Here is a 57,671-nt window from a genome sequence, read left to right as displayed (position 1 = left end):
GACAACGTAGGAGCTGTGCATCTGCATCAGGTTGGGTTTCACAAAAAAGCGAGTCTTGCCGGAACCAGAACCGCCGATAACAAGAATGTTTTTATTTCTTGCATACTTCGGTTGCTTTGGTCTGCCCGACATCATCAGCCTTTCCGTTTCTGTCAGTATGACATTGTTTTCAAAGACCGAATCGACATAAGGCTCTATATCCTTTGCATTTCCCCACCTTGCGGAACCGTACTCTACACCCTGCCTAAATTTCTTGGCATTCTTGGCTTTGAAATACACCACAAGACGGAGCGCAACGCCGCCCGCAATACCGATCAGTAAATCTTTCGGAGAAAAGCTCGGCAACGGATTGGAAAACAAATCATTCAGCCCGTTCATGGCTGCCATCATCTTATCGGAAGCATTGCTTCCCGGCGATACACGCCACAGCCACGCTATCTTGTCACAAAAATAGCCTGCAAGAATATACGGGAGATTGATAAGAATGAGTTTCTTTTTTTCCACGCTTCCGGTCTTAGCCTTCAGCGTTTCGGGAATGGCTTTTAAGTCTTTGACAATACCGTCTATAATCTTACTCATAGTGATTGCCCCCTGTCTTTCTGGTGTTCCCTTGCTCTCTCCCTGTTCTTGTCCTTTCCAAGAAGCTCCCTGAACTCTGCCAGCTTCTCCTTTACGGATACTCTGCCACGCTTCTTCTCATTAACTTTCACAAATTCCTTAAATGCCTGTGTGATCACATCGGCATCCTTGCCCTTGAAAAATACCATATACTTCGGCGGTTCCACCGTCTTATCCTTTTTCACTGCAAAGTCAACATTGTATTTCCTTGCCACCCGCTCAAAGGACTTGATGTTGTTATCCGTAACCTCAATACTCGAAGCTCCCATACCCTGACCGACCAGCTTTTTCACTGACATTTTTCCATGTGTTGCCTGTTGTCCGGCTTTCCGGCGCTCCAGATACATCTTCATGGCTTTTTTCAGTACATCGGCGGTCAGCCTTGAGGACTTGAAAACAAGGGCAATCGTTTTCTGTGTAACTTCCTCCTGCATGGTTTTCCTCCTTGATTTTTTGTAACTGTAGCTCCACTATGGTGGAACATACAGCCTGTGCAGTAAATACTTCATAAGCTCTCCTTTCCACTTCTGGACATTTTGTCCAAGAGTTCTGTAAACGCAAAAAGGGCAGCTACAAACCTTTACGGTCTATAACTGCCCTTGCGCTGTCAAAATTTATATAGCTACTTTTCTAAATATTGTATAATTGTTTTTGCATCATCTCTTGTAATAGCATCAAAATAACACAATTTTCTTCCAATTCCATTAAGAGATGTTCCAAAAACTAATCCATCTAAAGTATCCTTATTAATCCAAAATCTATCATGAAAATCACTAATGTTATAAAATGTTATTTCCGTCCCAACAGATTTTAATATCTGCTTTATTTTTTGAAAAAAATTATTATTTAAAAGATTTTGATTCCCATAATATCTAATTTCTTTTGCTTTTAAAAAACATAAAACTTTTTTCAAATCATTCTCATAAGTAAAATCATAATTTTGGGGAAATAAATAATTATCTGTTATAATGATTGTTTTTCCGGTTGACTCCAAGCCTAATAGCTGATCCATCATAAATGAAGCTGTATCACTAATATCACTAGGCTTTATTACATCTTCTGTTATTGATATCAACCGTTTTCCACACCCACCTAATGATAACTCCCCATGACATTCTTTATCCATCAATAAATGATTATCAATATGAGCAATAATTGGTTTTATCTTGTATAAACACTCTAGTCCTTTTTTTATAATTTCACTTTCTACCAAATCAACATCACAGTCTGAATCATAATATAATGTATATGGGACTACCTCGGTATTTTGTATTAATACCCCAATAGATTCCAAAAATTCCTTTCCCCATTGGCATTCCTGTGTCATGGCAACATTAAAAGATTCAAGAATGCAATGCATTTCTCTTTCATATTTTGTCTGTAATTCTATATTGTCGCAATCAAATAAATATTCAATAGTGTAATGTCTCCTAACTTGATGCACCCCATCTCCATAGTAAAAAACAGACGAACCATAATCAATTTCCAACATATAATTTCCTTCTTTCTCTATAATATATAAATAGAATAAAGCTCCGCATACATCTTGCCATCTTCAAACTTCACATCATCAAGCAATAATGCCTGGAATAACACTTCTCTGACACTCTCCAATTTTACCATAAAAAGCTCCGCTTCTGAAAGTCCCTCCAGCTCTATATTTTCCAAAGCCACCGCTTTTCTTGCTGACAGACAGTATGTATATAAAGCCATGATATATCTGTCAGACATCACAAAGGCATATGTATCCTTGCCTTTATAATTGTATCGGCACTTTCCCAATTCTTCCTCAGATATGGTAAAAAAACATCTTACTGTTTCCAGATACACCTTTCCGTCATAGTCCGGCTTATACTTCTTTGCCAGCCGCTTAATTGTTGCAAAAATATTATTTCTCTCATAGGTCAGTCTTGTTCTCTTAAAAACAGCTTTTTTCCCCCGCATATCCATGTAAACATTGTTCCCTATGGTTTTTCCGGCGAATGGCTCATACTCACCGATCCGCAGCAGATAGGAAAGCACCTGCAAAAGCTTTTCCTTTGAAGTAATTTCATTGTAGCTGTAATCGCCAAAACCTAACTGTTCAAACCGTAATGGTGTGCTTCCCCTTTTAATTTCCCGTTCCATTACCCTGTACACATCTCTCATTGACTCCATAAATCTTTTTGCTCCTTCCTTTCTTACAATAAAAGAGCAGCCATATTTGACTGCCCCACCTTTGGACAAAATGTCCAGAAGTTCTATATTTCCACTTTTGGACTTTTCGTCCAGAAGTGTCCTGTTATAATACTGATAAGCTCTCCTGCAATGCCGATTATCTTAAAAATCAGCACTACACCGCCGATTAGACCGCCTATAATACAATTCAGAGCAAGAATACCAATGCTCCCGCTGATACCGAAATTCTTGGGTATCAGCCACAGGCACATACGGCGGATACCAAACGGACACCCTGCAATAATCCAATATAAAAACCAGTCAAAGCCTTCTGCTTTATTGCATACCGGATAACAGGTCAGCATCCATACCGTAATTATCACTGCCGGAACAATAACCTTAAACAATACCCTTTTCATGCCATCCACCTCCATACATATCGTGCTGTACCTCCTGTTGGTAATAATGATTGATTGTATTTGGCGCATTGTAGAGTGCTGTCACCATATATGCCTTGATATTTGTTATCTTGGTTGTGGTATTCTTCATGCACTCCATCACATACTCCAAATGCGAGCTGTTCAGCTTTAAGAACTTTGACTTTACCAGCTCATATGGATAATCATCCCCACCAATCTTAACCGTCTTGTGTTTTACGCATACAACCTCACAAATCACCTCAAAAAGCTCATCATAAAGCCCTTTATCCTGCGTACTATACTTCATGTAATGCTCATACTCAATATTTTCCTTAATGATTTCTATGTATGCGTTGACATCATCCATCACATCAATCGTTTCTTCGACTTTACTCTCTGATTGATTAGATTGATTGTTATAACTCAAATCAGTATAGTTAGTATTGTTATAATTTGCGTTCGGTTCTCGAACCTCTGCAAGTTCGGTTTCCGAACCTCTTGAAGTTTGATTTCCGAACTCCTGCAAGTTCGGTTTCCGAACCTCTGCAAGTTCGATTTCCGAACTTCTGGAAGTTTGATTATCGAACCTCTTGAAGTTCGATTTCCGAACTTCTGTGGAAACATCAGTGTTTGAAAGACTTTCCGGCTGGCTTTCTGGCTCTCCGCCCACTTCCAAAGTGGCAAAGTTTTTGACATAAATAATATCCGGTTTCCCCAATCCCTGTCTTTTTTTCTCTATCAGACCAATACCCTTTTTGCTGTCAAGCTCTGCCAATACTTTCACACACTTTTCTTTTGCACAGCCTAAATCCTCCATAATATTATCAAGGGTATAATGAATATATGCCCTGTTTTCATCATCAAACCATCCGTTTTTCATGGATAGTGACATTCTGTCAAGCATCAGACCATAAAGGAGCTTTGCATCACTGGATAACTCTTTGAACCGTTCGTCCTTAATCAGCAATCTCGGAACTCTGTAAAATGAAAACTGTTCTGCTTCGATACCATAGTAATAATCAAATTTCATCATGTTACCCATGTGCCTGCACCTCCTTTCTACTGTCTTTTCTTCCATTCATCCAAAAGCTGAATGATAATATTCTCTATATCTTCACTGCTATAATCTTCAGCAAAATACTTGCTGATTTTATCCGCTTTCAGTGTAACCTTGCGTTCCTTTGGCTTTTCTTCTGTCAGGATCAGCCGCACCATTGCAAGCGTAAGCTCTCCGTTTTTGCCATATTCCTTTAACTTGCCGGATTGTACGGTGCTGACATTACAGCCCCGTTCTTCTATAACGACCTCTACCCACTGCTGTGCTTCCTCTGATAGAAAGGATATGTCCACGCCCTGTGAAAAGCCTAATTTCTTGGTATCCACCATTTCAAGAAGCTCATCGGACAACCTTGAAAGCCAGATATAACGCTGCACCTTTTTCGCATTTTCCCCAGCAGCTTCCCCCACTTCATCAAGGGTATTCTTTCCCGATTTCTTTCCCTGATGCTTCATGGCTTCATACTTCATCTTATAGGCTTTTGCCTTTTCACTCGGTAAAATGTCCTCTCTCTGGATATTGGAATCCACCATGATAATAGTTGCTTCATCATCGGAATAATTGCGGACAATAATCGGCATTTCCGTTTTCCCGGCTCTTTCTGAGCCATGCTTCCTGCGGTGCCCGGCGATCAGCTCATAGCCGCCGCCTGCTCTCGGTCTTGCAATTCCCGGAACAAGTACCCCGTAAAGTCTGATACTCTCCGTTGTTTCCTCCATCTTTTCATCGTCCAATACCTTAAATGGGTGGTCTTTGAACTCATGAAGGTCTGCTAACGGGGCATTGATAATCTGCTCTGCCCCTATTTCCTGTGCGTTGCTTCCACCGAATAAATCATCAAAACTCTCCATTTTGATTTTAGATGCGCTTCCTGTCTTTGTATTACTGCTCATTTGCAAGCACCTCCTCTGTCAAAGAATTGTAGGCAGATGCCACCTTTCCCTTTGGATCATGCTTATAAATGCTGACTCCTTCCGCAGAAATCTCCGCCGCCCTTACCGAAATCGGGATAATATTGGTAAATATCTTTACCCGGCTTCCATAGGCTTCCTTCAGCATGGCGCTGATGTCCCTTGCATAATTCGTCCTGCTGTCAACCATCGTCAATAAAATGCCCTCTATCTCCAGTTTTGGGTTAATCTGACGCTTTACCTTGCCAATTGTCTTGATAAGTTGCTGTAAACCTTTAACGGGCAGATACGCCGCCTGCACTGGTATCAGAATACTGTCGGCACAGGCAAAGGCATTTATGGTAATCATTCCAAGTGAAGGCATACAGTCAATTAAGATGTAATCGTAATAATCCTGCACCATGCTTATGTACTCCTGCATGATACGCTCCCGGCTCATGACATTCACAAGTGAAACCTCCAGACCGGAAAGCTCAATGTTTCCCGGCATAAGGTCTATTCCTTCCTCATGGTGTAAAATGCCCTCCATAGGCTCAACTTCCTCGTCCTTAATCAGACTGCCCATGACCGATGCCAATGTGATCTCGATTGCGTCCGGCTCTGTGTACCCCAAACTTGCGGTAAGACTGCCCTGTGCATCGGCATCAATCAAAAGTACCTTTTTCCCCTGTTTTGCCAATCCTATTCCTAAATTGCTTGTTGTGGTGGTCTTTCCGACTCCACCTTTCTGATTTGCGATTGCTATAACTCTACACATGATAAATTCTCCTTTGCTTTCTACTGATTTTCTTTTACGTTGCATTTTCTGACTTCCACATAAGCCCTATGGAATTTCTTTGTTCCTTTATTCGGGTATAAATCTGAAAACTCTGTTACTTCAATCTTGGGATTTCTCTGCAAAATCTTCCCAAACCATTTAATATCATTCTTTGTTCCCATCAATCGAACTTTTAACATCAATCTACTCCTCCAAACAAGGCATACAGTTTCCGGTTATAGGTTGCATATTCTGGATACCGGATTTGTATTGCCTGCCAAAAATACGGTGCATAGGCACAGCAGAATAATTCTTCCACCGTATACTGCCTGCACTCACTGATCTGCTCCTCTGCGTCTTTGTAATCATCTACGCTTGGTGTACCGTTGCAGTACAAATTAAACGCCATTCTGACTACTTTCGCGCTTCCACTGGTCTGCCAGCCTTCATGTAAACATTCTGTCTTTACACAACCTGTCTTAAAATCATAAATGCGGTTCGCATTTCTTCTGGTATCATCGTTAATACCAAGACAATAGCAAAGTGCCTTGTGGTACACATCCTGATACCTCACCTCTTTCAATTTCTCATAGTAGAATTTCTCATGTGCTTCACTGATAAAAATAATTTTTTGAGCTTTTGGGGCTCCTGCTCCTAACGCTGTACTATTCATGTTCTTTTCCTCCATTTCTGCTTTGCTGACCATAACAAAAAGGACACTTCTCTAAAATTTCTTTTAGAAAAATGTCCTTATAGTACAAAATATTAACTTGAACTGACTTGATTTTAATTTAAAATCGTTTATTTTAACCCTTTAAGACAGGTTATTTTGTCGTACTCTTGTCGTACCATACAATTAAAAAGTCCGCAAACCCGCATAAAATGGGCATTTATTTGTCCAATGACTTCATCGTCGGGACTTTCTCCGACGCAGTTCTAAAACCGCTCATATCCCTGAGCAACTCCCTACTTTGCTGTTTACAACCAAATAAAAAGCCTTGTTTACCTTTAAAATTAATTGCTTTCCGCATAAGTAGTTGTATTATTTGATGTATTTGATGTATTTGATGTAAATCCCGATTGAGAGAATGGGTTCTTCAATCGGATTGCTTACTAAATTATAATCTTTATTATTGAATAAGTCAATCAGACCAAAAAAAGCAGCGTACCAATTTTCATTTTAAAGTACGCCACTTTTTCCTACGCTATTGAATTATTAAAATATTTATCCAGTCCATCAAACTCGGTTCTTTTTAGTTCCTTTGTTACATCAGTATAGATATTTAAGGTTGTTGTTATATCCTTATGTCCGAGTGTATCCTGAATAACTTTTATATTTACACCTGCTTCACACATTCTCGTTGTAAATGTATGTCTGAGCGAATGACAACTAAAATGCGGTAAAAGCACTTCTGGATTTTCCGTTTTCAAAAACTGCTCATCATTGCAATCACGGATAATGCGTCGGATTGCCTTATTCAAAGTCGATTGATGTTGTGGCTGTCCGAAGCGATTGAGAAATATAAAATCTGTATATCCATCTATGGTTGCTTCGCAGTGAACCCCTAGCAGTTCTTGTCGTTGTTTTTCCATAACAAATGCTTCTTTAACAAAATCGAGCATCGGAACTTGTCTATTTCCGGCTTCTGTCTTTGGAGTATTCACATTGAAATAGCAGCCCTTTTTTCCTTCAGAAGTTCTGTGGTCATAATAAACCAACGTGTGATTAACATCTATAATTCCATCTTCCAAATCAATATCACACCATCTGAGTCCTGTAACTTCTCCAACTCTTAATCCCGTTCCAAGCATTACTGCAAACACCGGATACCAATACACTGCTGTATTAGAGTTCTTCAGATAATCCATAAACAATTCCTGTTCAGGTCGAGTAAGTCCCCTGCGTTTCTCTGTCTTGAAGCAATGAGCTTTTTTCAATTCCCTCAAAACATTATTTGTCGGATTGTTTCTGATATAGTTATCATCAACCGCCATATCAAATATCTGATGAAGAATGTTGTGGACACCATCAACTGTTGCAGGCTTCAATCCTCGCTCGTCAACCAGATAATTATAAAATCTCTTAATATCTGATTTCAAAAATGTTGAGACTCTCTTAGAACCGATTTGCCGACGTACAAAGGTTTCATAAATATATTTGTAATTCTCAAAAGTGTTGTTTTTCAATCCTCTCTTCAAGTCTTTCCATAACTCATATAAATCATCGAGTGTAACATATCGTGCTTCCGCTTTTATGCCATCACTTTTGTCTTTCTCAATCGCTTCCTCTTTAATCCTGAGTGCTTCAAGTGTTTTTGAATAGACATATCTTCTTTTATGGTTTTCATCAGTCCAACTGTACTGATAACTTCCATCACTTCTTTGAAGTTCTCCCGTGCGAAGAACTGTCCTTGTTTTATCTTTTCGTTTTGGTCTTGCCACGGCTGTTCCTCCTATATTTCATTCCTGCTATTTAAAAATTTCACAAATTTGTCGATGATGACATACACCTGATAACCGTCTGTCGTCATAAAATTGCAGTCTTTCCTTTTCATTAACTCTCGTATTTTTCCCCTTCCGATGCCTGTATAAGCGGCTGTTTCGTTTACCGACAAACATTTCTTTTTCCAAAATGGCTGCTCTTTTTTCTTTTCTATAAGGCTTTCCCGATAAGCAATCATTTCTTTATCCGCAAAATCCACATTCATCGTTCCACCTCCTAAATCTCATACATTTTTTCAATGTACTCATCAAACAATTCTCTTTTTATCATTCGGCGTTTTCCCACCCATAACACAAATGGACAATCAGCAAACCTTGTCATTTCACGAAGTTTTTCTCTGCCAATGCCGGTATAGGCAGTAGCTTCATCAATGGTCAGATACGGCTTATGCCATATCGGTACTTCTAATCTTTCTTTTTTTACTGGATTACTCACAATAATACCTCCTCATATCGAATACTGCTTTTTTATAAATTCAACAAATTCTTCTCTCTTGATAAGTCGCTTTGAGCCATTCCATAAAACGAACGGACATCTTTCATTATCGGTAAGCTGTCTGATTTTTCTGCTTCCAACACCTGTATAAGCTGCGGCTTCATCAATTGTAAGCATTACTTTCTCCCAAAGTGGGACATTATAGATTGTTTCATCTTTTTCGTTGTTCATATGCTGTAACCTCCTTTGCGTGGTTACAGCATACTTAAAAATCTACACTGAGCCAACGATGCGAATTTGCTCATCGCAGATTTGACTTTTTCATTAAATAGAATACTGATTTGCAATATATTCCTCAAAAATTTTTCGCTTTATCATTCGGCGGCTTCCTATCCAAAGTACAAACGGGCAATCTTGCTTTTCCGTCATTTCATAAAGTTTTCCTGTTCCAATATTGGAATATATAGATGCTTCTTCAATCGACAAATTAGGCTTATGCCAAAGAGGTACATTATAACTCAGCTTCTTTACACTGTTATTAGACATTCTTACACCTCTTTTCTTTCTTTGATGAATATCTGTCGGTAACAACATAATCCCAACCATCCCCATCGCACTTATCACATCTGTCTTTTCGCTTTGCAAATGGGTTGAGTCGCCTTACAATATAGTCCGGATTATGAATATAATCATTCAGGCACTTCGGGCATAGGCAGCGAATATTTTCTTTCCCCTCCGGCTTGTAAACCCAAAGTCCAAAAGTCTTTTTCAAAGTTGCGTTTATCTGCCTGAAAAGTTTATTATCATCTACCGTACCTATGTATTCACGCAAATCCTCTCTATTGACTGTCCGTATCTGCTCCAGAAGAACCATTGACGGTTTCTTCAGTCCAAACTTCTCGCCGAGAATAATGTGCGATGGCAAATATCTTTTCTTGATTACACTTGTAACTGCCGCAACAATAATCGTTGGAGCATTCTGGTTGTAATCATCTGCCTGAACGACAAGTACCGGACGCTCTCCACTTTGTACTGAACCACTGTTATCTCCAAAGTCATAGTAGAATAAATCCCCACGACAAATCATTTTTTCTTTCATATACATAACCTCACAAGAATCAAATTTTTAAAGTGTCATTTGTATCCGGAATGAAATAACCCCTTCACTCATTTGGACAAAGGGGTCTGAAATGCACACCCAAAATCAGAGATTTTCATAAAATTTGATAAAGTTTTTCTTTGCCGCAGCAATGGACTTATCCACGGAGCTGTAATATACGCCCTCCTGCTTTGCAATCGCTCTGGAACTCAGACCGCAGCACACATTCTTCATAAGGCGTTCCCTTTGAAGTGGCTGCAACATCGAAAGTGCTATTCTTGCTTTCCTGATTTCACACTGACGCAATTCTTCTCTTTCCAGTTCAAGTCTTTCTTCCTCTGCTCTTTCAAACGGGTCGTCAAACATAATGGCAAGTTCTTTATGGAACTGTGAGGACATTTCATCGTCATATCCATAGCAGTCAAGTGTGCGACTGCTTCTCTTTGCATACTTGTCCTCATTTCGGTTTGCATCGTCAATTACCTCTCCCTGAGCAATGGAAAGATGAACAAACGGAGAATATCTTTCTATAACAAGGTAATACTTCTCCCAAAGCTCTTTTACAGATAATTCCGTAATAATCGCCCATTTCTCATCTCCGGTATAACCGTTATATTCGTATTTAAGATTTATCAGTTTACAATCCTTTGCAAATAATTCTTCTTGTTCTGCTAATGTAAGTTTGTTTGTCATTTCCGTAATCTCCTTTGAATTTTGAAAAATTGATAAGTTTCAAAATTCGGAGATTATGGGTACTCAGCTATCTGGCACTGCCAAGCGTTATAAAACATAAAAGTCCTTTCCCAAGTAAGGGAAAAGACCTAATACTGCACGAAGCATAATCGAATAAAACAGCAACAAAAAAAGCACCGTCGAATCTGGACAGCAAGGAATACTTCTATTCTTCACTTATCCGGCTTCGTACGGTGCTTGGTAGTTTAGCAAATAAATTGCTTATCTCCGCTTACTCGATTAGAAATCGTTTCGATATTTACTTGTAATCTTCATCGCCTGCAATTCCTGCCATATCCGTTCCTGCGGATTCTGCGGAAGTAAGCGAGATTTAAGATATGGACATTCTTGCATTTCTGACACTTCACACTCAAATGTCCGGTTGCGTCTGAAAAAACTCTTTGTATCCTGAACCCGCAAGTCGGGCAGAGAATATCACGCTCTTTCAGACTTTCTGCTTCTACTCTTGACAGAAGCAATCTCTTTTGTATTTCAGGTGCTACCTGAGTCTGTAACCTCATTGTAAAACACCTCCCAAATTTAACTCATTGGAAATGTACTCAAGGATATTGTGATACTCAAATAGCCCCATATCTCTCAATCTGATAACCAAGGCTGTATAGGATACTCCGATATAAGCTGCCATTCTGCGGATAACTGCTTTATCCTTTGAAGTGATGGTATTATCGCCATAAACTCTTATCGGATTTGACTGATTATATTTCGCCAAGGCATTTTCAATAATTCTTCTCGGCATAAGAAGCGAAGCTCCCATTGTATCTGCCTGCCACTCAACAGACGCAAACATCTGAGCCAGTTCCTCTTTGGAATAACTACGCTCACTGTCATACTCTGCATGAAAGCGTCCTTCACTCGGCATTGCATACATCTTACTCAAGATATGATGTGACGCTTCGTGTGCCATTGTAAATCTGCGACGTCCCTGCTCCTTTTCAGCAAGAAGAAATTTATCAAGTACGATGGTATCTTTCGGGAAAACAAAGGGAATAATTTTTCCGTCCTGATGTATCAGCAGTGGTGTTGCTCCATCTGCCAGAAAACCAATCCTGCCTGCATCATCTTCTGCGAAAGAAGCGTATTCAATTCGTAACATAAGAAATTCTGTAATGAAATGTTCTATGTCGATGGATTGAATCACTCGATTGCTAAACTTATTAGCATAAGCTGTTATCAAGCCTTCGCTGATTTCTTCCAACTCGGCTCTTGACATATAAATACTCAAGTTGTGTCCACCTCCGACTCCACCTTGTCCGGCGGTGCAACTCCTCCGGCAAAGTTCTGTTGTATTTCCGCACTATCCAAATTGATTAGATAGCGAATTCCTTCAAGTGTTCTCATTCGTCTGTCCTCTGTTATAGTTCTTTGATGATGTGACAAGCCACACCCTGAATGCAGCACTCATCTACAATGATGTCTTTCATCTTCTTATTTTCCGGATGGAGAATGATTTTCTTATTCTCATCATCTCGGAAGTAGCGTTTCAATGTATTCTGATTATCCACAAGGGCAACTACTATATCGCCCTCGTTGGCTTCTACCTGCTTTTTGACAACCACAAGGTCGCCGTCATCTATCCCTGCATCAATCATAGACTGACCGCTTGCTCTTAATATGAAGAAATCTCCTTTGCCGAAAATAGCAGTAGGAAGTGATACATATTCTTCAATATTTTCTTCCTCATACTGAGGACTGCCACAAGGAATAGAACCTACAATCGGTGTTTGTGTCTGTTCGCCACTGTACTTACGGGTCACATTGGTACGAATCTCCTGCCCGTCATACTCAATCATATTCTTCTCAGCCATCTCTACCAAGTATTTATATGCTGTACCTCTGGCAATGCCAACAGCTTCAGCAATCTTTGTAGTCGATGGGGATTGTCTGTTTTGCAGGTAATAATCCTCGATATACTTTTTTATCTCATTCATAAGTTCAGGACTCTTGCTTCTCATACCTGCACCTCGCTTTCTTTTCTATCGGAAGCAATCTGCTTTCGATAGTTTTATTATACCTGCTACGAAAAATTTTTCAAGTAGGTTTTTCGCAAAAGAAAAGAGGTGTCGCAATTTGCTAACACCTCAAAATTTCTTTGCTTGCACTGAAATCATTAACTCCAATGGCTTACTATTTTTCTCTATTCTCATCTTTTCTTATACAATACAAGTTCCGGATTTTTACCGTCTTCTTCATAAGTGCAAACAAGAATAAAATCCATATCTGCAACAACGCCGAAACATCTATCGCCGCCGTATTCACATTCAAGCTGATTGCCCAGATATGTCTTTGCCTCATTCAAAAACTTAGCCGCTTGCCCATTCGGAAGTCGGTACTCAAGATTCACATACTTTCCCACAAGGGCATTCAGTTTTTCCACCTTTGGCATTCCGTCAACATTCAATTCGTTAATCTCATTGATTAACTTTTTCTTGAATTCTTCAAACTGAACGTTATCACTAAGCTCATCATATTTCTTCCAGTAATCCAAAGTAGGAAGCAGCTCTTTCATATAAGAACGGGCTTGTTCCTCCGTGAAATTCTCGCTTACCATATTCTTAACACAAACTTCAATCAAATCGTCCATATCATTGTAAGTATATGTTCCATCGGCATAACACCACTTACAATAGTCCTCGTTAAAAGAACCATCGTGATTGTGTCCGATAATATCATCATCTTCAAGCGGCATTCCGCAGCATTGACAAATAAGCTTTCTCGGTGAGCCTAAAAGTGTATTTATGGAAACATCGAATACTTTTGACAGCAATTTCAATGTTTCTGTATTCGGAACTGTTTCTCCGTTTTCCCAACGTGAAACTGCCTGACGACTTACAAAAACTTTTTCTGCAAGCTCATCCTGCGACATTCCCTTTTGAGTACGAAGTTCAAGTATAACCTGTTTTGTATCCATTATGCAGTACCTCCCTTACACCTTTATTATAGTCTCACGCATTATCTCAAACAAGCAACTCGCAGTTGCTGTCCTTATTACTTGGCTTTTTCGTTCACGGCTACCCAAATTTCACAACGATAGTTTGGGGCGGTTGTATCCGCAGACGGATAAACTTCAAACTCCACGCCCTCGGCATATTCATGCTGCGAGCTTTGCGGGAAGATTCTGCCGTTTCTTGACATCGTATGCTTTGGAGTGTTAGATTTCCTGTCCTTTGTTTTCTTTTTCCTGCATACCCTCATCGGCTTGTGCAATCATCTGTCTGTACTGTCCTTTCACACTTTCCGGTGCAAGTATCTGTACCTTGCCATTAAAACCAAACACCCAACCGAAAAAGGTAGGACTGGCTGATATTTCGGTCTGTACTCTGAAAGACGTCATATCATATGCAAGGGTTGTCACATCTTCTCCGAAACGGTCAACCATTGTTTTCATCAGGCTATTATCACATCGTAAATCCACAAGGACTTTCTCGCCTGAGAACATAAAGAAAACTTCCTTTGTGTAATTCTCAATATCAAAATCATCAGGCATAGGAACAATATCTTTATCCAATATCTCCGGCTTGGAAGCAATACGGTCTACCCTGAAATTGATAACCTTGCTTTTCTTCTCTGAATATCCGAGAACATAATAATAGTCCCCACACCAGAGAAGTTTATACGGACTGAGCTTATACACTTCGCCTTTATTCTTCAGAACCTTTTTCTTTAATCCGGTATAATCGTAATACTGGAAAGAAATCTGCTTACCTGCGTTGATGGCGTCATTTATAGCGTCGATGATATAATATATCTGCTCATTATCCGGCTTAATGCGATTGACCACATAGTTATTACGCTTCAGCTTTGCCACCTGCCCCGGACTGGTCATTGTATGTATCTTCTCAATCAGAGTTTCGCTTTTCTTCTTTGTAATGAACTTCGATGACTCTACTGCATCTATCAGCAACTTCAGTTCCGGCAATTCAAACTTACGACTGGCTACAAAGTATTTGCTCTGAGTAGAATGGATAGTAACAATATCCATTCCAAACTCCTGAAGTGCTGCAATATCCTTTGTAACCGTCGTTCTATGTGCAGATATCCCGTATTCATCATTCAATATATTAATTAACTGTGTTGTGGAAAGAGGATTTTCTTCATCAGTTCTTTCCAGTAAAATCTTTTGTAAATATAAAATTCTTGGCTTTGTTTCCATAATTCTTATATACCAATCGCTCCATCAATAGTATCTGTCTACTTTTTCTTTTTTGGCTTAGGTGCTGGTAATTCATCGTACATTGCATTAAATAGTCCTGTTAAAAATTTCTTATTATCCACATCTTCTACAAGCAGCATTTCCTTTGCCCCATCATACGGCAATTCATAAGTAGCTGTCGGCATATATGAAATTGCTGATTTTATCGGTTTTACAAGTAATCTGTCATCATAAATTCCGCCGACAATTTTACCACGATAATAAATAATATATTCGCCCATCATCGCACGGTAAGTAATCTCGTCCAATTCTGCCAACTGCTCTAATACAAATTCCAAATATTCTTTACTTGATGCCATTAGTTGTCCTCTGACCTAATTTCATTTTACTCAATTTATGCTTTCTTTATCGGGTGTCTTATTACCGTTTTGCATTTCTCCGGTGCAACTTTTCTTGGGTCTGATAAATAAATTTCGTGATGGCGTCGCTCATCAGTAAAATCATTTACATAACCGTTTTCTTCAAGATATTTATCCATCATTGCCACGGTTGCAGGTTCATCATCAAAAGCTCCTATATGCATTATCTGTACGCACAAACCTTCGTCAATACTCAAGAACTCTGCACCAGAGCAATCCATCTTTTTCTTTTTTGAAGCAGTTTCCACCGCCCAATCAAAATCTTTCTTTGTAATAAAATCAGGCAGACGAATAACAGAAATCCAGTTGAAAGCTGATTTATCGGTATAATCTATACTTTCAACATTGTCCTGCCACCAAAAGCCCTCAAGCGGTGGTACAACATATTCAAAAAATCCTTCTATTTTGTAATCCGTCTTATAGCTCATCTTGAGAGTATATGCAACAGCATACAAAACACCAATAGCAGTTTTATATTCTCCGCCTTCTTCATTAGGATTTCCTTTACCTCTTACCGCTATATAATTTGCCTTTGGAATTGTCACAATCTGCGGCTTATTCTTCGGCATATAGAACTCTTTATATTCTTTCTTAAAATCGAATGTCATTCGTCATTTCCTCCATAATCAGTTTATATGCTTCTTAAACTTGAATAAATCTATATGTCAATACTTGCCTGTTGAACTACTAAAGTTGGTTCTAAAACATTTGATTTCATGAGCGTACTTCCTGCATACATTAAATAATGGACACCACTTGCAACTGCCATTTCCTCTGCTGCCGCTTTTTTGGCAAGTACAACTTCATCATCTATCTTATTATCTCCTTTTACCTCTATCAGTTGATATGAACCATCTTCCATAAGAGCGAGAAAATCAGGATAGTACTTTCTCAATCGCTTTGACTCAGGGTCATAATATTGCACTGACAAATCACCTTGATTGGAAGTAAACATACCTGTAAAATAAATTTCCCTAACCTTGTTACTTGAAATATACTGCAAAAAGCATTCTTTCTCTGGTTTAGAGTCGAAACAATATGTATCTGCATGGAAACTCTTTGCTTCTTCCTTTGGAGTGAAATTATTATGTCCTTTGGTAATTACAAGCTCATCATTAGCTGAGAACTCATAGTATCCTGAATCTTTTGGTTCCCTAAGAAGTACCATATCAACATCTTCACTTTTCTGTGTACTCTTAACCTCATAAAGTGTATGAAAAATTTCAGGTATTATCACATCTTCCAAAACCTCATTATGACGATTAACTGCTGCAACAATATTATCTGAACCGTCCACGGACTCACGTAATATCTTAGCAATCGTAAGGCAAGAAATATTCATATACCGTGAAATTTCTGCCGTCAAAGAAAATTCGCTAAATCGCTCTTGCTCTTTCATAGAGTCAATATTCGTTTCCTTTTCAGATAATCCTAATCGCAAACTTCCTTTTTCATACATCTTAGCTTCATATTTTGATTCGTCCAATTCTGCCAAATGGAAATCAATAGGTACAGAATATTCCTTTTCGATGAGAGAATATTCATGCCACAATCTTTTCATTTTAATACTTCTTGGCGGCGGTAAAACACGAACCTTATACACTTTTTTATTTGTATTTGGGGATTTACCAAAATCTGAAATCTCCATATTATAATTTTTTCGAAGTTCATCATCGAGCGTGTCATAATTCTCTTTTGACAAGAAAATTGTAGCTTTTAACTGTTCCTTAGTAAGCTGTCTTAAGCAACGCATTGTAGCCTGTAGAACAAATACTTTTGATTTTGGACTTCTAAATAAAGCAATTCCAAGCAGTGAACGACAATTCCAACCTTCTCGCCCCTTTTCAACAAGGATAATAAATTGCTTTTTACTTCCCTCAGTACCAATAACATCAAGGTTGTTAAAATTTTTAATATCCTCATCTTTTGTGACAGACGGGTCGCCTGTATTTACCAAAACAGTCGAAAGCGATATACCAAGTTCACTTAATACTTTTTCAACAACAGGACGTACCACATCTGTTGCTTCTTTAACATTTGCTGCAAAAATAGCAAGCTTCGGTAATAATCCCTCATAAGTTTTACCGCCATAGCGTTCCCAGAATTTTGTAATCGAAGTACGCAGGAACTCCTCATTTTTAACATTTTCAAACCCAATCGGGTCTGCATCTTTTAAATATCCGTGAGCGATAGACTCATTCAACCCATAGGCATATACTACCTCCGGTAACACCTGCTTATTAACATACGGTGTACCTGTGTAGTTATAGCAAGCAACAATAGAGGTGCTTGCAGCAAGCATATTGATTGTATTACGAAGAGTGGTCTTGTTTGCTCCACCAGAACGAAGTTCTTTCTCTAAGTTAGCTCCAAACAGATGATGTGCTTCATCGACATACACACCCAGCTGTGGCAGGCGGCAAAGTTTCTTAAAACGTTGATTATCAATCAATGAAGCATCGTCCCACACATCAGAGTCGTCATCATCATTTCCATAAATATCTGCAAGCAAAGAACCTGAACCAAAAAGTATATCTGCTGGGGTATCTGCTTTGCGTTTTTTCTTTACAATGATTTTCTGATTATTAGAAATAACTATATTAAAATCTGAGTCATCAATCGTATGAAGTGTTACTCCTGTTTCTTCAAGAAAATGAAATTTGATATTTTGGTCTAATACACGAGCATACTCTGGTGGCACAACCTTTGTTTTATCAAAAGTCATAATTTCTCGAAGAGATTCCAAGACTGTCTTGTCTGGTGCAAATACCAATGCATTATGACAGAATCTTTTATCTTTTGGGTATTTCTTTGCAAGCAAAAACTCATAGAAAATGCAAGTAGCCATAAGAATAGTCTTGCCCAGTCCCATAGTTAAAGCATAAATATAGTTAGGATAATCTTCCTTATACTTTTTCATCTGCTTGAACACAATTTCGTTCTGCTCATCGCCTATATCCAAAAGAGTGCCCTGACCACCTTTGTGAATAGTATAATACGATGCATCTGAAAATCTATTTTCTCTTTTTCTCCATTCATCAAACATTTGATACATATGGGCATTGTCCATAAATTCCTTGACAAAAACATACATCTCCAAAGCTTCAAACTGTGGTTCACGCAGGAACGCACCGCTATTTTCGTTGCCATCATTATATGCAAGGAATTTTTTTGTTAAGTCATTGTATCTTGAACGTATTTTACCTCTATTTTGGCTATAATATTCCCATAGCTGTTCGTAGAAAGCAAAATCCTGAACAAACGCTTTTGTACTTTTTGCCATAGGTTATTCAACCTCCATTTCCAATGACTCCGACAACAAGTCTGTAATCTTAACTCGAATGGTTCCTGCATCTTCAGGAATATCATAAATACCGCTTACAATTTCCTTCTTGTCTGGCACATCTGTTACCGATGGTTGCATAACCACTCCGTCATAATTCCAGTCAATCATTATTGATTCAACCAATTGTCGCCAATCTTCGACATATTCCTTTTGCAAAGAAAGTTTTTGCATAAGATTCATCGGATAGAATGACCTGATAACCAGTTTACTTCCTTCTTTGACAATCTCTGCTTCTGCTTCTCGTTTTAACTGTAAGTCTTTTTTATCTCTAAGGATATCCACAATTTCAATATCCAGTTTATACTCAGAAAGTTCCTGTTCCAAAGATGCCTTCAAATCCGGTTCGTGTCCCATACAAACAATGGTTATCCTTTCTACGGGTTGCGTTGGATTTTCTGTTTTTCTCTTTTCATATGTTTTGTATGGTAAATTTGCTTTCAACTCTTCTAAATCTGCCTTCGTTGCAATACGATTTACTGGCATAATTTTAACCATTCGACCATCAAGTTCTCCGTCCCATACATCACTCTGCGGAAACGGTTGTATCTCAAGAGCCTGAATAATCAAATCTCTTGCTTCAATTGGATTTCTAAAAAAGTCATAATTATTGACATTATAAACTTCAAAACCAGTGTACTTTTCTGCATTCATAATTTGCTGTTCTTCTTTTCCGGATTCCAAATCAATGACATCAAGTTTTATAATCTCTTGCATAGGCTCAGCTAATTTATCTTGTAATTGCAATAATCTTTTTGTTGTTACTTGCACTGCTCCTAGATTTATATCTGCACCAATAAATTTTCTGCCAAGTTTCATTGCTACAGCCTGAGTTGTACCACTTCCCATAAAGCAATCAAATACAATATCGCCAATATTACTAGATGCTCTTATTATACGTTCTATTAACTTTTCTGGTTTCTGTGTGGGATAACCTACCGGTTCAACTTTATCCGCTGGTTGTAACATTGGTATTCTCCACATATCATCTATTCTTTTTTCATATGACATCTTATACATTACATTGCCATTTTCATCTCTAGCATTTATTGCTTTCCCATCTACAAATTTCCTTACCAGCTGTTTTATTGGCTTCTCTCTTCTCTCATATTGAGTATTAAACACATAATTAGGCGTTTTGGAATAAACCAAAATTTTATCTGTAGTTCTGGGGAAACATGATGACTTGGGTGCCATTTTGTTATAATAATACCATGTTATTTCATTTATAAAATTGTCAGCTCCAAACAGCTCGTCCATTATACATTTTATATAATGTCCTTTGTGCCAATCACAATGTATATAAAGTACTCCTGTATCGCTTAACAACTCCTTCATAATAACTATTCTTTCATACATAAACTGAAGATATTCATCATTTGTCCAAATATCGCCATATTGTTTCTCTTCAAATGTTGAAATATCATTTGTGGCTTTTTTCCCTTTTAATTCCACTTTCATTTTATAATCGACACGACTATCAAAGGGTGGGTCAATGTATATCAACTGTACTTTACCACGATACTCTTTTAGCAAATGGCTCATAACCTGTAAGTTATCTCCCCAAAATATCTTATTTATCCAGCCATTGGTTTCCTCGCCATATCTTTCACGAAGTTGAGCAGGATAATACTGTGTAGATTCATAAGGACGCTTTCCCGTCCATCTAAGTTCCGGGTATCCCTTAATCGTCGGGCGTTTAGCAAATTCAAAAGTCATTTGTCCTTCCATTTTTTAAAATCCTCCATTATTCTTTGCTACCTTTTTTATTTCTGCGGCTCTAATCGGTATAAGTTGTCCTTCCATATACAAATCCCGCCCCAGTAAACTATGAAGTAGAATATATTTATCAGTTTCCAGCAAATTAGGATTTTCCCCCAGCAAAGCATTCACTCTTTCAATCATCATTGGTTCTGTAAGCTGTGCTAAAGTGGATTCAACATCAAGCTCTCCTGCATTACGAAGTTTCGTAAGACTGCTTAACAGCCCAATCCAATGATAAAGAAGTTTTCGCTTTTCTGCATCTACTTCTTCCTTTGTCATAGTTTCAGAGAATATCGACTGATTCTCAACTACCTTATATTCTGTCTCACATTTTATCTGGTCTATCTTAAGCTCTTTAGAAAATAAAACATCTTTTGCACCATTCCAAAGTGGGACTATATGCTTATGCCAAACATTAGGAATTACTTCATAGAAGAAAACATCGCCTACTCGGTCAATGGCATATTTAGAATATTCTACCATCTTATCTCGAACTAAATCTTTTATAGGAGAAGCATAACTTTCCTGCATCTCACTATCAGCCACATAATGCTTTAATTCCTTAAGTACCCTATGTGGTTTTCGATTCATCAATCGTCCATATTCATCTATAAAAGCCTCATTGTTTTTGTATTTTATGAAAAGTTCATCTGTTGGAATAATATATATAATATTACCTTTCGGAACTCTATGTTCTGCCATATACTCTACCTCTCGTTACTTATTACAGTAATATCGAAAATCGCAGTTCTTACAAGTTTTCGCATCATCGCAACGATGTTTAAAATCCTTCCTCAGGATTTTATGTACAGTGTCATCAAAAGCTGCAACTGTTCCTTCAATAGCAGTCCTTGTATAAGGATATGTTATCATCGGATTACCATTTTCTTCTCCTGTATAGTAGAGATGCATTTTGCTTACCTTCTGTCCGGTTCTCTGTTCAATAAGATAAGCATAGATTTGTAATTGTCTACGATAATGTTCTAATCTTTCTCGCATCTTAACCATATCTGGCTTTCGCTCAGATTTGAAATCAACTATTTCAACTGTACCATCAACGCCTTTGACAAGGTCAATCTTACCATCTATGATATAGTCCTCTTTAACAAGACTGACATCTACCTCAGCCTGCTGAACAGATGCCCATTTGCCGTCCATTCTCTCTGCATACCGTTCTACTTGACTGAGTGCTGCATTACGCTGTGGCTCAGCCAAATAAGTATGCTCCGACTTAACAAGCGAGTTATAATTTGACTCAAACCAAGTAGCAATATTATCGTTAGTGATTTTATCGACTTCTCCTCTGATAGCAGCTCTATGAATATCTTCAATGGTTTCATGAACCAAAGTACCGAACATCATAGCGTTCTGTCGAACAGGCATAAATTCAAGTTCCTTATAGAACTTATACTGTAAAGCACAAGTTTCATAAACTGTAATGTGAGAAGTAAACGAAAAGGAATTTTTCAAATTTACCTTCTTTACAGATTGAAAAGAAAATTCGCTTAAATCAAATTCGTCACTATTCACACTCTGAATTTCATCATAAATATCTCTAAAGTATTGGCTTGGAGTACGTTTATTTTCATCGCAGGTAAGTACGAGCAAATTCTGTGCCCTTGAAAAAGCCGTATAGTATAATCTCCAAAAATCAAAATACTTTGTTTGGTCATAAGGTTCAAATGCCGGTCTATGGAAATATTTTTCCTCGACTTCTGTCATAAGGTCTTTATATGTTTTTCTCGGAACATTACTTAAAGAATCCACCAATACAATTGGGAACTCCATTCCTTTAGATTGATGTATTGTAAGGAATGACACACAACCACTCGGTGCATACTCCGCCTCGTCCTCATACTCAGATATTCCACCGTCATAAAGTAGTTTTAAATAAAGATTAAAAAGTAGTTCTGTGTTTCTATCAATATATGAACCATTAAATACATCAACTCTATGCAGATACTCAAACTTACCGATTATCTGTGTAAGTAAAGCAAGATTTCTTGTAGGTCGAATATCAACAACACCTACACTCATATCTGTATCAAGAATATCGTTAAAAGGTCTAAACATAAACAACTTATAAAGCAATCCTGAATAAGCATAATCCGTCGTTCCAGTCAACCCTGCGTGTACTTTGCCGTGTTTTCTAATAAACTGTAATAGTTCTTTATTATCCGCCCTAGTAACATATTCATTAGCAGCAACAATGCATTCCCTATAATATCGGTAATGTTCTACCTGCAAAAAATCAAATTCTTGTTTTTCAAGTTTCATTACATATTTAGGAAACATAAGCATTAAACACCCCAATGCCAGTTTTATCTCATCACGTTTGAAAAACATATCTGAACGAGGAGAATAGACATTTATTCCATTTCTCTCCAAAAAATTTGCAAGTGCTGTTACTCGCTGATGCTTAACCGAGCTGAATAAAAAAGCCAGTTGGTTGTAATCCATAAGCTTTCCTGATTCTTTTAACTCCTTAATAAAACCAAGTATTTTCTCATGCCACTCATCTTCATCATCTTTGCTAAATAATTTTACTACCGCAGGACTTTGTATATCGGACTTTACGTGTGGCTCAATTTTCTTTTGATAGCGATATCTATCCCAAGAAAATTTGAATTTATGCCCCGATGTAGTTGATATCCATTCGTTATAAAAATCCACAATATCACTATTAGAACGATAATTTACTACCAGCGGAATAATCTTACATCCCTCATTTTCAAATTTGTGCGGAAATTCAAGTATATTACGGATAGTTGCACCCCTAAAACGATATAAACCTTGGTCATCATCTCCTACAACGCATATATTATGATGTTTAGCTCCAAGCAAAAACACTATCTGTTCCTGTATGTAGTTTGTATCCTGATATTCATCTATCATAAGATATTGCAGTTTATCTTGTAATTCTTCTAATATCTGTTTATTCTGCATAAGCAATTTGTAACATTCAGTCTGAATTGTTGAGAAATCAATCAAATTTCCTTCCTCAAGCATTTCTTGATAAACAGACAGCACTCTTCCAAGTGTTCTTATCCCAGGGTTATCATCTGACTGCAATGCTTCAATATCAACCATTTCTTCAGACAAATGGTTGATATATGTGCAAATCTCATCAGACCGTTTCCAAGAACCTCCCTTTGAAAGAAGCTCATCAATTCCCTCTATATTCTTGAATTTATGAAAATTTCTAAACACAAGATACTTTTGGTCGAAAGTATCAAGTAAACGATAATTTCGTTTAAGTCTTGTAAACTCTAAATTCTCTTTTATAATCCTCAAACATAAAGAGTGAAATGTACCAATATACATTTCATTTACATTGACAGAAATATTCCTTTCTGCTAACTCATTTGTAATACGGGTTATAAGTTCTTTAGCTGCCTTTTCCGTAAAAGTAGCCATCATTATTTGTTCAGGTTTTATGCCACATTCTTGAATAAGATAAACCGCCCTCTTAACAAGTGTAAATGTTTTACCTGTACCGGGTCCTGCTGTGATAAGCACAAGACCGTCTGTGGCACTTATTGCTTCTTTTTGAGCTTCGTTTGCATTTCCATAATTAAACATATAAACAGCTCCTATTCCGTCCCAGTAAAATCCACTTTTCTTTATTCATCTAAAATAACTTCGCATATATCTCCGATGTCACAATGAAACACCTGACATATCCTCATCAGTACTTCAAGAGATACTGGCTCATTCTTATTTATCTTCGTTGCAGCGTATGATGTAATTTCGGCTGCACGCATTAAATCCTGTCTTTTCATTTGATTGTCAATCATAAGTTTTTGAAGTTTGTTATAGCATATCTTCATCAGTAACACCTCTTCATCTTATAATTCTTCTTCGTTACAGTTAACCATTTAACATTATATATTAAATTTTCAGGCATTTCAAGATTTCGGACAGAAATGTAACCTTTCAGACACTAAGGTGTCACTTTTTACAAACACCTAATACGACTCTTTTAAAGAATACTAAAAAAGAGATGCCGAAGCACCTCAATTATACATTCTATTATTAACATTCAATGCAATCATTGCTATGACCTTTTCTATCGGCGGCTCTTTTCCGTCCGGTGCAACTACTTTCCAAAAAGCTATTGCTTCCGGTTCAGCACTTTTCATTGCTTCCCGAATGGCAAACTGCATTTCCTCTTTTACTGCTTTTTCGGTTGTTCCATTTTCTTTCGCTATTTGTCTGAAAATGTCGTTCACTTCTACTTCCTCCTATGTCTATTAGTATGTGTCTATCACTGATAGTTGTTGTTATAGCATATTCTCTCTGTCGAAGTCCCGAAAAATTTGTCGATAGCAGAAATTTTTTATACTGAAAAAAAGAAAGCTCGTCGATTAGGACGAACTTCTGTGTTTTATGGAAGTATTTGCTTTGACTGCTTCACAAGTGTATCTATGACTTCATAAATTCTGTTTCTATCTTCAGGAACAAGTTTTTCAAGCTTCTCATTCAGCATTGAGTTCTTGACTGTATATCCCGTTTCCAGAACATCTGTAAGAACCATATCCGATGATACACCTAAAGCATTTACTATCTTTATGAAAGTTTCGAGTGACGGAATTTTCTCTCCACGCTCAACCATACCAATATAATTTGTTGTCAAATCTGTTTTCTCAGCCAAATCTTCTTGGCGTAATTTCCTTGCAAGTCGGAACTTTCTTATATTCTTGCCGATTGTATCGAGCTTCATCACATCACCTCCTTTAGTGTGTTTCCATAACTAATAGTATAGGTTAAGTCGATTTCAAATCACACGCACCCAAAGGAAGTCAAACCAACTATTAGTGATGATTCCCAACTATTTTTATGTTATACTATAAAAGTAGTAATTCACGATTGTTAATGGCGAAAGACAAATCACAACCCAAGAGCCAAGTTAAACAATCTCCATAGAATAAACTTAGGGGTAAAAGGAATGGACGAACAAAAGATAATATTCAGTAATCGGTTTGAAAAAGAGAAATTTGAGGATTACAAAACAGATTTGGGAACTGACAGCTCAGTCACTCCCGACTTTACGGAAGCTGATGATTTTTTAAAATTTATACAGAAGAACCGCAGAAGTGTTCCAAGTAAAGAGCGAATTGCTGACAAGGATAAATTTATCAAAACCGTTTACGAACTATCCAATAGCTTTGAAATTGACGCTGACCTGATAGAATTTGCCGAGGGATATATCGCCAACATCTATGTAGATTATGCCTGCTACACTGGATATATCAAGAAGCTGTTAGCAATTCTTTTTATCCTTGCCGATGATATTTCCTTTTTAGACGGCAGTAAAGAAAATGCCGATATGCTTTTCAGCTTCACTTATCACACACACCATATTTTCCTGAATAACAGAGAAACAACTGATTTCTCATAATGTACCCGATGGCTACTCAACTGAGCAGCCATCTTTTCAATTTTCCAGACACCGTCTGGAATTTTTAATATGCCGGAATACCGTATCCATAGATATTGCTGCTTCCGACTGCGTACTGTCTTTGCTTGCAGGCGTCGCCTGAGTTGCCCTCTACGGTATAAACTGTGCCATTCTCACACTTCTCTACGATACCAACGTGGTCTGTTGTACCGTCGCCTTCCCAATCAAAGAAGATAATATCTCCTACCTTTGGTTCATAAGTGCGGTCTTGCCATTTTCCATTTGACTTAAACCAGTTTGCACCATCCACGCAACCTGCAAATTTCGGAACAAGTCCGCTTTCAATATACCCGCATTGGTCAGCACACCAAGATACGAAGCAGGCACACCATTCCACTCGACTATTAAAGCCGTACCAGCTCCAGTAAGGTTGTCCGCCCTGATTGCCTAGCTGTGTCAAGGCAACCTCAACAATCGCCTGATTACCTCCGGCAGTAAAGGCTCGCCCATACGGATAGTATCTCAGAACGTGAGCCGGATATTGGGTATCTCCATAACTGTCCCAACCAAGCCTTTGTGCCTGCTGAGTGGAAAACTCCACTGCATTGGCATAAGAATAACCGCCATACTTTGTTTTTGCCCAAGAAATATACCCATTACCGAAGTTGTAGCCTTGCAAGGCAAGTTTGATATGCTCCATATCTATCGGACTTTCCACTTCTGCCGAAGTAAGAGCCGCTTTCAATTCCTGAACTCCACACTGGATAGAATATTCAGGGTCTTTAATTCCATTAGGTTCGTGCGGATACCTTGTATTGAAACTTCCCTCTGCTGCCTGCATAGGGTCAAGTCCTCTGCCACCGCTTTCCTGCATCATAACCGCCTTGATAAGTTCCACATACTCAGGAATGCCGTACTCTTTGGCATACTTCTGTATGATGGGTTCATAGGCTTCTACCTCTGCACTTACCGGAGTATAGGAATTACTGTCACTTCCTCCTCCAAACATTGCTACGGCAGCACCAAACAGCACGACAATCATAATAATCAGAACCGCTATCCAACCGCCTGCGGCGATTGCTGCTACAAGTGCTTTTGTCCCTGCAATAATCGCTTTGACTGTCGCAACAGTAGCTTTCGCTGTGGCTTTAACGGTATCTGCTGTGGCTTTCGCCGCTTTCTTTGCCGTCTGAGCCGCTTTCTGTGTTGCTTTGGCTGTTGTTTTTGCTGTTTTCTGTGCTATAATGGCAGCTTCTTTGGTGGTCTTAATAGAAGTCTTTGCCGTTTGTTCTGCGGTCTTGACCGACCTTTGAACAGTATTGGTTGCACCTTTCGATACGGTCTTGACTGTCGTATTTCCTGCCGACCTTGCAGACTGTTTAATTGTTTTCTCCGTACGCTCCAGAGTTCGGATGCTCTGTTTTCCGACAGGATTGACCGATTGTTTCTGAAGCTGTTTCTCTGCACGCTTGGTCTTGAAATTCTCAATTCCCGTTTTGGCTTTCTGATAATTCTGCCTTGTTTCACGCATACCCCATCTGCCGACTTTATCCGCACGGTATGCAGTTTCGTGAACAGCCCTATCCGTTGCCGCTTCGATTTTATCGGAAGCATATTCCTCTGCGGAATTTTCCGAAGCATTGGTGGAATGCTCTGCCTTATCTTTCGTCATCACATAGGCTTTCTTCATTCGCTCCGTGGCAACTGCTGCCTTATTTATGGTCTTGATTGTACCTTTGCTTGTATCTCTTGTTTTTATATCAGCCATCGGTTTCCTCCTTTCTCGAAAAATAATAGAGAGTGGGGTTTAATCCACTCTCTTAGCGACAACAACAAGCCTGCCATTGTTTCTTGAATATTCACAAGTAGAAAGAGAAATCAGCTTGTCGCCATATTCTGCCGATACTCCGGTATCATACAAAGAAAGTTCCTTGCACTTAGCAACATACGCATCAAACTCTGCCGCATTTTCTGCGTCCGTAAACTCATAATACTTAAAGCTATCGGAGCTGTCTGTATAAACGACTGTCTTAAAGACTGCAATCACTTCATACTGGTGTCTGTCCGTCAGTGTATCAAAGGTAATCGTCTTATGACCTTCCCAAAAGCTCTTGTTTCTGTACTTCATCAGTCCCGTAAACATCGAGCCGTCATTCATATGGTGTCCGTATATAATGATGTTGTCTGAAGGTTTCTGCACATCGCAATTTTCCTGCACATATGGACAGCCATAAGCGGAATAGGTCTTATCAAACTTGTGCTTCAGGTAGAAGTTCGGCTCATTTACAGACTGCACGACCGGATAGTTGATATTGGTATCCTCAACCTTTATCCAACCCACCATATCCTCATTCTGCCGATAGAGTTCAAGATATTCCGCAAGATAGTCCTTATCTTCCGAAAACGTCACGCCCTCATTTTCCTTTGGCGGCTCGTCCTCCACAATCTCCGCAAGGTTCTCATAGACTTCATTCTGCTTGGCAGAGTCAATGTGATTACGGATAATAAAGAAGGTGCTTACAGACAACACTACCGTAAACACCATCGCAATAATAATATAGATTTTTCTGCTCATTTTCTCTTACCTTTCCATATCGTTTCTCTTAGGCGGAGTCAAATCTCTGCAATACTCCGGATACCTCAACTTGATACCCTCCATGAAATACGGAGCATATCCACAACAGAACAGTTCCTCCGGTGTATAGAGATTTTCCCTGCCTTCTTCCGTAAATCCATTCCAGAGATTAAAGGCAAGGTGGCAGACCTTGACTGTGCCACTGGTCTGCCAACCGCCGTGCATACCTTCCGGTATGATACAGTCCCTCTTGAAATCAAACATCTTTCCGATATTCATTCTCGTTTCTTCTGAAATGCCCATCACATAGAAAAATGCTCTGTGATAGCAGTCGTTGACTTTGCACTTATCCAAATTTTCTAATACAAAATCTCTGTGTGCAGCATTGCGAAATTGAATTTTAGACATTGTAAATCCCTCCTTACGCTTCGCCTGGCTTGGTCGTCATCAGTTTATAAAGTTTCGTGTTCTTAGGGAATTTGTTTGCAAACGGTACAAGAGAACTTCCCACCTTGATAAGTCCGTGTCCTGCTTCCACATTCGTGATATAGGACATCTGGAGGTCGGAAATATTCAGGAGTTTTGCAAGCTCAAGCCTGTCTGTGGACGCCTGATTCAGCATAATGATAAACTCTGAGTTTGCAAGCATTGTTCTTGCTGTGTGGCTCTGCAAAAGGTCATCGACATTCTGAGTGATTCCACTTGCGTATGCACCGTATTTTCTCACACGCTTCCACAAGGTAAAGAGGAAGTTTGCAGAGTATTCGTGCTGGAACAGAAGATAAATCTCATCAATGAAGATAAAGGTGTTCTTACCCTTTGCACGGTTCTGTGTGATACGGTTCAGGATAGAGTCAAGGACAACAAGCATACCAATCGGCATAAGCTGTTTACCCAAGTCAAGGATGTCATAGCAGATAAGGCGGTTATTGGTATCCACATTCGTCTGCTTTGCAAAAGTGTTCAGAGAACCGTGTGTAAAAAGCTCAATGGCAAGTGCCAGTTCTTTTGCTTCCGGTTCGTCCTGCTGCAAAAGTTCTGCCCTGAAATCCTGCAAGGTCGGTATATGTCCCTGATAATCATTCTGCTGATAACTGCGGTACACGCTTGCCGTACATCGGTCAATGATAGACTTCTGCTTTGCTCCGAGATTTGTACCTCCGATAAGCTGTTCACAAAGGGACATAATAAACTCGGATTTCAAAATGACAGGGTTTGCACCGTCGCCGTAATCCTTATTCATATCCATTGCATTGATGTGATTGTCGGAAGTAGCAGAAATATTGATTACTTCTCCGCCCATCGCATTGACAAGCTGTGAATACTCTCGCTCAGGGTCGATGATGATAATATCTGCGTCCGAAGAAAGCACCTGATTGATGATTTCTCCCTTTGCCGCAAATGACTTACCGCCACCGGATACACCGAGAATAAAGGAGTTACCATTCAAAAGCTGCTTACGGTCTGCGATAATCATATTTTTGCTGATAACATTCTGACCGTAATAGATACCGTTCTCGTGGAAAATATCCTGCACCCTGAATGGGATAAATACCGAAAGGCTCTCTGTTGTAAGTGTTCTGAACGCATCAATCTTTCTTGTTCCAAACGGCATTACCGTGTTGAGTCCATCTACCTGCTGAAATCTCAGTGTTGCAAACTGGCAAAGATGTTTTCTTGCTGTGGTAAGCAATGCTTCCGTATCATTCTCAAGCTGTTCTTTGCTGTCTGCTGTAATAACCATCGTGATAACAGCAAACATCATTCTCTGGTCACGGGTCGTAAGGTCATCGAGGAACTCTTTCATTTCTTTCTTCTGCTGCTCCATATCATACGGAACAGTTGCAGAGAAGTTGTTATTGGCATTCTGCCTACGTTGCCAGTTTGTGATATTGGTTTCCACACCAAGCAGACGGTTCTCTGCTTCCTTTACTGCTTCATCCGTTGGAACGGGAACAATATCAATGGACATCATCAGATTTCTGTTCATATCCGTAAGTTCCGCTACCATACTGTCTTTGATATAGGACGCATATTCACGAAGAAAAAGGACTCTTCCATAACGGTTTCCCATCTTGAAATAGTCCTTTTCAAATTCCATTGTGTCGGGGCAGATATAATCCTTAAAATCGTGTCCCTTTTTTCTTGTTTCCTTAATATCAAAGTGGAAAGAGCTTTCTTCTCCCACACGATAGAAGTCGTGGAAAATACGAAGTCTTTCGTCTGTTTCCAGTTCCACACACTTACTTCCAAGCCTGCCGAAGTGAGCAATCAAATCTGCACCGACACGGGCAAAATAAGTTCTTGCGTCCTCCACACTCTTTTTGTTGATGGAAATGGTAATATACTTATCCTGAACAATAGAGTTTGCCCCCGTTGCCTTATCAAGAAGCATTTTGTTATATTCCTCTCGATATTCGTCCAAATTATCTCCGGTTGTCGGAATAAGGATTGTCTGCTCAAAATCCAGTCTGTTGAGCCGACGGTTATTGATTGTGATTTTTGTCGTTGCACCACTATCAAGGGAGTTCAGAAGTTCGGAATATTCAAGGAACATCGCTTCCTTATCCTCACGACTTGCCACTGCATAGTTAATATCCGTAAAGCGGTAGGTCTTTGAATATTTATCCTTTCCCACTTTGAAAATGCCATCATCAAAGATAACTGCCACGGGAATCGCATCCTGCACCCCTTTCGGTACAACAAATTTTTCTTTATCCTGCTTAAACAGGTTCGTAAGAGTCTTAATCATAAAAACTCATAACCTCCTTTATGGTAAAAAAATATCGCCACTAATTTTAGTGACGATACATCAAATTGGTTTTATTTAGTTCCAGTGCTTTCTTGAATTATATACATTATTGACTGCTTCAATATAGCAAATGAAAGAGGAATGGTTGTAGTCGTTGGAAGTCAAATACTGATTTTTTATTCTCAGATACTGCTCTCTAACTAATGTCCATTTTTCTTTTTCTTTGATATACTTCGCTTTCTCTCTAATGTTTCTTGAATTAGGTGCTTGATTCCAGAAATATCTGTTTGGAAAACGTCGCTTATCGTGAATAAGGCGATGATAGTTCCCGTCTGTATCCTCGCAAACAATACAAATATCCATTGAAAATTCTGTACTATTCCCCTGATTAAAGTGCCGCTTTTCCGTTGTCAAAGATGAGGTAGAATCTTGGCAGTCGCTCCACCCATATTCTCTAAGAACAATATTAAAAGCCTTTCTGACGCATTCTTTGATTTCTTTACAATCTTCCCAATCATCTATTCTTGTGATTTCAAGATTATAATCCAAATCAATCGGTCGATTAGCATTTTGTAATATCAGGTTTCTTGCACCACTACCCACGAGATAGAATGAAGCACCAATATCATATTCTTCTTTCAGCGTATGGCAAAGGTCTTGCATTATTTCTCCACATAACGAACGCATACGGCTCAGAAACAGTTTGTCTTCCACATACTTATACATATTAACATTTCTCCTTTCTTCCCAAGCCGCCCATCTAGTCAAATGCTAAATCATTATAGTATATTCAGAAAGCACTTGTCTGTCAATAGCTTAAATCTTATTTTATGTTTTAGATTCTCGAAAATGGTCTTTTTGCTTCTGTTCAATGCTTGGCTTCATCAGTTCGTAATACACATTGGTAGAATGAAACACCAGCTTCTTCGGCATTAAAAACTCCGACTTTATCCACGCATAGATTGCTTTTTCTGCGGTCATACCGTTATACTTCACAAAACCAAGTGCCGCAAACGGGGCAGCACCCAAAATGCACACCCACGATACGGTTTCCGTGCCAACATACGGTCTGAGCAAGAAATACAGTCCTACCGCAACACCACAAGCAAGAACAGAAAAAATGAACTGTCTGAGCGACAGTCCAAAAAACATTGACTCTGTATAATTTCTGATTTCACGGTTAATTTTTACTTCCATATCTGTTTCCTTTCCTGCGGTTTCGGTCGTTCTCCCTCACGCATTTATCATTCAGGCAAAAGACTTTGCCCTTCCGTTTACCGCCATAGTAAACACATTTCTTACAATCTCTTTGGTTCATCTCAAAATCTCTCCTTAAAGTCCCATCATTTCTCGGATAATACGGTCAGACATTTTCACTGCACCGACAAGAACGAGCATATTAAATACCAGTTCCCCGATATATGCCCACACCTGCGTAACTGCTGCTGCATCAGGATTAACCACTGGCGGCGATGAAGCAAATACGGAGAAAATAATACAAGCAAGTACAATGACTGCTCCCTCAAGCAGAACGGCACAATAGCTCTTGATAAAACTCTTGCCTACATTCTGTGTCGGTTCTCCTGCAAATGTGGAAAGCGGTATCGGTGCAAGTGCGGTGTACATATAAAGTTTGAAAAATCGTCCGTACACTGTCATTATCAGAATGAACGACAGCACCGTGATAAATAATCCTCCGATAAGCGTTACCGCCCACAAGGGAATACTCTCGAAAAATCCGCAATCTTCTATGGTCGTTACCATCTCTGCGGGTAAAGTCGTCTGTTCCGGAGTTCCAAATCCGGCAGCATTCATAATGGTTGAAATCGTACCCTGCACAATATTAAATAATGCAAGCATAAGCTCCATTCCGTATGTGATAACACCTTTCGCCAATGCAAAACGGACAAAGAGTTTTAAAGCGTGTTCCGGTTTCTTCACATCTGTAAAACTTCCGCAGGTCTTTACCATACCTATCACGAAAAACAATACAAGTAAGGCAAGCCCGATAGCCTGAACTGCACCGTTGATGTCAACAATAACCTTCCAGATATTCCCGCCCTTAAAGTTCTGCGGTGTAGTTGTGATGAGTGTCCATATTTCCGACAGTTTTTCATTCCAAGTTTCAAGGGCATTTTCAAGATTTTGAACTACCCAGTTATCACTCATTCAAAGCACCTCCTTACAATTAAGGGGTGTCCCTTAACTTGGCACACCCCTCGATAACTGTGTAACTCTTATCTTAGCCTGTGATAAGAGTAAGGATTTCTTTCGCAAAAGTGATAATGACACCGCCCGCAAGAGTCAGGAAGCCATTGGCTCTCTGAGAAGGGTCGTGAGATTTGAGTGAAAGACCGACCTGCACGATACCAAAGCCAAGCAAAATCATACCGATGGCACGGATAAGTCCGAAGATAAAGTCAGACAGATTGTTGACTACGGTAAGCGGGTCATTCGCTGCAAATGCAGTCGTTGTCATTCCAAGTGTCAACGCACCGACAATGACCATTGTGCAATAAGCACGGAAGCCTTTCCTAACCTTTCCGGTCATAGGCAGTTTCTTTGTTTCCTGAGTGTCAGTTGCTTTTTTCTTAAAAATAGTCATAGTTGAATACCTCCAAAATTTAATTTGTTTGATTGTTTATGAACAGAGCTTCCATCTCCTCATCGGAAAGAAGTTCCCAGTTCGTTTCTTCCATTTCCTTTTCAGGAAGTGTTGCAGGGTCAATGTCCCAAATAGCAATCGAAGCAATATCTTTTGTGACTTCTCCGTGCTTATAAGGACTTGCCTTTCCGTCTGTGGTAAGTGCCACATTCGGGTGTTTCATAATGTCATATTTGAAATCCATAATGGGTCTTTCCCCACGGATAAATAAAATAGCGTACTGATTATCGAGCATACGCACCTCATCAGGAGTAAGTAACTCTCTGCCGCTAATCTGATAGTTGGTGGAATAGTTACCGCTTCTTCCGGTACTCTTTCCGAACGTGTTGGTATCAATGGTTTCCTTGCCCAACAGCTCCGACACATATTTATGGGTTGACTGCTCATTTCCACCAAGGTAAAGAAATTCATCGCAGTTACCCACAATGCTCTCCCACTGTTTTTCAAACAAGGCTTTAAGCTGTGCCAAGTTCTGTAAGATGATGCTTACCGATACACCACGTGAACGCATAACCGACAGTATCTTGTCGAAGTCGTCCGGCAGTGAAACATTGGCAAATTCGTCCATCATAAAATGAACAGGCATCGGCAAACAGCCGCCGTGGATATGGTCGGCTGCATAAAACAACTGCTGAAAGAGCTGTGTGTAAAGAATGGATACCAAGAAGTTGAAACTTGAGTCATTATCCGGTATCAGTGCAAACAGAGCCACCTTTTTCTCTCCAAGTGACTGCAAATCCAGTTCATCGGCAGAAGTAAGAGCAGCAAGACTTTCCAAGTTAAACTTTTCAAGCCTTGCTGCAAGGGTTATCTGTATGGATTTTAATGTTTTGGAAGAGCCGGAATGATAAGAGTGGTAATACTTCAAAGCAATGTGGTCAGGATTATCTATCATCAAATCCGAAAACAGATTATCAAGCGGAGAAGGACTTGGGTCGTCCTCGTCCTCAATTGCCCCGGCTCTGAGCATTTCCATTACCATTGCAAAATTCTGTTCTTCCGGCGGTGCTTCATAATGCAGATAAAATACAAGTGCAAGCAGAAGCATTGACGCTGCCGTATCCCAAAACGGGTCATTACTCTGTGAACCTTTCGGAGTGGTACTCTTGAATAGATTGGTTACGAGCTTCTGCACATCATTGTCATTCTGCAAATAAACAAACGGATTGTAACAATGGCTTTTCTCCATTGAAATCAAATCAAGCACACGCACTTCGTAACCTTTCTTCTCAAGAAGATGTCCCGTATCTCGCAGGATTTCCCCTTTCGGGTCTAATATCACATAGCTGTTTCTGGCAGCGTTCATAATATTAGGCTTTGCATAAAACCTCGTCTTACCTGCACCGGAGCCACCGCACACAAGCGTATTCAGATTTCGTCTGTGCTTCTTGGCATTAAGTCCAATGCACACATTCTGAGTCATCAGCTTGTTTTCTGATAGTGGCTTTTGTCGGTACTTTTTATCAATGGCTCTAACATTGCCCCATTTGGCAGAACCGTGTTCTTCTCGTCTGCGGTAATTCTTTCTTGTTGAGAAATAAATCCCGATACCCATTCCATAGCACAAAAGCAAAATGAGGACAGTTTTCAGGCTGTCCCCACATAATTTTATGGAAAATGGATTATCAAAGAGTGTCGCAAGATTGGCTGCTATCTCCGGCAATCCTCCGCTTATGGAAGGTGCAATCAGAAGTGCCAGCCATATGACCGGAACGATACCGACAATGGATAAAATAATGGCAGTCTGCCTGTCATTATCTCGCTTCATCTGAGCGTTTCCTTTCAATCACTTTGAACTTTTTCAATGGGGCATTTCCGACTTTTACAAGCAGGTCGTCTACTGCGTCTGCGGACTTGCCTTCCTCCATCAACTTTGTTTTCTCATCGTTTAAAGAGCGAATGACAACACCGTGTTCATAATCGTCCAAAGCAATGTGGTAGAGTTTTTCTTTTTCCATATCTGCCCTCCGTTATCTCTCATAGTCCTTTGAACGCTCCTGCTTCTTGCGGAACATTTCATCAGAGATATGACTGTGAATTTCTGCCATTGCATTTCGTATCTTGGAAAGCTCCGCACGGATTTCTTTCGGCTCTTTGGAAGCCAATCCCTCCGGAATACGGTTAATTGCAAAATTCTGTGTATCTACGCCATACTTCTTGCAAATCATATATCCGATACACACTGCCTGAAAGCCCATATCCCTGCGGCTGTAACTTTCGCTGTTGATGGAAAGCTGTGCGTGTCCAAGTTCCTGAGCGACACACTGAGCAACTGCTACGCTGTCGCCCACATTACGCTTCACATACAAGGTCTGCTTTTCATTATTATAGAAAGCTGCCATATTCGGATACGGAAGTTCATCGGTTGCCGCAACCTCCACCGGAGATACATCAAGCATTGTCGTGATAAGTGCTTTCGGGTCACGGTTTGCTGACACTGCCGGAGCTTTTCTTCCATTTGTCTGCGTAACATCAAATACCTTTTTGACATTGTAGGAAATACCCGGAGAACCATCTGCTCTTGTGTATTCCACTGGTTCAAGGATAGAAATACTCTTTGCCCCTTTGGTAATCTTCACATTGTCCTTACCCCAATCATCAAAATCTTTAAGCTGTGTCGCCTGCGGATACTGACTGTAAATAAGGAGAGCATTTGCTGCGGAATATCTGTCCATTCGACTCTGCGTATCAAGAAAGCTCTTGAACTTATCAGGGTCACTCACAATCTCACGGGCAGCGTCATCAATCATCTGATAGACCTTTTCTTTTTCTGCTCGCTTCTTTTCCGCATACTCCTCTTTGGATAATCTTGGCTGATTACCGCCAGCCTTTGCGGGTTTGAAATCATTTGTCATAGTGAATTACCTCTCTTTTGTTTTTGGTTTCTTCTTCGGCTGACGGTGTACCGTCTGACCGTTTTTCTGTTGCGGCTTCTTACCGTCTTTCTTAACCTCCGGCTCTTTACGCTCTGCTTCTTTTTGCTGTTTTGCCTGAGCCTTATAACGGTCAAGTTTCTCTTTGACCGATGGCTTTTCCACTGGCTTTGCAACACCCTTATCAGATTGCGTTTCTACCGGCTCTGAGTTTTGCCTTGACAGAGGGCTTTTGTCTGTTTTGGCGACTGAGGGGTTTGCGTTTGCTCGCTCCTCTTTCTGCATTGGATTTCTGACTGCTTCCTCCATAATGATTTCACTCTTGGATTTGGTCGGCTTTTCTTTCTCAACCGCTTCACGGTCTGCGATAGCTTTCTCTGCTTCACTGACAATCGAAGCCTTATCCACTTTGCCAAGTTCAAATCTTTCAACGATACGCTGAATTTTAGAAGCGTCCTCTGCTCTTGCGATAATATCTACCGGAGCGTTCTCTCCCTTTGTGTTCTTATCTCTGAGGACACAATAAAGAACGCCATAGCGTTTTGCCTGTTCGGTAAACTTCTTCAAATCCTTTTGCGGAATGGAAAAGACCTTCAGCTCCTTGCCTGACTTAATCATATTGGTAAGCCTTGCTTTGCCCTTCGTCTTTTGTTCCTGCTTCAGAACCGATACCAAAAGCAATGCGATATTCTTCGCCGCCGAACCGCTTAATCTTGCAGCAACTTCAAATCCTTCAAGCGAAAGCCTAACGACCTGCTCTGCTGCGTCACCACCGTTGTTCATAGCGTGATTTCTCCTTTCTCTGCTGTTTTTGTTCCTCTGTTTCGATATGCTCAAGGTTTTCTTCCATAATCTTTGACCTCTCCGCAATATCCTCGCAGAGTTTTACTTCCCGTCGGAGTTTTTTCAATTCTCCATTGATAGAAGCGATTTCATCTTTTGCCGCCTGAAGCTGACCATCATCAATATTTGTTCTTATCTTTTTTCGGAGATGTGTTCTTCCGGCAATCAGATTTTTCATCTGCTCCTCTAAGGAAGTCTTATATGAAAAAAGCTGTTCGTCCGTGGAAATATTTTCTCGTCCGAGCAGCCTTACTTCATCAGTAATCTTATCGAGCTTCATCAAATCATCTTTCAAAAGATAATGAAGCCTTGCGTTATTCTGTTTCTTATACTTGGGCAGATAACCGAGTCTGTAACAGTAATACAGATACAGCCCATAAAGTCCGCCTTTCTTTTTCAGCTTCTGCCCTCTGGTCTGCATACGGTACTGTCTTGGTTTATAAGTCGCCCTCTGGAACGGCTCAATCTCTGCCCATCTGTCACGATTTTCTTTGATACGCTCTACAATCCGGTCATTGGTATAATCTGCTCCGAGATTTTTCAGTCGTATCGGCTTATCGTATCCCTTTGGAATGACCGTCCAGTATTTTCGGCTTGGACTTAGGTTATAGGCATATCCCATTTCCTTGAGAGCAAACTGAAATTCTTTCAGGGTCTTGCTATGGTCGATAGCATAATCAATGGCTTCTTTTGCAACCGAATAGCGTGTCGGCATACCTGCCTTTTCTTTCATCGTCAGATAATCCGACTGCTTACTGCGGTTCGGATTCGGGTCATAGTAAAGTCCGTACTTCTCACAAATCCTGTCTGCAATTTTTCGGAATTTGAACCACGCTTTTTCCTCGCCCCACAAATGTTTGCCATCGACGAAAGAAATAGAGTTGACGACAAAATGGCAGTGCAGGTGCTTTGTGTTCAGATGGGTTGTCACAACGACCTGAAATCTTTTCCCCCACACTTCATTCGCAAACTTCATTCCGATTTTCTGTGCCATCTCAGGAGATATATCTGTTTCCTTGAAACTCAAATATCCGTGGTAGGCTTGGATACCTTCTGTCTTTTGGTACTGCTCCTTAACCGTTATGAATTGGTCACGGGCAATCGCCACATTACAGTTGATACCCTCAACATAAAATTCTCGCTCTGTTTTTTCTTCGTCCTTTGCATAAGCAATAACATCTGCAAGAGCCTGATACTGTTCCGGCGAAAACTCCCTTTTGATATTTGCAGAAGTCTTTTCCGGATTGGTCGCATAGTCAATGACCTGACCGAGCCTTTCTGTTACCGACCACAACTTTGTTACTGCCATTTCATTTCGCTCTGATTTGGACGAAGATATGTCCTCTCAATCTCTGACTGGAACTTATTCCACTTTGCAGCTTCATTCTTCAGCATAGGTGCGTCAATGAAACCAAGTGTATTCGCTTTGGCAGCAAGCTGATTGATGTTATTACCGATAGAGGAAAGTTCCCTCATCACATCATAGAAACGGTCATCGGGTTTCTCTTTCGGTTCGTAACCTCTGATAAGCAAACGGATAAGCCCTGCTTCGGAAAGACAAGCCTTCTTTGCCTTTGCTGCCAAATCCTGTGCTTCCTTGCGGTTAAAGCGTACAATCTTCTGAATGTTTCTCTTTCTCATAATCGGTATCTTCCTTTCTCTTTACTCTGCAATCTTTGTTAATCTGGAATAAGCACATCATCGTAACGCCAAGACAACTGCCGAGCAGTGTTCCGGCGGCGATAAGTAATAACTCTCTCAAATCAAGTTCTCCTTTCTCACGGGGTATTAGGGGCAACCCCTAACGAGCCTTTTACCGTTTGGGAAACTGTGTTTATCCAAATGGTCTGCTCGCTAAGAATAAACATCTCCTCCGGGTTGCCCCGTTCTCAGTCTACTATCTCTCATAATCCTTTGATTTCGGCTTAAAAGGTTCAGCCACGATATTGCCGCCCACTTCCTTAGAAAAGCGTTCAGGATACTTGAACTGTTCCTTGTATTTCTTCATCATATCGTCCGGCAAGCTCTGAAAACTCTCACTCTCAGGCGGTGCATAACAGATAAAGAATTTGCCGCAGATAATATCTACCATCTCTTTCTTATCATTGTCCTGCACATAAACTGCACGGTTAAGCGGAAGTCCTCTCATCTTTCCTTCCTCATTACAGATGATTGCAACGTCATCGTCATAGGGCATATATTCCTCAATATCCCCGCCGACAACCTCCTGCATTGCTTCCAGACTGTCGTCGATTACAATTTCCTTCGGGTACTTTTCCGGTTCTACCAAGAGAACTTTAATCTTAGAATCATTCATCGTTCTTCATTCCTTTCGTGTGTTTTTTTATTGTAAATGCCCATCCGCATACAAAGAAAATCGTTGAAGTCCTTACCGGCTTTTGGTGGCTCATCAACGATTTCATACTTATCCGGCAGAATGGTTTTTAAGGTCTGTGCTGCCTTTCTGCCCGCTATATCATTGTCAAAATGGATACGGATTTTCCTGACAGATGGGTTACTGCCAAGATACTTTTCCAGTGCAATCGGCACTTTACTGTCCTCAATTTTCTTTGCCGGAGAATACACACCAGACAGCGAAACAAAGCTCATTTCTTTCCAATTCTGCCCGTTCAGCTTCGCAAGCGTGGCATAGGATAACAAGTCAATGGCACACTCAAAGAGGTGTACTTCCTCCAAGTTTTCCTTACCAAGCCGAAAAGAATAATCTTTTTTACTGCCACTGCAATCGCCCATAATCCTACGCTTATTCGTGGAACGGTAGGCTGCATATTTCGGTTCTTTCTTCTCGTCATAGCCTACAAACACAACATTGTGATACGGCAGGCTCTCAAAGATAAGGTCATTAGAGATACAGTAATTGATGATTTCAAAATCTATTCCTCTCCCGAAAAGATACTCTGTAACCACTCTGTTGGAAGCACATTTTTCAGGGAGAAGAAGCGGTTTATTTTCCTCTTTTGGCTGTGGCTTTTCATAGACCGGAGCCTGAATCGCCGTGTGTCCGATAATGGTTTCCACCGCTTCAAGGAAGCTGCAACCTTTGACCTTAATCAGATAATCCAAAGCACTCCTGCCGCCGATACCTCTCGACCACCATATCCATTTCCCGTTTGAAATCTTCAAACTGTCGTGGGTTCTGGTGCAATAGGTGTTACCTGAAAACTTAACTAGCTCATACGGTTCATAATTTTTCAGGTAGGTTAATAAGTCCATTTGCTTCGCCTGAATGATTAACTCAGGTGCGATAAATGGCATATCGACCACCGCCTTCCTGTTTATCTCTCATACGATTTCTCCTTTCTGCCGCCGACTGCTTCGCCCTCATCAGGCTCTCCGCCGACAATCTCATTTTCTTTTTTATCCATATTGAGCAGGATATTCAGCTCATCAAGTCGGGCAGTTTTTGCCCTCAATTCTTCCTCCTTTGCAAACGGCTTTTCGATTTCCTGCTTCGCTGTTTCAAACTGCTTTTCCGTATTTTCAAGACTGTTTTTCGTATCAGCAAGTGTTTCTTCGAAGCGTTCAATGCCGTTATCTATTCTCACGATATTACCGTGAGCATCGTCGCCAAGCGGTATATCTCTGCTCGTTTCGCCTTTCAGTTTCACAACATAATTACGCTGCACCGTATCAAAATACAGTTCCATTTGAAAGCCACGGTACTCGCCAAGTGGTATCGCATCGGGACTGTTCATTGACTTGCAGGCATTGATGATTGCCTGACCTGCTTCGGCTTTTTCGGAATAAGAAACACCCGATACCATCATTCCAAGCGGCTGCTCGTCTATCGGTTTCGGGTGTAATTTTGCTGTTTCAACATCTTTTGTAAGTCCCTCTACACGGGATTTCAAGTAAGCAATCTGTTGTGGGTAGAACTTGATGACCTTATCCTCCAGTCCGTATTTCTCCGATAAGAAATTGGATTTTAACATCTTTAGCTTCTGCACCTGAATGTCTAAGTCCATCTTTTCTTTGATATATGGATTACCTGTTGCAAGCATTTTTATCTCTGCATAGGACAGTGCGGTTTCATCAATATCCTCTGCCGACCTGACCGGAGATTTGCTCGTCATAATCTGACTTGCGAACTTCTGCTTACCTTCCACAAGCTGATAGAGGTATGCATCAAAGGTCTGCTCTGTTACATAGCGGTAAATATCTACCTGCGGATTTTCATTGCCCTGACGGACAATTCTACCGGAACGCTGCTCCAAATCTGAAGGTCGCCACGGACAATCCACATCGTGAAGTGCGATAAGTTTGTCTTGCACATTCGTTCCTGCTCCCATCTTCTGAGTAGAGCCAAGAAGCACCCTGACTTCTCCCTTGCGGGTCTTTTGGAACAGTTCTTTTTTCTTCATATCCGTGTCGGCTTCGTGTATAAATTTTACTTCACTTTCAGGAATACCTCTCTCAATCAGCTTTTTCCTAATGTCGTTATAGACGGAAAATGTTCCGTCATTCTTCGGCGTGGAAAGGTCACAGAACACAAGCTGTGCCGATTTCTTGTCGGCATTTTCTTTCCATATCCGATAGATGTTATCGACGCAGGCATTGATTTTACTGCCCTCAAAATCAGGCAGCATATCATTTAGCATACGCTGGTCAAGAGCCAGTTTTCTTCCATCATTCGTGATTTTCAGCATATTATCTACGCTTGAATCCACACCGCCGCCACGCACCTGCTCGGCTCTCTCTGCAAGGGAAGCAACCATTTCCTTCTGTATTTCCGACGGCTTTACTGCAATGTTATGGTACTTTGCTTCCGGTACTGGCAGGTTCAACATATCTGCTGTTTTAATGTCCGCTATCTCCTTGAACATCGCCATTAGTTCAGGCAGGTTATAGAATTTTGCGAACCTTGTCTTTGCTCTGTATCCCGTTCCTTCCGGTGTAAGTTCCACTGCCGTAATGGTTTCTCCGAAAGTGGAAGCCCAGGCATCAAAGTGCTGCAACCCATTTTTCACAAGCGTGTTGTACTGCAAATATCGCTGTATCGTATAGAGTTCCACCATACTGTTTGAGATAGGTGTACCCGTTGCAAATACGGTTCCTCGTCCTCCGGTAATCTCGTCAAGGTAACGACACTTCATAAAGAGGTCGGAAGATTTCTGTGCTTCCGTCTGTGCGATACCTCCCACATTACGCATTTTTGTATAAAGATAAAGGTTCTTGTAATAATGGCTTTCATCAACAAAAAGCCTGTCTACACCAAGTTCCTCAAAGGTTACAACATCATCTTTTTTCGTCTGGTCATTGAGTTTATCAAGTTTCTGCTTGATGGATTTTTTTGACTTTTCAAGCTGTTTTATGGAGAAGTTTTCCCCTCGGTTTCGCTTGAGTTCTGCAATTCCTCCAGTTATCTCCTCAAGCTGCTGTTCTAAGATTGCCCTCTGTCTTTCAATGGACATCGGGATTTTTTCAAACTGTGAATGCCCGATGATAACTGCGTCATAATCTCCGGTTGCAATCCTGCCGCAGAACTTTTTACGGTTCTTGGTTTCAAAATCTTTCTTCGTGGCAACAAGGATATTCGCCGCCGGATAGAGCTGCAAATACTCTGCCGCCCATTGTTCGGTCAAGTGATTTGGTACAACAAACAGTGACTTGTTACAAAGCCCAAGCCTTTTCGACTCCTGTGCTGCCGCTACCATTTCAAAAGTTTTTCCTGCTCCGACTGCGTGTGCAAGAAGCGTATTTCCTCCGTAAAGGATGTGGGCAACTGCATTTTTCTGATGTTCCCTGAGTTCGATTTCAGGGTTCATACCATTGAAAATAATATGGCTTCCATCATACTCACGGGGTCTGACGCTGTTGAACTTCTCATTATAGAACTTGCAAAGCCTTTCCCTTCGTTCAGGGTCAGACCATATCCAGTCCTGAAATTCCTGCTTAATCATTTCCTGCTTCGACTGAGCAATCGCAGTTTCCTTTTTATTCAGGACAGCCTTTTTCCTACCCTCATCATCTTCGATATAATCAAAGATACGCACATCTTTTAAGTTCAGCGTTTCCTCGATAATCTTATAGGCATTGATGCGGGAAGTTCCGTAAGTGTTATATGCCCTTACATTTCCTTTGTCGTAAGATTTACCCTCAATGTTCCACTCACTCGTAAAAGGAGAGAAGTGAACTTTGATATTCCACTGTGCATATCGTGGTGTTTCAAGCAAATGAAAGATAAACTCCTGCACATCGTCCGGCGGCAGCCAAGTTGCACCAAGTCGTACGGAAATTTCACTTGCAGTCAGGTCTTTCGGCTGCACCTTTTGAAGTGCTTCCACATTGACCTTATAATCTTCCGGATAGAGTTCTGCCGAGTTCTTTGTAATCCTCAGCTTCTCCCTGACATTACCCGAAAGATATTCATCAGCCATCAGATACTTCGGTTCGTAAGAGTTTCCATACTCATAAAGCGGATTTAGGAAGATAACACCCTTCAAATCCTCAAAGATTTCATTCTCCGATTTACCGGAAAGCTCCATCATATAGTCCATATCAATCGTGGCTTTTTCTCCAAGCGATACCGCCAACGCTTCGCTTGCCGTATCAACAGAAGTAACCGGAGTATGCGGCTTAATTGTCCTTTTAGAAAACATATCAGCCTTACGTTCCAGTTCTCCGTCCTCTCCGATTATCTCCAATGCGGAAAGCAGAGAGAATGAACTGTCCTGCGAAAAAGCAGAAGTATTTGCACGGCTGTTAATGAGTCCGTACTTACCTGAAAAGGTATCATAAAGTCTGTTTAATCTCTCCTGCTCCGCTTTGATTTCGCTGTCAGGGTAATCTTCTGTCTGCAATTCAATCAGCGTTCTGACGGAATTTCTAATAGCAATCATACCCTTAATTCGGTTCTCTGCGGTTGCCGATACCTCCACCGGAGTCATACGGGAATTTTCACGATAGTAGATTTTACCGTCCACCACCGTATAGGAAAAGTTTCTCACTGTCGGGTCTGCCGGAATAGAATTATCTTCCTCCTCCAGTTCTTCCTCGGCTTCATATTCCGTGATTTCCCCGTGAATATTTGCGACTGCTTCATCAAGCTGTGCTGCAAGGTCTGCATTTTCATACGGTACACAAGTTGCTTCCATACCGAAACGCCCCGATACCATTTTCATTTCTCCAAGTATCATTTCGGGGTGCTGCACAAAATAAGAGTTCATCTTAATTCCGTTCTCATCGGTATCAAGATGAACCCAATCCGGCTCAATATCTATCAGTCTGTCACGCTTTTGCAGGATAAGAATATCCGAAACGACTTCCGTTCCTGCATTACCCTTAAAGGTATTATTCGGCAATCGAATTGCTCCAAGAAGCTCTGCTCTCTGTGCAATATACTTTCGTACTGCTAAAGTTTCCTTATCCATTGTGCCTTTGCTCGTTACAAGAGCCATCACACCGCCGGGTCTTAACTTATCAAGGGACTTTGCAAAAAAGTAATCGTGTATCAGGAACTTATACTTGTCATATCTTTTATCCGATACCTTAAAATCTCCAAAAGGCACATTACCAACCACTCCATCAAAAAAGCTGTCCGGCAAATTGGTTTCTTCAAATCCTTGTGCCGCAATGGTTGTTTTCTGATAAAGCTGCTGTGCAATCCCTGCGGAAATCCTATCAAGTTCCACACCGTAAATCTTACTGTCCTGCATTGTGTCCGGCAGCATACCGATGAAATTACCGATACCGCAGGACGGTTCTAACAAGTTGCCCTCCTTAAATCCCATCTGCTCCATTGCCTTATAAATAGCTGTGATTACTTCGGGCGGCGTGTAGAACGCAGTCAATGTGCTTTCTCTTGCTGAAGCATATTCCTCCGGTGTTAATACCGAAGAAAGTTCCAGATATTCCGTTGCCCACGCTGAATTATTTTCATCAAAGGCTTCTGAAAGTCCACCCCAACCGACATACTTTGATAAAACAATCTGTTCTTCAGGCGTGGCAAATCTGTTTTCTTCCTGACATTTTTTGAGAAGCTGTATTGCCATAATATTTCTGCGGAAGCGTTCCTTTTTACCAACCGTTTCAACCTCATTTTCTCTGAGATTAAAGGTATGACGGTCTGCCATAGGCACATCAGGGTGCAGGTCAAAGCCTTTGACCTTTTTCTTCTGCTCCCAAGCGGGAACTACCGGCTCAGGCTCTTTATCATAACCGTTTCCTATGCGATACCCCTGCTTATACATCTCATCATAGCTGTCAAAACCTGACTGCGAAGCTACTATCTCTCGATAATCCTCTATCGGCATACTGCCCATATTGGTCTGAACTTCTTCCGTTTCATTTCTTTCTTCGGCAGGTTCTTCCTTTACAATCAAATGCTCATTCATCGGATTCTCTCGCACTTTTCTGTCAAACTCTGTGCGTGAAAATTCCTTATTGAACAGTGGCACATCATAGTCATAGAGCATTACTCTCTCATCATCAACAGATAAGATTTCGTACTCAGAAGCACCGATATACACCTTATCGCCAAGATGATATTCATACTGCACATCTTGTAGCTGTTCTGCTTCTTCAGGTTCTTTTTCGGCTGGTTCGACCTCCTGCTCCGGCGGTGCATTAGAGAGTATCTCTCGGTTTCTTTTCGTTTCCTCGATTTTGGCTCTGCGTTCCTCTTGACTTTCAAGCCACTGAGGATAGCGTTCTTTTTCCTTTGGATTTAAGTATCTGTCCATTCGGATAAGTTCCCCGATACGTTTCTCCACCTGCGACCACGAAAGCGTGATATGTGGATTTTCTTTACCGATACCTTTCGTAATCGTAATACCTTTTCCATCGTGGCTCTCATCAATGCCTGCCCCGATTATGACGGGATAAAAACCGCCCCAACCATATTCATTTTTCAAGAAGTCGGCATTTTCTTTTGCAGAAAGACTTTTTTCAAACTGCTCATAAATACGCATTTTTCCCTCAGAAAATCCGCTTCCATTCGCAAGAATAGCGTCGATAATCTCCTGAGAAAAAGTAAAGGCAGAGGTTTTCTTTTCCTCTGCCCGACCGTCTAATATGAATGTCATCTGACCGTCCATTGACGGTAATGGTTTTATGCTGTCACTTAATTCTCCCAGTAATCGCATAGCTTCAAAGTGTCGGGCAATAACAGCCCAATCATAAAAGCTCTGTGCGGTTCTGCTGTCGTATTTGCCCTCCCACAAATGCAGGACGTTTTCAAAGGTCTTGTACCCTACTGTCCTGCCGTCCTCTAAAGTAAGCTCAGTATAATCATTATTGAAAATACTCTTTATATACTCTGTGCGGTCTTTGTTATCTGGATTGCGTTCATAATAATCTTTGATTTCTTCCAGACTTGCTGACAAATGTGGTGTCGTTCTGAGAATTTCATTGATTACTTCATCACGTCCAAAGAACGGAAGGCTTTTATCCTCGTGCGTTCTGTCGTAATACTCTAAGCGAATATCACTTCCGCTTTCACGATTTCCTGTGCCGAATTGCGAAGGGAGTTCATCAGACGAACCCATTTCATCATATCCTCCGCTTTCATCTGTTCGGTCACTCCCTCTTTCTGTGCCATCTGGCTCAGAATTGTTTCCTCCATCTTGCTGGCTCTCTGTTCCACTTCCGCCAAGTGCTGTGTCAGTTCGCCCCTCGTCAGGAGATTGTAGTAAAGGACTCTGTGATGTTCCTTCAGAAACTCTCTCCTCATCTGAGCGTATCTGCCCAACGTCACTTCTGGCTGCTGTGGAAGTTTCAGGTTCGGAAGGCTGTAATCGCCCACCATCGTGTAGGTCAGTTCGTTCATTGTCCAAACTCCTTTCGTCGTTATTTTCAACCTTATTGTATTCATTTCTGTCCTGACCGACAATTATGCGATTTTGACGGTTGAGTGCAGTAATTGTTTTAGATATTTCCGTCAATCCCATTTCTGCAATATCACTGGTAGCAAATCCAAGTGCATTGAGTGTTTCCTGCGTATTGAAGTTGGTAACATCTCTGAAATCATCAAGTTCAAAATAACCGTCCGTATCAACGCCGAGCCTTGACATCATCATATATGCCACACTGTTTGTCACGACATTTTTATAAATGAAAGCCACAATATCCTCTTCCACTTCCTCAAAGGAACTGCCCTCGGTTGCATAGTAAAGGTCTTGCAGATAATCAGGGATATTATCCTCTGCCGCATTTCTTGCTGCTCCCATAATTGCTTCGGCAAGACTGCTCTTATTCTCAATCTCTCCGAAAGTGCTTTCCAATGTTTCAATCACATCAGCTTCGTATTCCTGACGCATATCCCAAATCGGGACTGTTCTTGAATATCTGCTTTCGTGAGTATCTGAAATATCAAAGTAATGTGTCAGTCTTTGCCGTGAACGGTTTTCATCAGCAAAAACAGCAATACCTCTTGCACCTCGGTTGACCCATCTGCCAAAAATTTTGTTCCACTGCTCTATCTCAAGAACCGCTGTTGCATCAGGTCGCTGTGCATATACAAGTAGCTGTTCGTCATAACGTAACTTATAATTTCGGCAAGCCGAAGCCAAGAATGCCTGCCAGTTCTGAGGATTTGACACAACCGTTTTGCAGGTGCGGTTGTAAAGCTCAGAAATAAGGTCATATTTTCGTGCCATTACTCTTGCACCTCCTTATCGCTGTTTTTCTCTGTTTCTGGTCTTGTATTTTGACGGTTCGGATTGATTGACAGGTTCAACTTTACTTCCACTAAGCTCCATTTTTTCAGCAAACTCGCATATATGATAGCAGCAATTTCCGACATACAAATGGTAGTCATCAATATACTTGCACACTCTGTCTGCTGTGTGTCCATCACGAAAAGTAATCCTGATTTTCCCTCCATCGGGAATATAGAATTTCAAATTGTAATGACTGTCTATAAATCGAATTTGCTTTTCCTGCGGCTCTGCTCTATTCTCCTGTTGCTTCATTTTCCTTACCTCTCATTTTTGTTGCTTCATCAGAACCGCCGCCCAAATACGAAAAGAGTTTACCGGACTTTGTATTCTTCTGAAGCTCCATAATCACACCCATATCAGGAATCGTGATATTCGGGATTTTCAGGATTGCTTCCATATCAAGCTGCTGCAACTTTTTCTCCGTATCACAACCGGAGTCAAAGAGTTTATTCAGCACCTTGACCTTATTCTGAAAAGTTGCTTTGTCTTTCACGAAAATACCTCCTTAGCTAATGTTGATTACAATAGAAATACTGCCGCTCTGTTCTTCTTTCTGCGGATTACGTGAATACTCAGGAAAAAGGGACTGTACTCTCTGCCTTGCCCTGCGTATGGTTTCAAAACAAGGAAGTCCGTATGCTCGGTAATTAAATACAATATCCTCAAGCGGAAGATTTCCGGCAGGTATATATCCGTACCGATTGTAATAATGCAGAATGAGAAGCATATCATCATACCTCGACATCGGGCATTCCTTTAAGATTTCAAGCACTCGGCTCTCCACCGTTTTCTGTTGTTTCATAATGTTCCTCCAAAAATTAAAGGGACAGAGTTTTTTACGCTCTGCCCCGAGTGGTTAATGTTCGCTTGTTACTTACTTCTTACGGTTTTTAACCTGAAGAAAGATAAAGCCGCCGACAATAACGGCGACTAATGCGATAGCGATAATTGTCTTTGCTTCCATTACTCGTTACCCTCCTTTTTCTTCTTTTTGTGTGCAACAACAGAAGTTACGGCGATACCGACAGCAGAAAGTCCGGCAAGGACATACCAAAGTTTCATATTGGTGTCATCTCCTGTTTTCGGAGTATCCCTCAACTCATTGTGCATTTTTACAACGGCTGTTTCATCAAGTTTGATAGTAACATTCTGGTCGGCAGGTGTGATATATGCGGCAGAGGCATTGTTTGCCACTTCGGATACGGTATATTCGCCAATACGAAGTCCATCAATCACAATTTCGCCGTTCTTATCTGTTTCAAATGTCATATCATAACCGTTTGCTCCGGTTACTCTGAACGCAAAACCTTTAACCTTACCATCTGAAGATGTCTTGACGATTTTCAGTGTTCCACGCATAGCTTCATTGATAAATCCAACACCAGCCTTATTCTCAACGGAATAAGTTGTTTCGTCTTTCTCAATAAAAACAGAGTATTCTCCCTTATCAAGCAGGAAGCCCTCTGGTGCTTTTGTTTCACGGACAATATATTTTCCGTAAAGCAGCTCTTTCATCTCATAAATTCCGGTTTCGGTTTCTTCAAGATTTCCGATAAGTTCATCGCCATCATCAATCTTTCCGTTCTCATTGGTGTCCTTATATACCTCAAAGGTTGCACCCGTAAGTTTGTTATCTGGATATTCAGCGTCCATCTTCGTGAGTCTGATATTGCCGTGAACATACTCATTGACAATCTCAATTTCAACTACCTGCTCGGCTTTGCTGATATTGACCTCATACGCTTTTTCATCAAGAACAAATCCCTTTGGCTGCTCGATTTCTCTTACAATCCATTTGCCATAAGGAACTTTTGCAAAAGAAAAACTACCGTCTTTTGCAGAGGTAGTCGTCATAAGTGCCGTATCCTTTGTAAATTCTGTTTCTTCGGCTTTGAAGATACCGATAACAGCACCCTCAAGTGCTTCTCCGTTCTCGTCAATCTTCTTACCTGATACAGAACCATAGATAAGTTCATTCTTGATTTCTTTTCCATCATTCACTTTGATTTCAACTGTTGCAGTATCCTGACCTGCGTATTCAAACACAACCGGATATTTCGTATCAGAGAGAACATAATGCTCATCGGTTGCAATCTCCTTGACATAGTATTTGCCAAACGGAAGGTCTGACTTCATAACAGCAGTTCCATTTTCATTTACGCTGACAATCTCAATCAGTCCATCAGCCGGAATAACTGTACCGCTTGCAGATACAATATCTTCTGTGGCATAAAGACCAAAGCTGATGTTTTTGATTTCTCCGTTGTCGCCAATACCAAATGTCTTATCCTTTTCAATGACTTTTGCAAGGCTTACCTGCACTTTCTGTCTTTCGTTATAGAACGATGTGGAAGTTTCGGTAACAGAGATATTCTGCCCTGCATAAGTAAGCTCAACCGTATGTGTTTCTCCACTGATTACCATTCCATCAGGTGCGGTAATTTCCTTGACCTCGTATTTTCCGAGATAAAGTTCTTTGCTCTTAACAAATCCATCGGAGCTTGTTGTGATAGTATCTACCACTTCGCCCTTTGAATAGCGGAGTGTACCGTCCGGTGTACTAATATCTTCCGCAGCACGGACTTCATAAACTGCACCCTCAAGTCCTGCCACTTCATAAACAGGCTGATAAATAACATCACTGTCCTCAGAACCACTTACATTGACACCGCTAAATACTTCTCCGGTCTTTTCAACCGTAACAGTACCTTTCTGTGCCATATTCGGCTTATTGACTTTCACAACAGTTATGCCGCCTTCCTCTGTGGAATTTTCTTCGGTAATATCAAAATATACCGGAGTATCATCAAGTACATACCCGTATGGAGCTTGTACCTCTACGATGGAATATCCCTTGCCATAATCCAGTTTCTCAGGTGTTACAAGAGAACCATTTGCGTCGGTATAGAACACATCAATCGTGGTTGGTGTCGGATAAGTAAAGGTCATTTTGACCTGATTGCCCTGCGGGTCATAAATCTTAAATCCTGCTCCTGCATACGGAATACTCTTTCCGCTTTCTGCGTCCACCTTGACTACATTGACAAAGCTCTCAAAGTTACGGTTATTGATAAGATAACGATACGTCTGTGCGTTCTGTGAAATGAACACATCAAAATCGTCCATCATCTCTCTGCCTTCCCAACCAGAAGTCTGGTGTACGGTATAAATACCATACGGCATATCTTTTGTCTGACCGAAGCCATTTTCATCGCAAACAATGGTATCTCTCTCGTCTTTATTGGCTGCGTCATAGCTTCCGGCAGATTTCAAATAAATCTCAAAGGAAGCACCCTTTTCAGGAGTTTCAATCTTTGTTTCTCCATCATCAGTGTGTTTAATGATAGCCACATTGCCTTTGATTACCTGCTCGGTTACATCATTGGAAGTAAGGTTGTGTTCTACCTCATAAAGTTTCGGGTCTGCACCTACTTCATGGATAGTCTTATCAAGCAAATATCCCTCTGATGGTGTAATTTCTCGGATTGTCCAGTCGGTATCACAAACATATTCTTTAGTAGTGAACTGACCATTTTCATCAGTAACATACTTATCTACAAGAGTTTCGCCCTTATAGATACCGTAAACTGCTCCTGAAAGTTTGGCATTGCCCTGTGCTTCGCCTTTATCAGCGTCGCTCTTTGTTACTGTTACAGTAAACTTCTTCAAAATATTGTTGAAGTTTCTTGTGGTTACTTCTTTCCACTTCACTGGTGCAGTCTGATTTTTTGGCACAACATAACGGATAGCCGTGTCTACTTCTTCAAGGGTATATGGTTCAGAACCACTGATAAGCACATCTTTGAAAGTTGCCACACCGTTTTTGTCTGTAACTGCATACTGGTCAACAGCATCACCGGAAAGAGAAGTACCGTAAAGATGGAACTTCACACCTTCAACAAGGTTATCTTCTGAGGACTTCACTACCTGAAGGTCGCCACGCTTCAATTTGTTATTGAAATTGACCTTTGCAACCTGCCCTGCCACAACAGTAACTCTATGTGTTTCCTGCGGCTCGTACTTATCGTATGCCTGCTCGGTTACGGTATAGATACCCGGCATAAGGTTATCAATCTGGAATTTACCGCCATTGGCTGTTGTAACCGTCTGATTGATACCGTTTCCGGTAATCGTGAAGTTGATACCGTCAACCTTGCCGTCCTCACTGGTCTTTACAATCTGACAAGAACCATAGCTGACTTTCATTTTCACATAACCGTTGATACTGTCGCTTACTTCCTGAGCATAGCTGACAACATCCTGCACACTGGAATTCTGACCGTGTTTACCCTCTGACCATACAACCACACCTCTGCGGACTGCATTTTTCTTCGTTGCGGTAATGGTAAATTCCTTACTCGGTGCAGTATCCATAGAAACCGTAAGTTTGTTACCATTCACTGAAAAGCTCACTCCACTGATACTTGCTTTGAAATTATATTTGGACAGCACATTATTGGAATCTGTCAGAGTAGTTGTGTACTTGCTTCCGTTCCACTCAAGTTCTATTGTCTTTGCCGAACCGGATGATTTATTACAAAAGCTTGGTATGGTCGCATGGTTCTGTACACTCTGCACCATACTGTTGTAATAACTGAAAATCTTATTGCGAAGCGGATGCTTTACATTGATGACATCTTTCACATTGCTGCAACCACTGGCTGCTACATGATTGAAGTTCGCATCACGCTCTCCGATAACAGTTTCCCAGATAAGAAGCTGTGTAGCATAAGCCTGTGCAATGCTGTTTGCTGCCGCTTCATTCTGTGACCTCCAAGAAGTCGAGATTGTCCCACGATAGCCATACTGTAAAATACGACCAACGAAAAGACGGATTTCATCTCCGGAAATAACCCCATTGGCTGCAAGGTTATTAAAATAATTTTCGTCATACTTATTCATTGTCTGACCGACCTTGAGCGAAATTCCCGGCTCAATACAATAAGCAACATTGCCTGAGTATGAGCCAATAGCCTTAAGATTGGTAAAATTGGAACGTCCGGTATGCCAACCATTTTTCAAGGTCAAATTGCTGTGTCCCCATACCCCATCGTAATTAGCATCGCCATCACGAGGGAAATCGACCATATAAACATCGGCTTTTTCTCCCGAAGCAGCATATGCTGTTGTCGAGCCAATGCCTGCAAAAGTGGTCACACACATAAGGGTCGCCAAGAAAAGCGACGTGACTCTTTTGAATTTTGACTTTATCATTGCGTTTCCTCCTGTAAAAATTGAAAAACACACCGTATCTCTACGATGTGCCTTTGTGGATTTTCTCTTACGACAAGATTTACCTGCCGAAAAACAAATGCGGATTTTTCGTTAATTTTTCATTTTACCATACACCTCCAGTCCGTTCATATTGTGCGATTGCCCCTTAGAGATAGACATATACTTTGAGATACTTATATTCAAGTGAGATAATATATATCATTTTCGGTAGGTAGAAGTATAACTAAGGGGTTAGAGTGTGAGAAAGGGGAACTGTAACTCCGGCTATCTGCTGTCACGTTCTGCACGATTACGCAAAAACTTGTTGTAATGCTCCAATGCTTTGCAAACAAAATCCTCCGTCTGACTGACGGGAATGTTTTTCGGGATAAGCTGTCTTACTCTGTCACCCCTCAACACGATTTTTTCCTTTTGGTTCGGCTTTTCCTCAGACATAACAGCGTGGATTGCTTCGGTTGTAAGGTTGCCCTCGTTGAATAACTTTCGCATACGGATTGTCTGGTCGTGTGACGGGGTAGCATCATTCAGGTCGATTTCATCAACCACATCACGCTGGCAATCTTCATCAAGATAGGAAAGCTCTACGGCAGGACGCATTTTAATACGCCCCTCGTCAACAAATTCAAGCAGTTCAGGAACAAGGTTTGTCAGACGCACATATCGGTGTATCTGATTTCTGCTGTCCCCTGTTTCCTGTGCAATTTGTTCATCGGTTCGTAAATTCGTCCCCACTGGGGACACATTTTCTTTTCTTGGTCTGCCTGCTTGTCTTTTCATTGCTTCCAAACGCATTTTATACGCAAAGGCTTTTTCACTCGGCAATATCTCTGACCTCTGAAAATTACTCTCAACCATTAAAATGGTCGCTTCATCTCTGTTCAGGTCTACAATCTCACTTCTCAAGGTTTCAAATCCTGCCAGTTCACAAGCTCGCTTTCGTCTGTGTCCTGAAACAAGTTCGTATCTGCCGTCCTCTTTCTGCCTTACCGTTGCCGGAGTAATAACCCCTCTTTCCTTGACACTCTCCACAAGCTGCATCATATCTTCATCGTCCCTGACCTTAAACGGATGGTCTGGGAAATCATCAATCAGCTCTAACGGAATATCTCGGATTTTTGAAAGCTGTTCTTCATCTCTCTGTGCCTGCGTGGTAAATAAATCATCGAGCTTCGTGAGAGTGAAGTCGCTCTTTCTTCCTGCCATCAGCTAACACCTCCTTTGTAAATTCAGCGTATGCCTTAGACACTGTGCTGTTTGGCTCATAAGCATAAATGCTTTTGCCTTTGGAAGAAGTTTCAGCGGCTTTTACGGCAATCGGGATTTGTGTTCGATACATTCTTATCTGATTACCGAAATTCGCCCTGAGTGCTTCCACCGTACTCTTTGCAAGGTTTGTTCGGCTATCCACCAAAGTAAGCAGCATACCGTCTATCTTAATATCCGGATTGATATACTTCTTTACTTTTGAAATGGTCTGCACAAGCTGTGTCATACCCTTTGCCGGCAAATACTGAGCCTGAACCGGAATGATAACACTGTCTGCCGCCGATAAAGCATTGAGAGTAACCATACCAAGTGAAGGCATACAGTCTATAATTACATAATCATATCTGTTTTTCACTTGACACAAATAATTCTTGAGTGTAGTTTCTCTGCTCATTGCGTTTACAAGGTTAAATTCCATTGCTGAAAGCTCAAGGTTTGCCGGAACAAGGTCAACACCTTCTTCGTGATGCAGGATACCAACCATAGGGTCTGTCATCGTTTCATTGATTACATCTGTGAGTTTTGTTGCAAGCGTGATACCCAAACCGTCTGTATCCTGCCAACCAAGACAAGTCGTTAAATCGCCCTGCGGGTCTGCGTCTATGAGCAATACTTTCTTGCCCTGCATTGCAAGCCCGACTCCGAGATTAACTGTTGTGGTAGTCTTTCCGACTCCGCCTTTCTGGTTACATACGGAAATCGTTTTGCAGTTTGACACTTCTTTTTGCCCTCCTTTCTGAAATTCATAGCCACCGCATTATGGCTATGTACCTGACCGACTCATTTCCTAATCGGTCATAGCAATATTTGTTCTCAACACCCCTTGCCAAGCAAAATGCTTATGGGAAGTCACTAAGGAACAGACTGCTTATCTGTATCATAGGATTCTAACCTCTGCCGGGTACTCCGCCAGCTCCGTAGAGAAGTATCATTATCATTCTGACTGTCATCGCCATATCAGGAGCAACCTGATACTCATAGCCGGAATTCTCGCTATTCTGAAATACAGAAATCACGGCGTACCTGCTAAAGTGGCTATCATCAGAAATAAAGTCTTAGTGAATGACTTATTCAATTTTCAAGCGAAAAGGCTTCCGTTTTTGCTATCTGGAATGAACCCCTTCACTCATTTGGACAAAGGGGTATGAAATGCACACCCAAAATCGCCGCTTTTCCGAAAATTTTTTTGAAAAATTTTTTGAAATAAAAAAAGCCGCCTGCTCCGGTTAGGAAACAGACGGCAAAACACGTTCTAAATGTATTCAATTTTCAATTTCTTTTTCTTTGCTTCAAGCACTTTGCAGAGGACATCATCTACTGCATCGGTGTATCGTCCCTGAGCTGCTAAATTGTTCTTCAGTTCAATGAGCGATTGTATCACTCGGCTTCGTTCTTCTTCATTTAAGTATAGATGATAGGTTTTCTCTCTCATTGGCTGTCCCTCCATCTTTCAAATGTATTTTTGATTATCTCTACATCTTCCTCTGTATCAGAAGAAATAAATATATGTACGTTCTGAAAAGCTCTTTTTAGGCTGTCGGCATAATCCAGTTCAGTGCCTTTCATCGGCAGTTTAATCAGTCTTATTCCTCGTTGCTCACACATATATGCTTTCATTATTTCTATATTCTCGTCAGCACTTCCTGACTCAATAGCCAACTTTTCTGAAGGTATGTATGTTTCAAGCGGAACTCCAAGCAATCGGTCAGAACCAAGTTCTGCTTTCAAACCTTTCTTATTAGAATAATAGCTGACAGCCAAAGCAGGAAATAGAGATAAATATTCTTGCTCACAAATTCGGCAGCCTTTATTCAATATCGTCCTTTCATTTATCTTCATACTCCATGAATGACCGTGCCTGCATTTCCACCACGCTCTCTTTGCTGAAGTTCGTGATACCTCTGTCGGCTTCAATTTATTCTGTTCATAATCCCATTCACTGAGAAGCTGACTGTCCGTTGTCGCCAAATCATTATATCCGGCAAGGACTTCTCTCTCTGCACAAACGGGGCATACCGTCCCTTTCACACGGGCATTGACAACGGATTTCCACTCATTACCGCATTTTCTGCACTTCCACCAGACGTTTTTCCTCGACTTTGCATTTACTTCATCAGGTTTCAAAGGCAAGTTCTTCTCCGACCACTCCGAAGCAATTTCAGGGTGGGTTGTCTGCAAATCGTTAAACCCTTTCGAGAATATGTACCCACTGCAATACGGGCATTTACTCCCACCGGAACGGGTAGAAATAAGGGTGTTCCACTCTCTGCCGCAATCCTTACACTTCCACCACGCCTTACGATTGGCAAAGACCGTAACCTGCGTTGGAAGTGTCGGATAATTTCTGTCCGACCACTCGGCTGCTATATCCGGCAGAAGTGTTGCAAGGTCATTAAATCCTGCCAACACTTTATTATGGGAGCAATACGGGCAACCAGTTTTATTTATTGTCCTGCTCTTAACAGCAGCTTCCCACTCGTGTCCTTTTTCACATCTCCATATCACTTTCTTATGAGAACCAATAGAAACTTCTGTCGGTTTTATCTTATTCTTTTCCGACCACTGCTTTTCCAGTAGCGGCTTTAATGTCGCCAAATCGTTAATCCCTGCAATCACTCTCGCACCGGAGCATATCGGGCATTTTTCTCCATTAGAACGAGCCTTTACGCTTGTTTCCCATTCGTGACCGCAAGCACCTTTCCACCATACTTTTTTATTTGAGCCGAAGCTAATATCATCAGGTGTAAGCGGTAAATTCTTTTCCGACCACTCCGAAACAAGCTCCGGGTGTACTTCTGCTAAACTGTTATTCATAGCCAAACCTCAACCTCCTTGTGCTTAGAGTATATGAAGTTTTGGCTTTATCTTGTAGTTTGCGAATATCCGTATAAATAGAAAAAGCCCTTTGGGAAAGGGATTTCTCCTCTCTCAAAGGGCAAGTTGGCAGTCGAGTAGACTAAGACCTCTCAATCTTAGCCCCTCACAGATCCGTACGTG

At 40.7% G+C, this 57,671-nt stretch carries 58 protein-coding genes (1 of these 58 running past the window's edge); 1 reads left to right on the top strand and 57 read right to left on the bottom strand.

Going from position 1 to position 57,671, the window contains the following annotated elements:
* The 30 genes from DWY37_RS05480 to DWY37_RS05325 form a co-directional block, all read right to left on the bottom strand.
* Nucleotides 1-579, bottom strand: the 5' portion of a protein-coding gene (locus DWY37_RS05480; RefSeq protein WP_178836662.1) for a VirD4-like conjugal transfer protein, CD1115 family. Its footprint begins 1,263 nt before the window's first position; 579 of the gene's 1,842 nt are visible here — the first part of the coding sequence; the start codon lies at nt 577-579; its stop codon lies off the left edge, out of view.
* A complete protein-coding gene (locus tag DWY37_RS05475) occupies nt 576-1,052 on the bottom strand; it encodes a PcfB family protein (RefSeq protein WP_118540950.1) in 477 nt (158 codons plus the stop codon). Before DWY37_RS05475 ends, DWY37_RS05480 begins: the two co-directional genes overlap by 4 nt.
* A gap of 188 nt (nt 1,053-1,240) precedes the next feature.
* Nucleotides 1,241-2,110 (bottom strand): hypothetical protein, encoded by an 870-nt coding sequence (locus DWY37_RS05470; protein WP_118544428.1) that lies wholly within the window; start codon nt 2,108-2,110, stop codon nt 1,241-1,243.
* A gap of 17 nt (nt 2,111-2,127) precedes the next feature.
* Nucleotides 2,128-2,775 (bottom strand): hypothetical protein, encoded by a 648-nt coding sequence (locus DWY37_RS05465; RefSeq protein ID WP_118541750.1) that lies wholly within the window; start codon nt 2,773-2,775, stop codon nt 2,128-2,130.
* Nucleotides 2,776-2,858: 83 nt separating this feature from the next.
* A complete protein-coding gene (locus tag DWY37_RS05460) occupies nt 2,859-3,194 on the bottom strand; it encodes a DUF6050 family protein (RefSeq protein WP_118541708.1) in 336 nt (111 codons plus the stop codon).
* Nucleotides 3,175-4,236, bottom strand: coding sequence for a DUF6017 domain-containing protein (locus DWY37_RS05455; protein WP_118541710.1), 1,062 nt, complete (start codon nt 4,234-4,236; stop codon nt 3,175-3,177). The genes DWY37_RS05460 and DWY37_RS05455 overlap by 20 nt, the downstream gene beginning before the upstream one ends.
* A gap of 17 nt (nt 4,237-4,253) precedes the next feature.
* Nucleotides 4,254-5,144 carry a ParB/RepB/Spo0J family partition protein gene (locus DWY37_RS05450; RefSeq protein ID WP_118541712.1) on the bottom strand — a complete coding sequence of 297 codons (891 nt, stop codon included), beginning with the start codon at nt 5,142-5,144 and terminating at the stop codon, nt 4,254-4,256.
* On the bottom strand, nt 5,134-5,919 hold the full coding sequence (locus tag DWY37_RS05445; protein ID WP_118541714.1) for a ParA family protein: 786 nt from the start codon (nt 5,917-5,919) through the stop codon (nt 5,134-5,136). Before DWY37_RS05445 ends, DWY37_RS05450 begins: the two co-directional genes overlap by 11 nt.
* Before the next feature lie 20 nt (nt 5,920-5,939).
* Nucleotides 5,940-6,119: a hypothetical protein gene (locus tag DWY37_RS05440; protein ID WP_118541716.1), complete on the bottom strand. Its 180-nt coding sequence runs from the start codon at nt 6,117-6,119 to the stop codon at nt 5,940-5,942.
* A complete protein-coding gene (locus DWY37_RS05435; RefSeq protein WP_118541752.1) occupies nt 6,119-6,592 on the bottom strand; it encodes a DUF6075 family protein in 474 nt (157 codons plus the stop codon). Before DWY37_RS05435 ends, DWY37_RS05440 begins: the two co-directional genes overlap by 1 nt.
* A gap of 527 nt (nt 6,593-7,119) precedes the next feature.
* The gene (locus DWY37_RS05430) at nt 7,120-8,361 is read right to left on the bottom strand and encodes a tyrosine-type recombinase/integrase (RefSeq protein ID WP_117886564.1); all 1,242 of its coding nucleotides are present in this window, start codon (nt 8,359-8,361) and stop codon (nt 7,120-7,122) included.
* A gap of 11 nt (nt 8,362-8,372) precedes the next feature.
* Nucleotides 8,373-8,627 (bottom strand): excisionase, encoded by a 255-nt coding sequence (locus DWY37_RS05425; protein ID WP_230398501.1) that lies wholly within the window; start codon nt 8,625-8,627, stop codon nt 8,373-8,375.
* Between the two features lie 11 nt (nt 8,628-8,638).
* Nucleotides 8,639-8,857 carry an excisionase gene (locus DWY37_RS05420; protein ID WP_022146406.1) on the bottom strand — a complete coding sequence of 73 codons (219 nt, stop codon included), beginning with the start codon at nt 8,855-8,857 and terminating at the stop codon, nt 8,639-8,641.
* A 12-nt stretch (nt 8,858-8,869) separates the two neighbouring features.
* Nucleotides 8,870-9,088 (bottom strand): excisionase, encoded by a 219-nt coding sequence (locus tag DWY37_RS05415; RefSeq protein ID WP_022146405.1) that lies wholly within the window; start codon nt 9,086-9,088, stop codon nt 8,870-8,872.
* Between the two features lie 93 nt (nt 9,089-9,181).
* Nucleotides 9,182-9,403, bottom strand: coding sequence for an excisionase (locus tag DWY37_RS05410; RefSeq protein WP_117886563.1), 222 nt, complete (start codon nt 9,401-9,403; stop codon nt 9,182-9,184).
* Complete coding sequence (locus tag DWY37_RS05405) at nt 9,396-9,956, bottom strand: type II toxin-antitoxin system PemK/MazF family toxin (RefSeq protein ID WP_117886562.1); 561 nt, start codon at nt 9,954-9,956, stop codon at nt 9,396-9,398. The genes DWY37_RS05410 and DWY37_RS05405 overlap by 8 nt, the downstream gene beginning before the upstream one ends.
* A gap of 105 nt (nt 9,957-10,061) precedes the next feature.
* The gene (locus DWY37_RS05400; RefSeq protein ID WP_117886561.1) at nt 10,062-10,649 is read right to left on the bottom strand and encodes a sigma-70 family RNA polymerase sigma factor; all 588 of its coding nucleotides are present in this window, start codon (nt 10,647-10,649) and stop codon (nt 10,062-10,064) included.
* A 556-nt stretch (nt 10,650-11,205) separates the two neighbouring features.
* Nucleotides 11,206-11,931, bottom strand: a complete 726-nt coding sequence (locus DWY37_RS05390) for an ImmA/IrrE family metallo-endopeptidase (protein ID WP_118175096.1) — start codon at nt 11,929-11,931, stop codon at nt 11,206-11,208.
* A gap of 130 nt (nt 11,932-12,061) precedes the next feature.
* Nucleotides 12,062-12,637, bottom strand: coding sequence for a transcriptional repressor LexA (gene lexA / locus DWY37_RS05385; RefSeq protein ID WP_330417542.1), 576 nt, complete (start codon nt 12,635-12,637; stop codon nt 12,062-12,064).
* Between the two features lie 212 nt (nt 12,638-12,849).
* On the bottom strand, nt 12,850-13,617 hold the full coding sequence (locus tag DWY37_RS05380; protein WP_118541718.1) for a zinc ribbon domain-containing protein: 768 nt from the start codon (nt 13,615-13,617) through the stop codon (nt 12,850-12,852).
* Between the two features lie 240 nt (nt 13,618-13,857).
* Nucleotides 13,858-14,859 carry a helix-turn-helix transcriptional regulator gene (locus DWY37_RS05370; RefSeq protein WP_118544429.1) on the bottom strand — a complete coding sequence of 334 codons (1,002 nt, stop codon included), beginning with the start codon at nt 14,857-14,859 and terminating at the stop codon, nt 13,858-13,860.
* A 38-nt stretch (nt 14,860-14,897) separates the two neighbouring features.
* Nucleotides 14,898-15,218, bottom strand: coding sequence for a TfoX/Sxy family protein (locus DWY37_RS05365; RefSeq protein ID WP_117890897.1), 321 nt, complete (start codon nt 15,216-15,218; stop codon nt 14,898-14,900).
* Between the two features lie 35 nt (nt 15,219-15,253).
* Nucleotides 15,254-15,886, bottom strand: coding sequence for a GyrI-like domain-containing protein (locus tag DWY37_RS05360; protein WP_118217439.1), 633 nt, complete (start codon nt 15,884-15,886; stop codon nt 15,254-15,256).
* A gap of 50 nt (nt 15,887-15,936) precedes the next feature.
* Entirely contained in the window at nt 15,937-18,561 is a 2,625-nt protein-coding gene (locus tag DWY37_RS05355; protein WP_118541720.1) for a TnsA endonuclease N-terminal domain-containing protein, read from the bottom strand.
* A gap of 3 nt (nt 18,562-18,564) precedes the next feature.
* Nucleotides 18,565-20,352: a site-specific DNA-methyltransferase gene (locus tag DWY37_RS05350; RefSeq protein WP_118544430.1), complete on the bottom strand. Its 1,788-nt coding sequence runs from the start codon at nt 20,350-20,352 to the stop codon at nt 18,565-18,567.
* Nucleotides 20,353-20,355: 3 nt separating this feature from the next.
* On the bottom strand, nt 20,356-21,087 hold the full coding sequence (locus DWY37_RS05345; protein ID WP_118541722.1) for a hypothetical protein: 732 nt from the start codon (nt 21,085-21,087) through the stop codon (nt 20,356-20,358).
* Between the two features lie 15 nt (nt 21,088-21,102).
* Nucleotides 21,103-23,967, bottom strand: coding sequence for an ATP-dependent helicase (locus DWY37_RS05340; protein WP_118541724.1), 2,865 nt, complete (start codon nt 23,965-23,967; stop codon nt 21,103-21,105).
* A gap of 41 nt (nt 23,968-24,008) precedes the next feature.
* Complete coding sequence (locus DWY37_RS05335) at nt 24,009-24,215, bottom strand: helix-turn-helix domain-containing protein (RefSeq protein ID WP_118374201.1); 207 nt, start codon at nt 24,213-24,215, stop codon at nt 24,009-24,011.
* Between the two features lie 186 nt (nt 24,216-24,401).
* The gene (locus DWY37_RS05330; RefSeq protein ID WP_117537645.1) at nt 24,402-24,617 is read right to left on the bottom strand and encodes a hypothetical protein; all 216 of its coding nucleotides are present in this window, start codon (nt 24,615-24,617) and stop codon (nt 24,402-24,404) included.
* Between the two features lie 155 nt (nt 24,618-24,772).
* Nucleotides 24,773-25,108: a helix-turn-helix domain-containing protein gene (locus tag DWY37_RS05325; RefSeq protein ID WP_055215124.1), complete on the bottom strand. Its 336-nt coding sequence runs from the start codon at nt 25,106-25,108 to the stop codon at nt 24,773-24,775.
* A gap of 225 nt (nt 25,109-25,333) precedes the next feature.
* Here DWY37_RS05325 and DWY37_RS05320 point away from each other — a divergent pair, with 225 nt between their 5' ends.
* Entirely contained in the window at nt 25,334-25,786 is a 453-nt protein-coding gene (locus DWY37_RS05320; RefSeq protein ID WP_015512786.1) for a hypothetical protein, read from the top strand.
* A 64-nt stretch (nt 25,787-25,850) separates the two neighbouring features.
* Here DWY37_RS05320 and DWY37_RS05315 read toward each other — a convergent pair whose 3' ends face one another.
* The 27 genes from DWY37_RS05315 to DWY37_RS05190 all read right to left on the bottom strand — a co-directional run bounded on the left by DWY37_RS05315 (nt 25,851) and on the right by DWY37_RS05190 (nt 57,488).
* On the bottom strand, nt 25,851-27,554 hold the full coding sequence (locus tag DWY37_RS05315; RefSeq protein WP_118541726.1) for a lysozyme family protein: 1,704 nt from the start codon (nt 27,552-27,554) through the stop codon (nt 25,851-25,853).
* A 39-nt stretch (nt 27,555-27,593) separates the two neighbouring features.
* Nucleotides 27,594-28,361, bottom strand: coding sequence for a class B sortase (gene srtB / locus DWY37_RS05310; RefSeq protein WP_118541728.1), 768 nt, complete (start codon nt 28,359-28,361; stop codon nt 27,594-27,596).
* Between the two features lie 6 nt (nt 28,362-28,367).
* A complete protein-coding gene (locus DWY37_RS05305; RefSeq protein ID WP_002594682.1) occupies nt 28,368-28,769 on the bottom strand; it encodes a DUF6075 family protein in 402 nt (133 codons plus the stop codon).
* A 13-nt stretch (nt 28,770-28,782) separates the two neighbouring features.
* Complete coding sequence (locus DWY37_RS05300) at nt 28,783-31,113, bottom strand: VirB4-like conjugal transfer ATPase, CD1110 family (protein ID WP_118541730.1); 2,331 nt, start codon at nt 31,111-31,113, stop codon at nt 28,783-28,785.
* Between the two features lie 75 nt (nt 31,114-31,188).
* Entirely contained in the window at nt 31,189-31,839 is a 651-nt protein-coding gene (locus DWY37_RS05295; RefSeq protein WP_118541732.1) for a hypothetical protein, read from the bottom strand.
* Between the two features lie 102 nt (nt 31,840-31,941).
* Nucleotides 31,942-32,310, bottom strand: a complete 369-nt coding sequence (locus DWY37_RS05290; protein WP_118049505.1) for a PrgI family protein — start codon at nt 32,308-32,310, stop codon at nt 31,942-31,944.
* A 135-nt stretch (nt 32,311-32,445) separates the two neighbouring features.
* Entirely contained in the window at nt 32,446-33,282 is an 837-nt protein-coding gene (locus DWY37_RS05285; RefSeq protein WP_002594677.1) for a hypothetical protein, read from the bottom strand.
* 73 nt (nt 33,283-33,355) lie between these two features.
* On the bottom strand, nt 33,356-33,718 hold the full coding sequence (locus tag DWY37_RS05280; protein ID WP_118541734.1) for a glutamyl-tRNA amidotransferase: 363 nt from the start codon (nt 33,716-33,718) through the stop codon (nt 33,356-33,358).
* Between the two features lie 19 nt (nt 33,719-33,737).
* Nucleotides 33,738-35,546 carry a VirD4-like conjugal transfer protein, CD1115 family gene (locus tag DWY37_RS05275; protein WP_008789328.1) on the bottom strand — a complete coding sequence of 603 codons (1,809 nt, stop codon included), beginning with the start codon at nt 35,544-35,546 and terminating at the stop codon, nt 33,738-33,740.
* On the bottom strand, nt 35,533-35,736 hold the full coding sequence (locus DWY37_RS05270) for a hypothetical protein (protein ID WP_008789327.1): 204 nt from the start codon (nt 35,734-35,736) through the stop codon (nt 35,533-35,535). The genes DWY37_RS05275 and DWY37_RS05270 overlap by 14 nt, the downstream gene beginning before the upstream one ends.
* A 12-nt stretch (nt 35,737-35,748) precedes the next feature.
* Entirely contained in the window at nt 35,749-36,633 is an 885-nt protein-coding gene (locus DWY37_RS05265) for an LtrC-like protein (protein WP_118541736.1), read from the bottom strand.
* A gap of 6 nt (nt 36,634-36,639) precedes the next feature.
* Nucleotides 36,640-37,434: a PcfB family protein gene (locus DWY37_RS05260; protein WP_015530022.1), complete on the bottom strand. Its 795-nt coding sequence runs from the start codon at nt 37,432-37,434 to the stop codon at nt 36,640-36,642.
* The gene (locus tag DWY37_RS05255) at nt 37,418-38,803 is read right to left on the bottom strand and encodes a relaxase/mobilization nuclease domain-containing protein (protein WP_118541738.1); all 1,386 of its coding nucleotides are present in this window, start codon (nt 38,801-38,803) and stop codon (nt 37,418-37,420) included. The genes DWY37_RS05260 and DWY37_RS05255 overlap by 17 nt, the downstream gene beginning before the upstream one ends.
* Nucleotides 38,794-39,135, bottom strand: coding sequence for a plasmid mobilization protein (locus DWY37_RS05250; protein WP_002594670.1), 342 nt, complete (start codon nt 39,133-39,135; stop codon nt 38,794-38,796). Before DWY37_RS05250 ends, DWY37_RS05255 begins: the two co-directional genes overlap by 10 nt.
* The gene (locus tag DWY37_RS05245) at nt 39,098-39,256 is read right to left on the bottom strand and encodes a DUF3789 domain-containing protein (RefSeq protein ID WP_087203228.1); all 159 of its coding nucleotides are present in this window, start codon (nt 39,254-39,256) and stop codon (nt 39,098-39,100) included. The genes DWY37_RS05250 and DWY37_RS05245 overlap by 38 nt, the downstream gene beginning before the upstream one ends.
* Before the next feature lie 135 nt (nt 39,257-39,391).
* Entirely contained in the window at nt 39,392-39,811 is a 420-nt protein-coding gene (locus DWY37_RS05240; RefSeq protein ID WP_002594669.1) for a DUF3846 domain-containing protein, read from the bottom strand.
* Nucleotides 39,808-40,770 carry a DUF3991 and toprim domain-containing protein gene (locus tag DWY37_RS05235; RefSeq protein WP_118541740.1) on the bottom strand — a complete coding sequence of 321 codons (963 nt, stop codon included), beginning with the start codon at nt 40,768-40,770 and terminating at the stop codon, nt 39,808-39,810. Before DWY37_RS05235 ends, DWY37_RS05240 begins: the two co-directional genes overlap by 4 nt.
* A 20-nt stretch (nt 40,771-40,790) precedes the next feature.
* Nucleotides 40,791-48,110: an N-6 DNA methylase gene (locus tag DWY37_RS16460; RefSeq protein ID WP_118541742.1), complete on the bottom strand. Its 7,320-nt coding sequence runs from the start codon at nt 48,108-48,110 to the stop codon at nt 40,791-40,793.
* A 15-nt stretch (nt 48,111-48,125) separates the two neighbouring features.
* Nucleotides 48,126-48,425: a hypothetical protein gene (locus DWY37_RS15705; protein WP_147403580.1), complete on the bottom strand. Its 300-nt coding sequence runs from the start codon at nt 48,423-48,425 to the stop codon at nt 48,126-48,128.
* Nucleotides 48,406-48,666: a hypothetical protein gene (locus DWY37_RS05220; protein WP_023920501.1), complete on the bottom strand. Its 261-nt coding sequence runs from the start codon at nt 48,664-48,666 to the stop codon at nt 48,406-48,408. The genes DWY37_RS15705 and DWY37_RS05220 overlap by 20 nt, the downstream gene beginning before the upstream one ends.
* A 12-nt stretch (nt 48,667-48,678) precedes the next feature.
* A complete protein-coding gene (locus tag DWY37_RS05215) occupies nt 48,679-48,975 on the bottom strand; it encodes a hypothetical protein (protein ID WP_055062735.1) in 297 nt (98 codons plus the stop codon).
* A gap of 161 nt (nt 48,976-49,136) precedes the next feature.
* Nucleotides 49,137-53,387, bottom strand: coding sequence for a SpaA isopeptide-forming pilin-related protein (locus DWY37_RS05210; RefSeq protein ID WP_118541746.1), 4,251 nt, complete (start codon nt 53,385-53,387; stop codon nt 49,137-49,139).
* A gap of 285 nt (nt 53,388-53,672) precedes the next feature.
* On the bottom strand, nt 53,673-54,611 hold the full coding sequence (locus tag DWY37_RS05205) for a ParB/RepB/Spo0J family partition protein (protein ID WP_008789316.1): 939 nt from the start codon (nt 54,609-54,611) through the stop codon (nt 53,673-53,675).
* Nucleotides 54,568-55,392, bottom strand: coding sequence for a ParA family protein (locus DWY37_RS05200; RefSeq protein ID WP_066517816.1), 825 nt, complete (start codon nt 55,390-55,392; stop codon nt 54,568-54,570). Before DWY37_RS05200 ends, DWY37_RS05205 begins: the two co-directional genes overlap by 44 nt.
* A gap of 169 nt (nt 55,393-55,561) precedes the next feature.
* The gene (locus tag DWY37_RS16265) at nt 55,562-55,690 is read right to left on the bottom strand and encodes a hypothetical protein (RefSeq protein WP_255601781.1); all 129 of its coding nucleotides are present in this window, start codon (nt 55,688-55,690) and stop codon (nt 55,562-55,564) included.
* 236 nt (nt 55,691-55,926) lie between these two features.
* Complete coding sequence (locus DWY37_RS05195) at nt 55,927-56,106, bottom strand: hypothetical protein (protein ID WP_002594660.1); 180 nt, start codon at nt 56,104-56,106, stop codon at nt 55,927-55,929.
* Nucleotides 56,103-57,488 carry a zinc-ribbon domain-containing protein gene (locus DWY37_RS05190; RefSeq protein ID WP_118541748.1) on the bottom strand — a complete coding sequence of 462 codons (1,386 nt, stop codon included), beginning with the start codon at nt 57,486-57,488 and terminating at the stop codon, nt 56,103-56,105. Before DWY37_RS05190 ends, DWY37_RS05195 begins: the two co-directional genes overlap by 4 nt.
* Nucleotides 57,489-57,671 lie beyond the last annotated feature (183 nt).

Origin of the sequence: Roseburia sp. AF25-13LB, assembly GCF_003478915.1 — a bacterium.
Taxonomy (GTDB): domain Bacteria; phylum Bacillota; class Clostridia; order Lachnospirales; family Lachnospiraceae; genus Roseburia_C; species Roseburia_C amylophila.
Note: the sequence above shows the minus strand (reverse complement) of the source record. Positions and strands in the feature narration are given on the sequence as shown.

Coding starts and splice junctions, on each gene's coding strand:
- DWY37_RS05475 (WP_118540950.1), bottom strand. CDS start 1,052: ATGCAGGAGGAAGTTACACAGAAAACGATTGCCCTTGTTTTCAAGTCC.
- DWY37_RS05470 (WP_118544428.1), bottom strand. CDS start 2,110: ATGTTGGAAATTGATTATGGTTCGTCTGTTTTTTACTATGGAGATGGG.
- DWY37_RS05465 (WP_118541750.1), bottom strand. CDS start 2,775: ATGGAGTCAATGAGAGATGTGTACAGGGTAATGGAACGGGAAATTAAA.
- DWY37_RS05460 (WP_118541708.1), bottom strand. CDS start 3,194: ATGAAAAGGGTATTGTTTAAGGTTATTGTTCCGGCAGTGATAATTACG.
- DWY37_RS05455 (WP_118541710.1), bottom strand. CDS start 4,236: ATGGGTAACATGATGAAATTTGATTATTACTATGGTATCGAAGCAGAA.
- DWY37_RS05450 (WP_118541712.1), bottom strand. CDS start 5,144: ATGAGCAGTAATACAAAGACAGGAAGCGCATCTAAAATCAAAATGGAG.
- DWY37_RS05445 (WP_118541714.1), bottom strand. CDS start 5,919: ATGTGTAGAGTTATAGCAATCGCAAATCAGAAAGGTGGAGTCGGAAAG.
- DWY37_RS05440 (WP_118541716.1), bottom strand. CDS start 6,119: ATGTTAAAAGTTCGATTGATGGGAACAAAGAATGATATTAAATGGTTT.
- DWY37_RS05435 (WP_118541752.1), bottom strand. CDS start 6,592: ATGAATAGTACAGCGTTAGGAGCAGGAGCCCCAAAAGCTCAAAAAATT.
- DWY37_RS05425 (WP_230398501.1), bottom strand. CDS start 8,627: ATGAATGTGGATTTTGCGGATAAAGAAATGATTGCTTATCGGGAAAGC.
- DWY37_RS05415 (WP_022146405.1), bottom strand. CDS start 9,088: ATGAACAACGAAAAAGATGAAACAATCTATAATGTCCCACTTTGGGAG.
- DWY37_RS05410 (WP_117886563.1), bottom strand. CDS start 9,403: ATGTCTAATAACAGTGTAAAGAAGCTGAGTTATAATGTACCTCTTTGG.
- DWY37_RS05405 (WP_117886562.1), bottom strand. CDS start 9,956: ATGAAAGAAAAAATGATTTGTCGTGGGGATTTATTCTACTATGACTTT.
- DWY37_RS05400 (WP_117886561.1), bottom strand. CDS start 10,649: ATGACAAACAAACTTACATTAGCAGAACAAGAAGAATTATTTGCAAAG.
- lexA (WP_330417542.1), bottom strand. CDS start 12,637: ATGAATGAGATAAAAAAGTATATCGAGGATTATTACCTGCAAAACAGA.
- DWY37_RS05380 (WP_118541718.1), bottom strand. CDS start 13,617: ATGGATACAAAACAGGTTATACTTGAACTTCGTACTCAAAAGGGAATG.
- DWY37_RS05370 (WP_118544429.1), bottom strand. CDS start 14,859: ATGGAAACAAAGCCAAGAATTTTATATTTACAAAAGATTTTACTGGAA.
- DWY37_RS05365 (WP_117890897.1), bottom strand. CDS start 15,218: ATGGCATCAAGTAAAGAATATTTGGAATTTGTATTAGAGCAGTTGGCA.
- DWY37_RS05360 (WP_118217439.1), bottom strand. CDS start 15,886: ATGACATTCGATTTTAAGAAAGAATATAAAGAGTTCTATATGCCGAAG.
- DWY37_RS05355 (WP_118541720.1), bottom strand. CDS start 18,561: ATGGCAAAAAGTACAAAAGCGTTTGTTCAGGATTTTGCTTTCTACGAA.
- DWY37_RS05350 (WP_118544430.1), bottom strand. CDS start 20,352: ATGGAAGGACAAATGACTTTTGAATTTGCTAAACGCCCGACGATTAAG.
- DWY37_RS05345 (WP_118541722.1), bottom strand. CDS start 21,087: ATGGCAGAACATAGAGTTCCGAAAGGTAATATTATATATATTATTCCA.
- DWY37_RS05340 (WP_118541724.1), bottom strand. CDS start 23,967: ATGTTTAATTATGGAAATGCAAACGAAGCTCAAAAAGAAGCAATAAGT.
- DWY37_RS05335 (WP_118374201.1), bottom strand. CDS start 24,215: ATGAAGATATGCTATAACAAACTTCAAAAACTTATGATTGACAATCAA.
- DWY37_RS05325 (WP_055215124.1), bottom strand. CDS start 25,108: ATGAAGCTCGATACAATCGGCAAGAATATAAGAAAGTTCCGACTTGCA.
- DWY37_RS05320 (WP_015512786.1), top strand. CDS start 25,334: ATGGACGAACAAAAGATAATATTCAGTAATCGGTTTGAAAAAGAGAAA.
- DWY37_RS05315 (WP_118541726.1), bottom strand. CDS start 27,554: ATGGCTGATATAAAAACAAGAGATACAAGCAAAGGTACAATCAAGACC.
- srtB (WP_118541728.1), bottom strand. CDS start 28,361: ATGAGCAGAAAAATCTATATTATTATTGCGATGGTGTTTACGGTAGTG.
- DWY37_RS05305 (WP_002594682.1), bottom strand. CDS start 28,769: ATGTCTAAAATTCAATTTCGCAATGCTGCACACAGAGATTTTGTATTA.
- DWY37_RS05300 (WP_118541730.1), bottom strand. CDS start 31,113: ATGATTAAGACTCTTACGAACCTGTTTAAGCAGGATAAAGAAAAATTT.
- DWY37_RS05295 (WP_118541732.1), bottom strand. CDS start 31,839: ATGTATAAGTATGTGGAAGACAAACTGTTTCTGAGCCGTATGCGTTCG.
- DWY37_RS05290 (WP_118049505.1), bottom strand. CDS start 32,310: ATGGAAGTAAAAATTAACCGTGAAATCAGAAATTATACAGAGTCAATG.
- DWY37_RS05285 (WP_002594677.1), bottom strand. CDS start 33,282: ATGAGTGATAACTGGGTAGTTCAAAATCTTGAAAATGCCCTTGAAACT.
- DWY37_RS05280 (WP_118541734.1), bottom strand. CDS start 33,718: ATGACTATTTTTAAGAAAAAAGCAACTGACACTCAGGAAACAAAGAAA.
- DWY37_RS05275 (WP_008789328.1), bottom strand. CDS start 35,546: ATGAAGCGAGATAATGACAGGCAGACTGCCATTATTTTATCCATTGTC.
- DWY37_RS05270 (WP_008789327.1), bottom strand. CDS start 35,736: ATGGAAAAAGAAAAACTCTACCACATTGCTTTGGACGATTATGAACAC.
- DWY37_RS05265 (WP_118541736.1), bottom strand. CDS start 36,633: ATGACAAATGATTTCAAACCCGCAAAGGCTGGCGGTAATCAGCCAAGA.
- DWY37_RS05260 (WP_015530022.1), bottom strand. CDS start 37,434: ATGAACAACGGTGGTGACGCAGCAGAGCAGGTCGTTAGGCTTTCGCTT.
- DWY37_RS05255 (WP_118541738.1), bottom strand. CDS start 38,803: ATGGCAGTAACAAAGTTGTGGTCGGTAACAGAAAGGCTCGGTCAGGTC.
- DWY37_RS05250 (WP_002594670.1), bottom strand. CDS start 39,135: ATGAGAAAGAGAAACATTCAGAAGATTGTACGCTTTAACCGCAAGGAA.
- DWY37_RS05240 (WP_002594669.1), bottom strand. CDS start 39,811: ATGAATGATTCTAAGATTAAAGTTCTCTTGGTAGAACCGGAAAAGTAC.
- DWY37_RS05235 (WP_118541740.1), bottom strand. CDS start 40,770: ATGCCATTTATCGCACCTGAGTTAATCATTCAGGCGAAGCAAATGGAC.
- DWY37_RS16460 (WP_118541742.1), bottom strand. CDS start 48,110: ATGGCACGAAAATATGACCTTATTTCTGAGCTTTACAACCGCACCTGC.
- DWY37_RS15705 (WP_147403580.1), bottom strand. CDS start 48,425: ATGAAGCAACAGGAGAATAGAGCAGAGCCGCAGGAAAAGCAAATTCGA.
- DWY37_RS05215 (WP_055062735.1), bottom strand. CDS start 48,975: ATGAAACAACAGAAAACGGTGGAGAGCCGAGTGCTTGAAATCTTAAAG.
- DWY37_RS05210 (WP_118541746.1), bottom strand. CDS start 53,387: ATGATAAAGTCAAAATTCAAAAGAGTCACGTCGCTTTTCTTGGCGACC.
- DWY37_RS05205 (WP_008789316.1), bottom strand. CDS start 54,611: ATGGCAGGAAGAAAGAGCGACTTCACTCTCACGAAGCTCGATGATTTA.
- DWY37_RS05195 (WP_002594660.1), bottom strand. CDS start 56,106: ATGAGAGAGAAAACCTATCATCTATACTTAAATGAAGAAGAACGAAGC.
- DWY37_RS05190 (WP_118541748.1), bottom strand. CDS start 57,488: ATGAATAACAGTTTAGCAGAAGTACACCCGGAGCTTGTTTCGGAGTGG.